The sequence below is a fragment of the Luteimonas galliterrae genome, assembly GCF_023374055.1.
In the GTDB taxonomy this organism is placed as follows: domain Bacteria; phylum Pseudomonadota; class Gammaproteobacteria; order Xanthomonadales; family Xanthomonadaceae; genus Luteimonas_C; species Luteimonas_C galliterrae.
This window is the reverse complement of record NZ_JAMBEP010000004.1, coordinates 1-57,671: the sequence shown is the minus strand read 5'-3', so window position 1 is coordinate 57,671 and position 57,671 is coordinate 1. Positions and strand designations below refer to the sequence as shown.

47 protein-coding genes (1 of these 47 running past the window's edge) are annotated in these 57,671 nt (G+C 66.0%); 17 read left to right on the top strand and 30 right to left on the bottom strand.

Annotation, left to right across the window (positions count from 1 at the left end; all coding sequences use genetic code 11):
- The 3 genes from M2650_RS14535 to M2650_RS14525 form a co-directional block, all read right to left on the bottom strand.
- Window positions 1-6,088, bottom strand: partial view of an autotransporter-associated beta strand repeat-containing protein gene (locus tag M2650_RS14535; RefSeq protein WP_249475773.1) — the 5' portion only. The gene continues 5,483 nt to the left of window position 1, outside the view; only the first 6,088 of its 11,571 coding nucleotides appear in the window; the start codon lies at window positions 6,086-6,088; its stop codon lies beyond the left edge, outside the window.
- Between the two features lie 358 nt (window positions 6,089-6,446).
- A complete protein-coding gene (locus M2650_RS14530; RefSeq protein WP_249475771.1) occupies window positions 6,447-6,809 on the bottom strand; it encodes a hypothetical protein in 363 nt (120 codons plus the stop codon).
- A gap of 504 nt (window positions 6,810-7,313) precedes the next feature.
- The gene (locus tag M2650_RS14525) at window positions 7,314-12,614 is read right to left on the bottom strand and encodes an ATP-binding protein (protein WP_249475769.1); all 5,301 of its coding nucleotides are present in this window, start codon (window positions 12,612-12,614) and stop codon (window positions 7,314-7,316) included.
- A gap of 203 nt (window positions 12,615-12,817) precedes the next feature.
- Between M2650_RS14525 and M2650_RS16455 the strand changes: the two genes are divergently transcribed.
- Window positions 12,818-12,949, top strand: a complete 132-nt coding sequence (locus M2650_RS16455) for a hypothetical protein (RefSeq protein WP_283254809.1) — start codon at window positions 12,818-12,820, stop codon at window positions 12,947-12,949.
- A 518-nt stretch (window positions 12,950-13,467) separates the two neighbouring features.
- Here the strand turns inward: M2650_RS16455 and M2650_RS14520 are convergent.
- Genes M2650_RS14520 through M2650_RS14490 form a run of 7 tightly spaced genes read right to left on the bottom strand, consistent with a single transcriptional unit; the run spans window position 13,468 to window position 22,630 of the window.
- Window positions 13,468-13,665 (bottom strand): tautomerase family protein, encoded by a 198-nt coding sequence (locus M2650_RS14520; protein ID WP_249475767.1) that lies wholly within the window; start codon window positions 13,663-13,665, stop codon window positions 13,468-13,470.
- Window positions 13,666-13,698: 33 nt separating this feature from the next.
- A complete protein-coding gene (locus M2650_RS14515) occupies window positions 13,699-14,811 on the bottom strand; it encodes a sugar kinase (protein ID WP_249475765.1) in 1,113 nt (370 codons plus the stop codon).
- Entirely contained in the window at window positions 14,808-15,983 is a 1,176-nt protein-coding gene (locus tag M2650_RS14510) for a GDSL-type esterase/lipase family protein (RefSeq protein WP_249475763.1), read from the bottom strand. The genes M2650_RS14515 and M2650_RS14510 overlap by 4 nt, the downstream gene beginning before the upstream one ends.
- Before the next feature lie 33 nt (window positions 15,984-16,016).
- The gene (locus tag M2650_RS14505) at window positions 16,017-16,769 is read right to left on the bottom strand and encodes an SDR family NAD(P)-dependent oxidoreductase (protein WP_249475761.1); all 753 of its coding nucleotides are present in this window, start codon (window positions 16,767-16,769) and stop codon (window positions 16,017-16,019) included.
- 40 nt (window positions 16,770-16,809) lie between these two features.
- Complete coding sequence (locus M2650_RS14500; RefSeq protein WP_249475759.1) at window positions 16,810-18,090, bottom strand: MFS transporter; 1,281 nt, start codon at window positions 18,088-18,090, stop codon at window positions 16,810-16,812.
- The gene (locus M2650_RS14495) at window positions 18,087-20,345 is read right to left on the bottom strand and encodes an oligoalginate lyase (protein WP_249475757.1); all 2,259 of its coding nucleotides are present in this window, start codon (window positions 20,343-20,345) and stop codon (window positions 18,087-18,089) included. Before M2650_RS14495 ends, M2650_RS14500 begins: the two co-directional genes overlap by 4 nt.
- Complete coding sequence (locus M2650_RS14490; RefSeq protein WP_249475755.1) at window positions 20,342-22,630, bottom strand: chondroitinase-B domain-containing protein; 2,289 nt, start codon at window positions 22,628-22,630, stop codon at window positions 20,342-20,344. Before M2650_RS14490 ends, M2650_RS14495 begins: the two co-directional genes overlap by 4 nt.
- A 258-nt stretch (window positions 22,631-22,888) precedes the next feature.
- Here M2650_RS14490 and M2650_RS14485 point away from each other — a divergent pair, with 258 nt between their 5' ends.
- From M2650_RS14485 to M2650_RS14470, 4 genes are all read left to right on the top strand, one after another.
- Window positions 22,889-25,822, top strand: a complete 2,934-nt coding sequence (locus M2650_RS14485) for a TonB-dependent receptor (RefSeq protein WP_249475753.1) — start codon at window positions 22,889-22,891, stop codon at window positions 25,820-25,822.
- 33 nt (window positions 25,823-25,855) lie between these two features.
- Window positions 25,856-26,596 (top strand): FadR/GntR family transcriptional regulator, encoded by a 741-nt coding sequence (locus tag M2650_RS14480; protein WP_249475751.1) that lies wholly within the window; start codon window positions 25,856-25,858, stop codon window positions 26,594-26,596.
- Window positions 26,597-26,715: 119 nt separating this feature from the next.
- The gene (locus M2650_RS14475) at window positions 26,716-27,183 is read left to right on the top strand and encodes a MarR family winged helix-turn-helix transcriptional regulator (RefSeq protein ID WP_249475749.1); all 468 of its coding nucleotides are present in this window, start codon (window positions 26,716-26,718) and stop codon (window positions 27,181-27,183) included.
- A gap of 99 nt (window positions 27,184-27,282) precedes the next feature.
- On the top strand, window positions 27,283-27,708 hold the full coding sequence (locus tag M2650_RS14470; RefSeq protein ID WP_249475747.1) for an organic hydroperoxide resistance protein: 426 nt from the start codon (window positions 27,283-27,285) through the stop codon (window positions 27,706-27,708).
- A 27-nt stretch (window positions 27,709-27,735) separates the two neighbouring features.
- Here M2650_RS14470 and M2650_RS14465 read toward each other — a convergent pair whose 3' ends face one another.
- A complete protein-coding gene (locus M2650_RS14465) occupies window positions 27,736-28,353 on the bottom strand; it encodes a glutathione S-transferase family protein (RefSeq protein WP_249475745.1) in 618 nt (205 codons plus the stop codon).
- Between the two features lie 129 nt (window positions 28,354-28,482).
- Here M2650_RS14465 and M2650_RS14460 point away from each other — a divergent pair, with 129 nt between their 5' ends.
- Entirely contained in the window at window positions 28,483-28,959 is a 477-nt protein-coding gene (locus tag M2650_RS14460) for an Lrp/AsnC family transcriptional regulator (RefSeq protein ID WP_249475743.1), read from the top strand.
- Window positions 28,960-29,071: 112 nt separating this feature from the next.
- Window positions 29,072-30,109, top strand: a complete 1,038-nt coding sequence (locus tag M2650_RS14455) for a pyridoxal-phosphate dependent enzyme (protein ID WP_249475741.1) — start codon at window positions 29,072-29,074, stop codon at window positions 30,107-30,109.
- A 26-nt stretch (window positions 30,110-30,135) separates the two neighbouring features.
- Here the strand turns inward: M2650_RS14455 and M2650_RS14450 are convergent, their stop codons facing one another.
- The 6 genes from M2650_RS14450 to glnA all read right to left on the bottom strand — a co-directional run bounded on the left by M2650_RS14450 (window position 30,136) and on the right by glnA (window position 36,335).
- The gene (locus M2650_RS14450) at window positions 30,136-30,879 is read right to left on the bottom strand and encodes an N-acetylmuramoyl-L-alanine amidase (protein ID WP_249475739.1); all 744 of its coding nucleotides are present in this window, start codon (window positions 30,877-30,879) and stop codon (window positions 30,136-30,138) included.
- 59 nt (window positions 30,880-30,938) lie between these two features.
- Complete coding sequence (locus tag M2650_RS14445) at window positions 30,939-31,778, bottom strand: hypothetical protein (protein WP_249475737.1); 840 nt, start codon at window positions 31,776-31,778, stop codon at window positions 30,939-30,941.
- Window positions 31,779-32,140: 362 nt separating this feature from the next.
- A complete protein-coding gene (locus M2650_RS14440) occupies window positions 32,141-33,556 on the bottom strand; it encodes an ammonium transporter (RefSeq protein ID WP_249475735.1) in 1,416 nt (471 codons plus the stop codon).
- 19 nt (window positions 33,557-33,575) lie between these two features.
- Entirely contained in the window at window positions 33,576-33,914 is a 339-nt protein-coding gene (locus M2650_RS14435; protein WP_249475733.1) for a P-II family nitrogen regulator, read from the bottom strand.
- A gap of 36 nt (window positions 33,915-33,950) precedes the next feature.
- Window positions 33,951-34,709 carry a TorF family putative porin gene (locus tag M2650_RS14430; protein WP_249475731.1) on the bottom strand — a complete coding sequence of 253 codons (759 nt, stop codon included), beginning with the start codon at window positions 34,707-34,709 and terminating at the stop codon, window positions 33,951-33,953.
- Between the two features lie 216 nt (window positions 34,710-34,925).
- A complete protein-coding gene (gene glnA, locus M2650_RS14425) occupies window positions 34,926-36,335 on the bottom strand; it encodes a type I glutamate--ammonia ligase (protein ID WP_249475729.1) in 1,410 nt (469 codons plus the stop codon).
- Window positions 36,336-36,706: 371 nt separating this feature from the next.
- Here glnA and M2650_RS14420 point away from each other — a divergent pair, with 371 nt between their 5' ends.
- The 3 genes from M2650_RS14420 to M2650_RS14410 all read left to right on the top strand — a co-directional run bounded on the left by M2650_RS14420 (window position 36,707) and on the right by M2650_RS14410 (window position 39,649).
- Entirely contained in the window at window positions 36,707-37,510 is an 804-nt protein-coding gene (locus tag M2650_RS14420) for an undecaprenyl-diphosphate phosphatase (RefSeq protein ID WP_249475727.1), read from the top strand.
- Window positions 37,507-38,703, top strand: coding sequence for a benzoate/H(+) symporter BenE family transporter (locus tag M2650_RS14415; protein WP_249475725.1), 1,197 nt, complete (start codon window positions 37,507-37,509; stop codon window positions 38,701-38,703). The genes M2650_RS14420 and M2650_RS14415 overlap by 4 nt, the downstream gene beginning before the upstream one ends.
- Before the next feature lie 100 nt (window positions 38,704-38,803).
- Window positions 38,804-39,649 carry an META and DUF4377 domain-containing protein gene (locus M2650_RS14410; RefSeq protein ID WP_249475723.1) on the top strand — a complete coding sequence of 282 codons (846 nt, stop codon included), beginning with the start codon at window positions 38,804-38,806 and terminating at the stop codon, window positions 39,647-39,649.
- A gap of 148 nt (window positions 39,650-39,797) precedes the next feature.
- Here M2650_RS14410 and M2650_RS14405 read toward each other — a convergent pair whose 3' ends face one another.
- The 10 genes from M2650_RS14405 to M2650_RS14360 all read right to left on the bottom strand — a co-directional run bounded on the left by M2650_RS14405 (window position 39,798) and on the right by M2650_RS14360 (window position 48,011).
- Window positions 39,798-40,415, bottom strand: coding sequence for a YbhB/YbcL family Raf kinase inhibitor-like protein (locus tag M2650_RS14405; RefSeq protein WP_249475721.1), 618 nt, complete (start codon window positions 40,413-40,415; stop codon window positions 39,798-39,800).
- Window positions 40,416-40,523: 108 nt separating this feature from the next.
- Complete coding sequence (locus tag M2650_RS14400) at window positions 40,524-41,516, bottom strand: YheT family hydrolase (RefSeq protein WP_249475719.1); 993 nt, start codon at window positions 41,514-41,516, stop codon at window positions 40,524-40,526.
- Between the two features lie 44 nt (window positions 41,517-41,560).
- Complete coding sequence (locus M2650_RS14395; RefSeq protein WP_249475717.1) at window positions 41,561-42,349, bottom strand: lysophospholipid acyltransferase family protein; 789 nt, start codon at window positions 42,347-42,349, stop codon at window positions 41,561-41,563.
- A 185-nt stretch (window positions 42,350-42,534) separates the two neighbouring features.
- Window positions 42,535-42,894, bottom strand: coding sequence for a hotdog fold thioesterase (locus M2650_RS14390; protein ID WP_249475905.1), 360 nt, complete (start codon window positions 42,892-42,894; stop codon window positions 42,535-42,537).
- Between the two features lie 78 nt (window positions 42,895-42,972).
- Window positions 42,973-43,584 carry a YkvA family protein gene (locus M2650_RS14385; protein WP_249475715.1) on the bottom strand — a complete coding sequence of 204 codons (612 nt, stop codon included), beginning with the start codon at window positions 43,582-43,584 and terminating at the stop codon, window positions 42,973-42,975.
- A gap of 105 nt (window positions 43,585-43,689) precedes the next feature.
- The gene (locus M2650_RS14380; protein ID WP_249475713.1) at window positions 43,690-43,896 is read right to left on the bottom strand and encodes a hypothetical protein; all 207 of its coding nucleotides are present in this window, start codon (window positions 43,894-43,896) and stop codon (window positions 43,690-43,692) included.
- Between the two features lie 248 nt (window positions 43,897-44,144).
- On the bottom strand, window positions 44,145-46,115 hold the full coding sequence (locus M2650_RS14375; RefSeq protein WP_249475711.1) for a phospholipase D family protein: 1,971 nt from the start codon (window positions 46,113-46,115) through the stop codon (window positions 44,145-44,147).
- A complete protein-coding gene (locus M2650_RS14370) occupies window positions 46,112-46,705 on the bottom strand; it encodes a YceI family protein (RefSeq protein ID WP_249475709.1) in 594 nt (197 codons plus the stop codon). The genes M2650_RS14375 and M2650_RS14370 overlap by 4 nt, the downstream gene beginning before the upstream one ends.
- Window positions 46,702-47,178: a SixA phosphatase family protein gene (locus M2650_RS14365; protein WP_249475707.1), complete on the bottom strand. Its 477-nt coding sequence runs from the start codon at window positions 47,176-47,178 to the stop codon at window positions 46,702-46,704. The genes M2650_RS14370 and M2650_RS14365 overlap by 4 nt, the downstream gene beginning before the upstream one ends.
- A 197-nt stretch (window positions 47,179-47,375) precedes the next feature.
- Window positions 47,376-48,011, bottom strand: a complete 636-nt coding sequence (locus M2650_RS14360; RefSeq protein ID WP_249475705.1) for a ParA family protein — start codon at window positions 48,009-48,011, stop codon at window positions 47,376-47,378.
- Between the two features lie 308 nt (window positions 48,012-48,319).
- Here M2650_RS14360 and M2650_RS14355 point away from each other — a divergent pair, with 308 nt between their 5' ends.
- Window positions 48,320-48,490 carry a hypothetical protein gene (locus tag M2650_RS14355; protein ID WP_249475703.1) on the top strand — a complete coding sequence of 57 codons (171 nt, stop codon included), beginning with the start codon at window positions 48,320-48,322 and terminating at the stop codon, window positions 48,488-48,490.
- A gap of 55 nt (window positions 48,491-48,545) precedes the next feature.
- On the opposite strand, the gene M2650_RS14350 is transcribed toward M2650_RS14355, so the two are convergent.
- Window positions 48,546-49,244 (bottom strand): 2OG-Fe(II) oxygenase family protein, encoded by a 699-nt coding sequence (locus M2650_RS14350; protein ID WP_249475701.1) that lies wholly within the window; start codon window positions 49,242-49,244, stop codon window positions 48,546-48,548.
- A 150-nt stretch (window positions 49,245-49,394) separates the two neighbouring features.
- Here M2650_RS14350 and M2650_RS14345 point away from each other — a divergent pair, with 150 nt between their 5' ends.
- The 6 genes from M2650_RS14345 to M2650_RS14320 all read left to right on the top strand — a co-directional run bounded on the left by M2650_RS14345 (window position 49,395) and on the right by M2650_RS14320 (window position 54,999).
- Complete coding sequence (locus M2650_RS14345; RefSeq protein ID WP_249475699.1) at window positions 49,395-49,775, top strand: tautomerase family protein; 381 nt, start codon at window positions 49,395-49,397, stop codon at window positions 49,773-49,775.
- A gap of 216 nt (window positions 49,776-49,991) precedes the next feature.
- Window positions 49,992-50,987, top strand: coding sequence for a Tle-like phospholipase domain-containing protein (locus M2650_RS14340; RefSeq protein WP_249475697.1), 996 nt, complete (start codon window positions 49,992-49,994; stop codon window positions 50,985-50,987).
- A gap of 217 nt (window positions 50,988-51,204) precedes the next feature.
- A complete protein-coding gene (locus M2650_RS14335) occupies window positions 51,205-51,942 on the top strand; it encodes an ankyrin repeat domain-containing protein (protein ID WP_249475695.1) in 738 nt (245 codons plus the stop codon).
- 191 nt (window positions 51,943-52,133) lie between these two features.
- Complete coding sequence (locus M2650_RS14330) at window positions 52,134-53,642, top strand: Tle-like phospholipase domain-containing protein (protein WP_249475693.1); 1,509 nt, start codon at window positions 52,134-52,136, stop codon at window positions 53,640-53,642.
- Window positions 53,643-53,929: 287 nt separating this feature from the next.
- On the top strand, window positions 53,930-54,586 hold the full coding sequence (locus M2650_RS14325; RefSeq protein ID WP_249475691.1) for an ankyrin repeat domain-containing protein: 657 nt from the start codon (window positions 53,930-53,932) through the stop codon (window positions 54,584-54,586).
- 128 nt (window positions 54,587-54,714) lie between these two features.
- Window positions 54,715-54,999: a hypothetical protein gene (locus M2650_RS14320; RefSeq protein ID WP_249475689.1), complete on the top strand. Its 285-nt coding sequence runs from the start codon at window positions 54,715-54,717 to the stop codon at window positions 54,997-54,999.
- 187 nt (window positions 55,000-55,186) lie between these two features.
- Here the strand turns inward: M2650_RS14320 and M2650_RS14315 are convergent, their stop codons facing one another.
- Together M2650_RS14315 and M2650_RS14310 are read right to left on the bottom strand one after the other, a co-directional pair.
- Window positions 55,187-55,462: a DUF2277 domain-containing protein gene (locus M2650_RS14315; RefSeq protein ID WP_249475687.1), complete on the bottom strand. Its 276-nt coding sequence runs from the start codon at window positions 55,460-55,462 to the stop codon at window positions 55,187-55,189.
- Window positions 55,463-55,605: 143 nt separating this feature from the next.
- On the bottom strand, window positions 55,606-57,671 hold a 2,066-nt coding region (locus tag M2650_RS14310), incomplete at its 5' end, for a tetratricopeptide repeat-containing protein kinase family protein (RefSeq protein ID WP_283254807.1).

Genomic DNA, 57,671 nt, shown 5'->3' with positions numbered 1-57,671 from the left:
TCCCCGCCAGGATCACGCTATCGCTGCCGTCGCCCAGGTCGCCATTCGCACGCAATGTGCCGGTGATGCCGACCGTGATGGCGTTGGTGCCGGCGCTGCCGGTGATGGTCGCCGGCGTGCTGCCGGCGCCCTCTAGGGTGCCGTCCACGTTCAGCGCAGTGCCGTCGGCCATGACCAAGGCCGGCGTCTCCAAGGTGCCGTCCACGTCCAAGGTGCCGCCGTTGAGGTTCGTGCCCGTGGCGAAGTCGTGGTCGCCCGTCAGGACCAGCTCACCGGAGTTCTGCTTGGTCAGGATGTCGAAGGTGTCGATATCGCTGCCGTCCAGCATGTAGCCCAGCGCGGTGTCGACCACCAGGGTGTCGGTGCCGGTGCCGCCGGAGGTACCCACGCCGTCGCCCAGGATCTGCGCACCGTCGTTGAGCACCAGCGTGTCGTCGCCATCGCCCAATTGCAGGGCTCCGGCGCCGGTATTCAGGGTGCCGGTGAGGTCCACGGTGTCGTTGCCGCCGCCCAGGTCGCCGCTGGCCAGCAGCGTGCCGCCGGCGCCCACGGTGATGGTCTGTTCGCCGGCATCGCCGGTGAGCGCAGTCTGAGTGTTACCCGGCGCTTGCACCGTGCCATTCACGGTCAGCGCAGAGGTGCCGGTCATGCCGACCGTCGATGTCGCCAGACCGCCGTCCACCTGCAGCGTACCGGTGCCGATGGTGGTCGCGCCGACGCTGTTGCCGGCCGAAGCCAGCACGCTGGTGCCGCTTCCGATCTGCGCCAGGGTGCCTGGGCCGCTCAGGGTGCCGCCGAAGGTGAAGGTGTCGCTGCGGTTGAGCGACAGCGTCGAGGTCGCGGAGTCGATGATGACGTTGCCGGCACCGGCGTTGCCGGTGGTGCCGCCGTTGCCGATCATCAAATTGCCGTTGTTGATGACCGTGTTGCCGGTGAAGGTGTTGTTGCCGGTCAGGATCCAAGTGCCGCTGTCGTTCTTGGCCAGGGTCGTCCTACCGGTGCCGTTGTCGCCGATGGCGCCGCCCAGGGTGTTGTCGCCGGTGTTGGTGCCGCCCAGCGCGATGGTGCGCGCGGTGTTGGTGCCGGTGAGGCTGACCGCGCCCGTGTTGGTGAACTGCAGCGCGCCGGTGCCGGAGGACTCGATGAAAGTGACGCCGGTATCCAGGGTGAACTGGCGGTCGGTGGTGTCGCCGGCGCCGGTGTAGCGCAACGTGGATCCATTGCCGATCACCAGGTTCGCGGCCGCATTCGACGAGGCGCCGATGCTGCTGGCCAGGCCGCCGTTCGCCATCTGATCGACGCTGAGCACGCCGCCGTTGATCCGGGTGACACCGGTGTAAGTGCTGTCGTTGTTGGTCAGGCGCCAGGTGCCGGTGCCGGTCTTGGTCAGCGAGGTGGCGCCGGTGCCGTTGTCGTCCAGTTGCGCGGAGAAGACGTTGTCGCCCGTGTTGGTGCCGGTCAGCGTCAAGGTGCGCGCGGTGTTGGCGCCGGCCAGGGTCACCGGACCGTTGTAGGTGAAGTCGATGGTGCCGGTGCCGGAAGATTCGATGGTGCCGCCGCTCGTGCCCAGCGTGAACTGGCGATTGGTGCTGTCGCCGTCGCCGACATAGCGCAGCGCGCCGTTGACCACGAGGTTGGCGGGCGCGGAACCGGAGGCGCCGATGGAGCTGCTGACGCCGCCGTCGGTCAGGCAACTGACGGTGAGGCTGCCGCCGTTGATGACCGTGGGACCGGTATAGCTGCTGTTGCAGCCGGTGAGCGCCTGGTCGCCAATGCCATTTTTGATCAGGCTGCCGGTACCGCTGATGGCCCCCGCGTAGGTGCTGCCGCCGTTGCTGAGCGTCAGCACGGCATCGCCAAGGCTGATGTTGCCGCCGTTGGCGCCGCCGCCGTTGAGGGAGGTCACCACCGTGTCGAACCCATCCAGGTCCAACAGCACGCCCGCGGCGTTGTTCAGGGTCATATGCCCTTGGGGACCGAAGGCATTGGTTATCGCTGCGCGCAGCACGCCTGCCGAGATCTGCGTATTGCCGGTGGACGTGTTTGTCCCGGACAGGACCAGGGTGCCCGCGCCCCCTTTGTTCAAACCGCCGCCGCCGATGACCTGGCCGGTGAACTCCAGCGTGGTGGCCGCATTGGTCACGCCGATCGTGCTGGTGCCGCCGGCGAGCTGAAAGCCGCGATCGATCGTGATGGTGCCCCCGGTGTAGTTCAAACCACCGCTGTTGAGAACCAGGTTGGTGGAAGCACTGCCGGACGCGCCGATGCCGCTGGCGATCCCGCCGTTGGCCAGGCAGTCCACGCTCACCGTAGCGCCCTGCAGGCTGGTAGGGCCGGTGTAGGTATTGTTGCAGCCATTGAAGGTCTGGGTGCCGCCGCCGGCGCGCGTGATGCCGCCGGTGCCGCTGATGACGCCCGAGTAGTTGCCGCCGTCGCCGTTGATCGTCAGGGTGGCGGCGTCCAAGGTCACGTTGCCGCCGTTCGCGCCACCGCCGCTCAGCGGGCCGATGGCGTTGTTGAATCCATCCAGGTCCAGCAGCACGCCCGCCGTGTTGGCCAAGTTCACGGGCCCGCCGGCCGCGCCGAAAGCCTGGGTCGAGCCGGCGCGCAGAATGCCGCGATTGACCGTGTTGCCGCCGCTGTAAGTGTTGGTGCCGGAAAGCACCAAGGTGCCGTCGCCGTTCTTGGTCAGCCGGCCGCCGCCGACTACCGCGCCGCTGACGGTCAGTGTAGTCGCGCCATTGCTGACGTCGACGGTGCCGTTGCCGGTGCCTAAGGTGAACCCACGGTCGGTGCTCACCGTGCCGCCGGTGTACTGCAGGCCACCGCCAGCGAGCACCAGGTTGGCGGATGCGCTACTGGACTGACCGATGCCGCTGACCACGCCGCCATTGGCCAGTGTGTCGACTGACAGCAGACCGCCGCTAACGGTAGTGATGCCCGTGAAGTCGTTGGCATCGTTGGCCAGGGTGAGGGTGCCGGCGCCGCTCTTGGTGAAGTTGGCGCCGTCGGGGCTGGTGACCAAACCGCCGAAGGTCAGGTTGGCGCCAGCGTTGGTGACTTCGATTCCGCTACCCGTGATGGCGCCTGATTTTTTGAAGGTGAAACCGCGATCGCTGGTATCGCCGGTGCCGGTGTAGCGCAAAGTGGCGCCTTCCAACAGCAGGTTGGCCGAATCGGCGGACGAGGCGCCTATGCCGCTGGCCGCACCGCCGTTGCCGATGTCGGCGACGGACAACGTGCCCTGCACCACCTGGGTGGCGCCGGTGTAGCTGTTGTTGGCATTGGCCAGGGTGACCAGCCCGGTGCCGGCCTTGGTGAAGCCGATGCTGCCGCCGTTGTCGACGATCTGCGAAGCGATGGTGAAATTGCCCGTGCTGTTCTGCTGCACGCCCAATGTGCCGCCGATGGCGCCGGTCAGCATGCCGCCGGTGATGACCTGGTTCGTGTTCGCCACCGAAGGCGCGACGATGATGGTGCCGTCCACGCCTAGAGTCTCGCCGGCCTGCACGGTCACGGTGGTGGACGTCGGCGCGGTGTAGCGCAGGCCGCCCAGCTGCACGCTGCCGTTCACCGCGCCGAAGAAGCCGTCGACATCGGTGATGAACTCGTTGGCCAGCCAGTTGGCCGCGTTGTCCTTGTCGGTGTAATCGGCCTCGGTGAAGGCCAGGATGTTGCCGCCGACCACCTTGGCATAGTCGGTGCCGTTCACCGTGGCCCAACCGCCCAACGCCGTATTGGTCGTGGTGATGTTGCCGCTGCCCGGCAGGTTGAAGTTCATCAGCCCGCCGGTGCGGGTGATGGCGCCGAGGTTGACCGTCAGGCTGCCGCCCGTGCCGGACGTGGCGTTGATCGTGTTGTTGCCGGCGCTGATGAACACGCCGTCGAAGGTTTGGGTGTTGTTCTCGCCGGCTGCGCCGGTCACGTTGATCCGGCCGCCGCTCATGTTCAGCGTGGAAGCGCTGGAAATGATGCCGCTCGCCGGCCCGCCGGCGCCGCTGAAGTCGAGGTTCAGGACGCCGCCGCCGATCGTGGTGTCTCCCGTATAGGTGCTGGCGCCGGTCAAGGTCTGGGTACTGGCGCCCAGCTTGGTCAAGCCGCCGCTGCCGGCAATATTGCCCGCGTATGTGGCGGTGACTCCTGTCGCGCCCTGCATCGTCAGGGTGGCGCTGCCCAGGTCGACTGTGCCGCCACTGCCCGACAGGGTGGTGAGCGTCTTGTCGAAGTCGTTCATGTCGAGCGTGCCGCCGTTGACGACGAATGCGGTGGACGCGCCGAAGGCGCCGGCCGACCCCGCACGCAGTACGCCGCTGTCGACGATCGTGCTGCCGGTATAGGTGTTGGCGCCCGTGAGCGCCCAGGTGCCTGCCCCACCGCTGCGCAGGTTGCCGGCGCCCGAGATCACGCCCGAAAACACATTGTCCGCGCCGGTGAAGCTGCCGCCCAGGGTGGCGTTGCCGCTGATGCCCATGCCGCCGCTCAACGTCAGCATGCCCGTCCCGTCATTGCTGAGCGTACCGCTGAGACCCCAGCTGCGGTTGGTGCTGGCGCCTGCCCCGACATAGCTCAGGGTGCCGCTTACGTTTGTCCCGCCGCCTGTGCCCAGCGAGCTGGCGACGCCGACATTCGCCAGGGTCGCCGCTTCCACCTTGCCCGCGCCGCCGATGCTGCCGCTCGCGAAGGTGTTGGCATCGCCAAGCCTCAGGACGCGCCCGGCATTCGCGTTGAAGGCGACGTCGTTACCGCTGATGACGCCAAGCAGCTCGAGGTCCGCGGTTTGCGCCGTGAACGAAGGCGTATTGGCAAGAGCGGTCCTGTTCACCGAAATGGCGCCTGTCAGCGTCAGGGTCCCGGTGCCGCTGTTGGTAAGGCCCGCGCCGCGATAACCGTTGGCGGTCAGGATCCAATTGCGGTTCGACACATCGCCATCGCCGACATACGAAACGGTGCGCGTGCCGGTGGTTCCGCTCGGATTCGATATGCCGATGGTGCCGTCCGTAACGGTGGTGGGCGCCCCCAGTGAACTGGCTTCCCCCAGATTGCCGATCGAAGTGAACGTGGAGCCGCCGGCGCCGTTGAAGGCTGTCGAACCGGTGTAGTTGTTCGTATCGTCGGTCAGGTTCACCCCGGCGCTGACGGTAAGGCCACCGGTGCCGGTGAAATGGGCGCCGCCGATACCCGCCCCGGCGATGCCGACTCTCCCCACTCCGCTGAGCGTGACCGTGCGTCCAGCCAGGCTGCCGCCCGTCGTGCCGATGTTCAGCGAACCGCCCGAGATAGTGATGTTGTTGCCGGCGTCGCCCAGGGCGGCGGCGCCGCTGGCGAACAGCGAGCCATTGACGTTGATATCGCCGACGAAGCTGTTGGTGCCGAGCAAGTTGAGACCGCCGCTGATGACGGTGGGAGCGCTGCCGAAACTATTGTTGCCGGAGAGGCTCAACGTGCCCCCATTGACGGTCACACCGCCGGCGAAGCTGTTGTTGTTCGACAAGGTCAGTGTGCCGCCGCCGGCCTTGGTCAGCCCGCTGGTGCCATTGATCAGCGAGGAAATGGTGGCGGCGCCCGTCGTGACCGATATGGTCGGATCGACGCCGCTGAAGGTCAGGGTGCCGCCGGTGATCGTGTAACCGTTGGTCTGGAAAGTGATGTTGTGGACGGTGATGGGCCCGCCCAGGGTTACGGCGCCGGCAGTGCCGGCGAAGAAGGCATCGTCCAGGGCCGCATTGTTCCACGGGCTGAAGGGACCGCTCACGCCATCGTTGTTGATGCTCCAGAAAGCATTGCTCGTATTCCAGGTGCCGGCGCCGCCCAGGCCGATGGCGGTGCCGTTGGGATCCCACCACCGGTCCGCCGCCTGCGCAGGCGCGCACAGCGCCAGCAGCGCCAGCACGATGCCGACCCGCAGCGGCCACGCTGTGGCCGGCGGGGAGCCTTCGGTCGTATCGCGGTCGAGCATCAGCAACGACGCCGCGACGCGCTCATCCACTTCCGCCCCGCCGCTGCGCTTGCTCCGCTTCGTGGCGAGTTCGGAAACGACGATCAACGCGCTCTGCGCATGCGACCAGATGATGCGAAAGATACGGTTCATGGCAGCCCCCTAGTTCCTACGGTTGTATGGCGAAGGCGCGGCGATTGCGTCTACGCGGTTCCTGCATGCGAAAACAACGATCTGCGTGCGACGCGAAACGGTTCGCGCGAAGACAAATCTGGATGGATGCATCTCAAGCAATAGTCGGGGTTGGCGCTCGACTGATTGAATACTTCGACAGCGCGCGCTTCGGAGACTCATGCGGCCGAGCAAGGTTGGCTGCAGACGTCCATATCCCCTTCTATTCGCGATTCATGCTAGACAGTCGCCCCCCGTACCGATATTGGGAAAAGTCCTAGGCAGGAGGCTATTAATCCTGGCTAAGGGCAACGGGCATTGCTAAACCGCAGGCTCCGCCCTACCCCTCGTGCTCGGCCTTTCGCCAACTGGCGGAGGCGTCGCCATCGGTAAATTCCTGCGCACGCTCCAGCAGTTCAACAATGTCCGGACGGCGCCGGGCGTAGACGTCGGCAAAGAACTCGCCGGGGACATGCCCCAACAGGGTGGCCGCATGAGCGGCGCCGGGTTCGCATATTTGCAGGCAACCGACATGAAGCCTTTGCGCGATTTCATGCACGACGTCCCACCGATCCGCGGCGGCGGCGCGCTCCAGGCGCTGCAGATCCAGCGTCGCGGAGCGGTAGAACTCCCCAATCACGAGTCTGACCTTATCGGGATCGTTTCCAAGCAGCTTGGCCAACTCGGGGAATTGAATGGTCATCGCATGCCGCCTCCGAGATCGCCCGATTGCTCATTGCATACGCAAGCCATACGAGCAACACCATAGAGAGAGAGGCCGTGCTGCGGAATTGGGAAAAGTCCTAGGAGCCGTGCCTATCGGCTTCTGGCGGAGTCGGCATGAATGCCGCCTAGGAAAATCTGAGATCGCGGATGATCGCAACGGATCAGCACTTCATGATGCTGCGAGCAGCCCGTGAACGACCGTATTGTCGAGAAAAACGGATGAGGCGGAGGCTATCTCAGCGCCCCACCTCATCCTGGCTGTCATCGCGACAGTCGCCGATTGCGTCAGTAATCCCGCAAACGGCGCACTCGTATTAGCTCTCGGGGGTGAGGGCGGCGTACAAAATGCGGCTGCGAGGATAGGCAAGGAGGCGCGATGCCGGTATTGGGAAAAATCCTAGGAGACAGTTACGCTCCGCTCGCTTCCACAGGGGGCCTCCTCGTGCCCTTCGATACGACTGCCCATGCGCAACGCTCGCAATCAACGGCCCTCTGCTAGAGATCGTTCTTTGAAAGCAGCGACGCGTGCCAGGGTCAATTCGAGCTCGCGCTGGGCGGATGCTGCCAGCGCTCGCAGATCGGCGGCCGTCCCCGAATGGAACTCTACGGCTTCGAAAGCGGACGCGGCCGACTGCTCCCCCAACTGGATGCATCCTGACTTCAGCTTATGTGCGAGATGCCTCAACGCGCTGCCGTCGGCTGCAGATCGAGCCAGCCTCCACTGCTCGAGGTCTGCGCCTGTGCTGGTCAAGAAAATATCCAGCAAGCGATGCAACTTCGTTTCGTCGTTGCCTACGAGGCGAGCCAAGGCATCGAACTCAGCCTCGACCTCCTGCGATGAGCCCGTCGTTTCCGTTTCGGTCCCCATCGCGCGGGGAAGCATCCGAGCGAGAATCCGCTCCAGATCCGGCATTTGCATGGGCTTGGCTAGAAAAGCATCCATTCCGCATGCGAGACAGCGTTCCCCCTCTCCCAGCAAGGCGTTTGCGGTGATTGCCACGATCGGCAAGCGCGGACGGCCCGAAGCCGATTCTTGTTGACGGATCCGCTCGACCAGTCCGTAGCCATCCAGTTTCGGCATATGGCAATCCGTCAGCAGCAACCGATAACGGCCGCGCTCCGTCTGCAGCCGCTCCCAAGCCTGCTCGCCGTCTTCGACTACGTCGCAGGCGTAGCCTAGGCGTCGCAGCTGGCGGGTGATCACCTCGCGATTGGTCGCGTTGTCGTCGGCGACGAGGATCTCCGCCTCGGCGGCGATCTCGCTTCGGATCGGAATATCTGCGGACGATTCGACGGCCGGGGTGGGAAGCTCGGGGCTGGCCAAGCCCAACGCCAGCTGGAAGCCCCGCGCTAATCCGGGACTGGTCAGCGGACTACCGGCCACCGTCGTGACCCCCTGGACGAAAGGCGACGTCGCTCGCGGACCCTCCTTACGCACGAGGACGATCGGGAGCTGCGCGGCGGTCGCGTGAATGGCGCGGCAGAGTGCCTCATGGTCCTCCGCGAAACCCTTGTCTATGAGAACCAGAGTCCGTTCCGCCGCAGTACCTTGCATGTGATCCAGACGCTGCAACAGCGCGGCTGGCGAAGCCGCAGTCTCGATATCCACGTGGAGATCGCTGCAAAGTTCGCGCAGCAGCGACGCGCGCTCGGTGGACTCGCACAGCGCGAGAACCTTCGCGCCGGCGACCGCATGATCCTTTGCGGCGCCGCGGTGTGCGATAGATTCCAGCGGAATAATCACGCTGAAACGACTGCCCGACGCGACCATGCTGTCGCATTCGATTTCTCCTTCCATCAGCGTCACAAGATGTTTGACGATCGTCAGGCCAAGACCCGTGCCGCCGAAGCGGCGTGTAGTGGTCGCTTCGGCCTGCTCGAATGGCTGGAAGAGGCTATCGAGGGTACGGTGGTCCATACCGATACCCGTGTCGACGATGTCGAAGCGGACACGGCGCAGATTGCCGGCAAACATGCCCTCCACGCTTACGTAAACGCGAACGCCCCCCTTTTCGGTGAACTTGACCGCGTTCCCGATCAGGTTGGCGAGCACCTGATGCAGTCGGACGCGGTCGCCTAACAAACGACGAGGCACGTCGTGGGCGATAAAGACATCCAGGTCGATTCCTCTGCGGACGACCTCTGTGTGCAGCGATTCGGCCACGGACTCCACCAGCCTACGCGGCGACAGCGATGCATGTTCTAGCTTTAATTTCCCCGCCTCTATCTTCGAGAAATCAAGGATATCGTTGATGATTGTCAGCAACACCTGAGCGGAGTCTTTGCAGATCCCAAGCAGCTGCTGCTGCTCCTCGTCCATGGGCGTCTTGAATAGCAGATCGATCACGCCGATGACGCCGTTGATGGGCGTGCGGATTTCGTGGCTCATCATGGCAAGGAAGCGTCCCTTGGCCTCCGTCGCCAGGCGCGCTTCCTCCGCCGCTTGTTGCAGCCCCGCCTTGAGCGCCTCCTCTCCGGTTACATCGCGCACGATGCCCGTCAGAGATGCTCCGGCGGCCGGATGATCGGCATTGCGGATGGACGCAGCGAGCACTGCGATACAACGCACCTCTCCATTAGACTGAACGATCCGATACTGATCCGCATAGTTGCCGCTTTCCGTCAGCGCGCGTAAAAGTCGTTCCAATACCCTCCTTCTGTCGTCCGGATGCACCGCTCGAAGGAAGTCCCCACGCGTGATGTCGCCGTCCACAGGCCAGCCGACTATGCGACGTACGTTGGCATCGCAGTCTATGGTGAATCCGCGTGTCCACATCCCTTCACTGACCGCTGCGCCGTAGGACCGTTCGGAGCGCCAGACGCCGAGGTCGCCGCTCTCGAGCGCCATAGCCAAGTCGAGGCGTGACCGCGTCAATTCCTCAAGCGCGTGTTCGGCGGCCTGCTTGGATTGCTCAAGTTCCAGTCGTTCGCGCTTGCGTTGCGTGGCATCGCGGCTGACGCCGATGACGTAAGCGGTTTTTCCTGGTCGCGGATAGGGAGTGGCATGACCTTCGATCCAACGCCACCCCAAACCGGAATCGGCATCGGCATCGGCATCGGCATCGGCATCGGCATCGGCATCGGCATCGGCATCGGCATCGGGAAGACGGAACTCGAAGTCGACTGCAACATTGTCCTGCAAAGCATGGTCGACCTGCTCACGGACGCGTTCGGCGTCGTTGGGGTGCATCCGCCCGAAGACATCTGCCATCGGCCGCACGTCGGTCGGGACGGCGAGCAGTTTCCTTGCATATGAATCGAGCTCGGTTTCGTTCGTATCCACATCCCATCCCCACATACCGAACCGTGCGGCATGCAAAGCGACCGATAACCGGGCATGGCTCTCCTTCAATTGCTCGCTCAAGGCCCTATGCCTCCACGCCATGAACGCACGCGCAGATACGATCAGCAGCGCGATCACGACCAGCGAGTAGAGGAGATAGGCCCAGACGGTACGCCACCAGGGCGGCATGATCTCGATCGGCAGCGACAGTTGGGGGTCGCCCCAGCGGCCATCGGGCTGCAGCTGGCGCACTTGGAGGCGATAAGTTCCCGAAGGCAGCCAGTGATAGGTGATCGTGAAATCGCTGGGCATATTCCGCCAGCTGTCCTCCAACCCCTCCATGCGATAGGACAGGCGGCGTGCGTCGCCCAACACCGCGATGCGAAACATCATGCGGCCATCGGCGTACTTCGCTTGGATGCCTGACAACGCGTCGCCCTGTAGATTGACCATGGTCCGGTCGCCGGCTTCATAACTGCTGAGGACGACCGGTACCGGGTCGGCGATTTTCAGCGCTTGCGGATCGATCCGCCACATGCCAGTCAACGTGCCGAAGTACAAGCCGCCATCGGCGCCGAGCAGCGCCGACTTCATGTTGATGTCTGTGTTGGGGATGCCGTCGGAGGGAAGGTAACTCTGAAAGCGATCCCGCTTCGGATCCCAGCGCGCAATGCCATTGCCGGTGCCAACCCACAACGCGCCCTGCGCGTCATTGACGATCGCCTCGATGGTGATATCGGGGAGCCCATCGCCGAGTCCGTAGCGGCGGAATACCGGCCGACCCTTGCCGTCGAACGTGAGGCGGTTGAGTCCCGCCCGGGTGGCCGCCCACAATCGGCCCTGCCGATCGGTATGCGTTTGCAGCACATAATTGTCGGACAATGCGGAACTGTCGCCCGGCACGTATGCATAGCGACGGACCTGTCGGGTTTCGGGGTTGAAGTTCACCAAGCCCGTCATGGTTCCGACCCAGAGCGATCCATCCCGTCCTTGTGAAATGTCGTGGATGAGATCGAAGTCGAACAACTGCTTCCCGTCGTACGCGTCGACTTCGCGAAGTTCCGATGCGCCCGGTTCCAGGACTGCGAGGCCACCCAAATGGCCGACCCACAAGCGCTGCCTGTCGTCCAGGAGCGCATCGGTCATCGTGGGGGTCGGAAGATTGTTCCCCTTTTCCTGCAGGGAGAACCTGCGCACCGATCCGTCCGGCCGCCAATGAAACAGACCCTCGCGAACGCTGGCAATCCACAGTCCGCCGTTCTTATCGCTTGCGAGCGCACGCGACGAACGCGGCAAGAACGATGCGGCCGGCATAGGCTCCAATTGCCCCGTCTGTCGGTTCAATACCATCAGGCCGCCACCACAGAGCGTTGTTACCAGACTGCGGTCTTCCAACTCCGCCATTGCGCAAACATTTTTCCCAGCCTTTGGACGATAGCGTGTCAAGGCCGTTTGCCCGAGATTCAAGCGGCTGATACCCGCGCTCCCGAGACCGACCCACAGGTTGTTCGCGCGATCCACCGCCAAGGCTGTAACGGATCCGGGACGCAGGCTCTGCGGATCGTCCGGGTCGTTGCGGTAGACGGACAGCGTGCCCTGCGCCGGGTCGAACCGTTGAAGTCCTTCGTCGAAGACGCTGCCAAGCCAGAGTGCGCCGTCCGGAGCCAGCACCATGGAGGTGGCCCGGACGAGCGGCACGGGCATGTCGATGCGGCGCAACGCACTTGTCTTCCACTCAAAGCGCCAAAGCTCTCGATCTATCGCCAACCACAATCCTGTTTCGTCGGACACCATCGACTCGATGGCTCCTCGGGTACGCTCGGGCAACGTCAACAGCGTGGATCTTCGCTTGGGATCTCGGATGTCGATCATCTCCACGCGACGATTCGGAAGGGCGACAAGCAGGTGCTTGCCATCCGGGTGGAGCATCATGGCGTCGAAGCTACGGGGCATGACCCAGGTAACGTCGCCGCGCCGCCCCAGTCGCACCAGTCCCAAATCGCTCATCTGCCAAACTTGTCCCAGCGCATCGCACTCTATCCGGAGGACGCCTTTCGGACTTGCATTACCCACCTGTACAGGAAAGCGCGTCAGCTTCCCCGTGCGCGCATCAAGTCGCTGCAGCGCTCCGTTGGGGCTACCGATCCACATGGCATCGCTGGCTTCGGCGAGCAGATAGACGAATCGGCTTTCCAACGTATCGGACTGGCCAGGATCGCGGTCGATATTGAAGAAATTGTGTCCATCGAAGCGATGGACACCACGGTCGCCCGCAATCCAGACGAACCCATGCCGATCGCTCTTGATCTCCAAGATCGACGTGCTTGGCAGGCCTTGCGTCCTATCAATGGCTTCAAAGGCGGGCTGGATCCCGGCCGGTGCGAGCACGACAGGGCGATTCTCCGCGACCTCTTTGGCTTCGGCATGACCCACACCGATGCAGATCGCGCAAAGCGCAATAATCGAATTGATTAGGAGCCGCCGTATGAAAGATTCCAAGGCCGAAGCACTCCGACTCGATCAACCGCCGATTCGAGGGCCCGCCTAGCCTCCCCCACGCGATTCAGACTGCGCGGCGTGTTGGGCTGGTGTCAAGCTGGCGGCCGTCGCGGGGCTTCACGGAAGTAAACGCCTAAGGCGATCAACCGTAGAGCCGCGAACAGCCGGCGACGGCGACGTTTAAGCTTCACCAGGACCGATCTGTGAACAAGGTCGCCTCGAAGCTCATCATCCGGTCGGGTCGATGGGATGATCAACTTGAAGTCGTTAAAGATGGCGATACCGTAAAAGCATTGCGTTATCTCCAGACCATCTCCAGCGGCCAGAACGGGTGAGCCGAATCTCGAACCGATCTGAGCTGCTTCGCTCCGGGTGATCGGCGACAAGCTCGTAAGAACGCCGTTTCAGACTAATCGCGGGTGCGCGCTCCAGATTCCGAGTAGCGATCGCTGTTAGATCAAAGCCTTGCAGCCGTGAAAATTTGCATCCAACTGCAAATTTGAGCAAAAGCCGGTGGCCGTTCGTCGATCGACAGAGCAACCCATCTCTTATTGACGGAATATCGTGAGCAAGCACCGTCGAGATACAGATTTCGCCAAAGAAACCTCATAGCGCTTGCGCTACAACTATTTGAAATTATTGGAAGTTGGCTTTCCTGGGTCTTTTCCATACCGAAGTTTGTGAGGTTTGATCCGGCAATCTCACAAGCTTTCGTCCTCCCTGATTACCGGCTTATAGCTTCTGTCCACAACCATGCATCGATACTTCTAGTCGCGTGCCAACGCCGCGCCGCGCTGTCACTGCAGGTACACATCAAAGTCGCATCGCAGCGAAAGGCGGCTGCCCGACATCTTCACTTCGGACCCGGCATGTCCGCGTACGCCGTGCCGCCCTTCGACTTCGACTCCCGATCGGCTTCGACGATCTGCACCACGATGCCCGCCGCGGGAACCGCGAAATGTTCGGCCACGACGTCGGTGATCGCTTTCATCAGCCGCCGCTTCTGCTCGCGCGTGCGTCCGGAGAGGGCATAGACGATCACTTCAGGCATGGGTTGCTCCGGCACATGGAGGACTGGCCGCCTTCAACGGCGGGCGGCCGCGCCGTCGCCGCGGACGACGGCTTCGACTTCGTCCAGCGAGGTCATCGCGTTGTCGCCCGGCGTGGTCATGGCCAACGCGCCGTGCGCGACGCCCAGGTCGAGCGCGCGCTGCAGGTCGGCGCCGTCGAGCAGGCCGTGGATCAGGCCGGCCACGAAGGCATCGCCGCCGCCGACGCGATCGAGAATGTCCAACTCGTGCCGCAACAGCGACTGGCAGCGTCGGCCGCCGCGCGCATGCAGCACGCCGCCCCAGGCGTTGCGCGAGGCCGAGTGCGCCTCGCGCAGCGGGAAGGCGATCAGCTTAAGGTTCGGTAACGCTTCGAACACCCTCAAGCAAGCCGCATCGGCCGGCGCGGAATCCATCGGCGTGGCGCGAGCGGCGCCGCCGTGCTCCAAACCCAGGCAGGAAGCGAAGGAAAACTCGTCGCCGATCAGCAGGTCGCATTCGGCGGCGATGGCGCGGTTGACCCGCCGCGCCGCATCCGGGTCCGGATGGCTGTTCCACAGGCTGGCGCGGTAGTTCAGATCGTAGGAAACGGCTACGCCATGGCGACGCGCATGGCGCACGGCGGCCAGCGCCGTCTGCGCGGTGCTTTCCGACAATGCGGCGAAGATGCCGCCGGTATGCAGCCAGCGGGTACCGCCGGCGCCGAACAGAACGTCCCAATCGAATTCGTCCGGCGCGATCTGCGACGCGGCGGAATAGGCGCGATCGGAGACGCCAAGCGCGGCGCGCACACCGAAGCCGCGTTCGGTGAAATTCAAGCCTACGCGCGTGTTGCGGCCGACGCCGTCGTGTTCGCGCCAGACGATCCGGCCCGTATCCACGCCGCCTTGCAGGATGAGATCCTCGACCAGCAGGCCGATCTCGTTGCGCGGCAGCGCGGTCAGCACTGCGGTCGGCCGGCCGAAGGTCTTGCGCAGCCCGCGCGCGACGTTGTACTCGCCGCCGCCTTCCCAGACTCGGAATTCGCGGGCGGAACGGATGCGCGCTTCGCCCGGGTCGAAGCGCAGCATCACTTCGCCCAAGGCGACGCAGTCCCAGCGGCGTTGGTCCGAAGGCGGACGCGGGAAAACGGTGTCGATCGCGGTCACGGCGGCTGGCATCCGAACAGGGATAGGTCGATCGCCCGCGCCATCTTCGCGTATCCGTCCCGGTTCGGGTGCAGGTGGTCGCGGGTGAGCGGGTCGGGCAGGAATTCGGGCCGGGCGGGATCGCGCAGCGCCGCATCGAAATCGACGACGCCGGCGAAGACGCCGCCGTCGCGGATGAAAGCATTCAACTGTCCCCGCGCGGCCGCCGAAACCGGTTCGTAGCGCTCGGAGCCGCCGAAGGGCGTGAGCGTGGCGCCGAACGTGCGGATGCCGTGCATCTGCAGGCGCGCCACGATCTGCCGGTAGCCGAGGATCACGTCGTCCGCGCTGCGGCCGGGGCGGAATTCGGGCGCGCCGCTGTGGCGGATGTCGTTGATGCCTTCCAGCAAAACCGCGTAGTCCACGCCGGGCAACGACAACACATCGCGATCCAGCCGCGCCAGCGCGCTGTGGCTGCGTCCGGCGTCGAGCACCTTGTTGCCGCTGATGCCGGCGTTGAGCACCACGTAGCGGCCGGGACAGGCTTGTTCGAGGCGCCGCGCGAGCAGGGCCGGCCAATCGCCTTCCGAACCCAGGCCGGCGGTGGCGCCTTCGGTGATCGAATCGCCCAGTGCGACGATCGTTGCCGGAGCTTCGTCGCGTTCGGCCAGCACCGCGGAGATCGCGTTTTGCCGATACGCCAACGGCGCATCGTCGGCCACATCGGCCTTGCCCGCGACCGCGCGCAGCGCGGTACGCCGCACCGCAGGGCGCGTCGGGTCCGGGAAATGCAGGCTCAGCGCCACTTGGGCGAAGGCGGGCGCTGCGATGGCCACCGGATCGCTCAGCAACGCTGCGCCGACCGGTACCACGATCGCATCGCGGCCCGCGAAACGCACCGGCATTCGTCGCGCCGATGTTCCGATGCGCCATGCGACCAGGCTGTCCAGTTTCAGCGGCGCATCGCCCAGCTCGTTGCTGATCCGGAAACGCAGCGCCTTGGCAGAAACGCCCAGGCGCATGTCCTGGCGCACGGTCTGGTCGGCGAATTGCAGCGGCGCTCGCGGAGCGCCGTCGCGGCGGTCGGGCGCCGGCGATGCGATCCACGCCGGCACCCATCGCTGAGCGCAGGCATCGCCTGCCGCAACGACCAGTGCGAGCGCGAGGACGATCGCTTTCCGCCGCTTAGGCATGGCGCGATGCCTCGGATCCGGCCGCGAACATGCTCACGAGAAGAACACGCCGCCGTTGACGTCGATATTGGCGCCGGTGATGAAGCTGGCTTGGTCCGATGCGAGATACACCGCGGTATCGGCGGCTTCTTCGGGTCGGCCTTCGCGCCGCAGCGGCGTCGCGTTGGCGACGGCGGTGCGCACTTCCGGCTTGGTGAAGTCGTCGTGGAAACGGGTGGCGATCATGCCGCAGCACAGCGAATTGACGCGGATGCCGCGCGGACCCAATTCCTTGGCCGTGGCCCGGGTGAAGGTCATCACCGCCGCCTTGGAGGTGGCGTAGATCGCCGCGCCCGGGCCGCCGCCGTCGCGGCCGGCCAACGAGGCGAAATTGACGATCGCCGCGCCTTCGCGCATGTGCGGTACCACCGCCTGCGTCATCAGGAACACCGATTTCAGGTTCAGGTCCATGACCTTGTGGAAATACGCTTCGTCGATGTCGGCCAGCGGCTTGCGCGCGACCATGCCGCCGGCCACGTTGACCAGGACATCGATGCGTTCGCCGAAAGCCGCCTGGGTCGCCGCGATCAGCGCCGCGACATTCTGGCTGCGGGAGACGTCGGCGCGATGGACGATGGCCACGCCGCCTGCGGCCTGTATCTGCTTCCTCGTTTCCTGCGCGCTGGCCTCGTCGTTGGCGTAGTTGATGCAGACCTTGGCGCCGGCCGCGGCCAGCTTCAGCGAAACCGCGCGGCCGATGTCGCGGCCGCCGCCGGTGACGATCGCCACTTTGTCTTTGAAATCCATGTTCGGGGGTCCTTATGTTTTATTGCGTTTTGGAATGAAATCAATCGCGCCCGGGCGCGCGGTCCAGCCGTTCGATGCGTCCGGCAATCCACCAGACCGACGCGAGCGACAGCGGCACCAGCGCTGCGACCAGGATGAAGATCGGCGCGAACGACTGCTGTGTCATCGCCGGCACCAGCCAGGTCGTGATCAGCGTGCCTGCCACCGCGAACAGGCCGCCGATGCCGGCCAACGAACCGACCGAACTGCCGCGGAACACATCGCCGGGCAGCGTCTGGATGTTGCCGATGGCGACCTGGAAACCGAACAGCACCGCCGCGATGGTCAGCACCGCGACCGTGGGCTCGGCGGCCAGCACCGCGCCGAGCAGCGCGGGCGTCATGACCGCGCCGCCCAAAGTGATGGTCCATTTGCGCGCGCGGTGCACGCTCCAGCCGCGCGCGATCAGCCGGCCCGAAAGCCAGCCGCCGAACAGGCTGCCCAGCATCGCGCCCACATACGGCACCCAGGCGAACAGACCGATCTGCTTGATGTCGAAGCCGAACGTCTCGGCGAGGTAGATCGGCAGCCACGATACGAACAGCCACCAGATCGGATCCAGGAAGAATCGCGCCAGCACGATGCCCCAGCTCTGGCGATGCGACATCAATCCGCGCATGCCCGGCGCGTACACCGGCAGTTCCGGGCCCGCGTCGACGGGCGCATCCAGGATCAGCACGCGCTCGGCCTCGCTGACCCACGGGTGCTTGTCGGGCCCGGCGCGGTACACGATCAGCCACGGCAGCAGCCATGCGAATCCCAGCGCGCCGATCAACAGGAAGGTGCCCTTCCAGCCGAAGGCGACGAACAGCAGCGCGATCAACGGCGCGGACACGATCGCGCCGATCGACGCGCCGGCATTGAATATCCCTTGCGCGAAGGCCCGCTCGCGCGCCGGGAACCATTCGGCATTGGCCTTCACCGCGCCCGGCCAGGCGCCGGCCTCGCTCACGCCCAGCAGCGCGCGGAACACGCTGAAGGACAGGATCGAGTGGGCCACCGCGTGCAACGCGATCGAGATCGACCACACCGCGATCGACAATGCGAAGCCCAGGCGCACGCCGATGATGTCGAACAGGCGTCCGAAGCCCACCTGCCCGGCGGCGTAGAACAGCATGAACACCGTCACCAGCAGCGCGTAATCCTCCTTGGTGGCGCCGATATCGCCGGAGATTTCCGGCCACATCACCGCCAGGGCGTTGCGGTCGATGTAGTTGATCACCGTCGCCGCGGCGATCAGGCCGACGATGATCCAGCGTACGGCGGACCGCTTCTTGGTCATGGGCTTTCCTTCGTGTCGGGCGGGCCGGGACGCGCGGACTGCGCGGCCGGGCTGTCGAAGCGCGCCCAGGCGCCCTTCCATTCGTAGGTCCGGCCGTTCGCGACGATCCGATGCGCGCGGTCGGAAGCGGGATCGTCGGCCACCGCCAGCGCGAGCGCGCTGCCGGAAGTCAAGCGGAGCACGACGATCGATGCGTCGCCGCCGCGGACATGCGCGATGCCCGCGATACGGCTGTCCGCGCCGCGCACGTATTCGGCGGTGCCGTTGTATTCGCCGTGCGGCTCGAGCACGCCGAAAAAGGTCGCGTCGGCGGCGCCGTCCACGCGCTGGATCAGCGCCGGTTCGCGGCGCAGATTGAAATCCGGATCGTTGGCGCCGCTTTCCACCAGCCATGCGCGGCTCGGCGCGCTGGCGCCGAAACGATAGGTGTAGAAGCGGCCGCCCAGCAGCCACGCCAGCGAGCGGACTTCGGTGGAAGCGGCGCTTTCGGCATCCACCCACAGGTGCTGGTAGCCGGCGCGCGCGCCCAGCACCGGGCGGACGGCGTCGTGGCGCTGCGCCTGGAAACCGACGCTCATGATGTGGCCATTAAAATGCAATGGCAGGTCGTAGCGCGCCGGTGCGGCGCCTTCCACCCGCAACAGATCGACGGCCGCGGGAAACAGCAGGTCCGGATGCCGGACCAGCGCCAGCGTGCGGGTGAACGTCACGCCGTCGTAGGCGTCGCGCATGCGTGCGGAAGCGATTTGCGTATCCGCCTTCGCATCGAATAGCAGCGGTTCGGGCGCATATGCTTCGCCGCGCTTCCAATCGCCGTCGAAATGGCTGCGTTCGTCCACGACCAGCGTATTGTGCGCGACGGTCTGCTTCGCCCAGCTGTTGTTTTCCGGCAGGTAGGTCCCGCCGGACTTGGCTTCGACGTTGAGGAAGCGCGCTGCGCCGTAGTCGGTGACCACCGCCCGGCCGTTGTCGTAGAACAGCCAGTTCAGCTTGTCGAAATGGCCGTGGCCCATGCCTTGCGAGGTGTTTTTCATCACCAGCGCCTGGCCATGCTCGTCGTCGGGATGCCCGTCGTCCATGCGCAGGATCGCGAGGCCGCCGCGGTCGCCGTCCGCGCCGTCGCGCAGCATGAGCGGGCGGAACGCGAAAGGCTTGGCGAGTTTTTCGGCGACGCCCTCGGCCACCCGCAGGCCTTCGGGCGTGAGCACTGTGCGGCCCTGCCGCTGCGCGACCGACAGCAGGCGCGCATCCTGCGTCTGCGCATAGGCGATGGCGATGCCCGCGACCAGCTCCTCGGTGTCCAGGCCCTTGTCGGGCATGGCGTCGTTGATCGGGAAGAAATAGCCGGCGTAGCTGGTCTGCACCAAGGTATCGACCGCTTTGAGCAGCACGCCGTCCTTGCGCTTGAAGATGCCGCGTTGCGGATCGTTGCGCTGGATCGCGCCGGCGAAGATCACGAACGGCGCCAGCGCATAGCGCTGGTAATACGGACCTTCCGCGTAATAGCCGTCGGGCGAGAACAACCGGTCGACTTGCGCCAGGAAGCCGGCGCGCCCGTCTTTCGCCAAGCCGAGCAGCGCCCTGTCGACCAGGTCGCGGTCGCGCAATACGTAGCCGGTCATGCCGACGCCGGCCGTCGCCCACGTCGCGTGGTTGTGGATGGCGTCGAAGCGCTCGGGGCTCTCTTCGGAAAGGAACCGCGCCATCCGCCGGAACACGTCTTCGTCGACGCGATCGCGGTCGGCGGCCGTCAGCGTGTCGCGGATCGCGTCGTAGCCCTGGATCGCGTGCGCCAGCCACACCGAATCGTTGAGCTGCTGCCAGAACAGGCGCCCGGACGTTTGCTCGCCGCGGCGCGCCGGATGCGGGCCCAGCGTCGGATACAGGCGCGCGTACTCCAGCAGCATGTCGCGCGCGAAATCGGCATAGGCGCGATCGCCGGTCAGCCGATAGAGCGCGCCGGCGCCCTGCAGCGCCAGGTAGTTGCGCTTGTGCTGTTCGTGCGTATAGCCGCCGCCGGGATCCTTGGGCACCGGTACGACTACGCCTTGCGCCATCGCCGCGCGCACCATGCGCTCCACCCGCGCCTGCTCGGCGGCGAACATCGGCGCATGCGCGCCTTCGGCGCGCATGCGCTGCCAGTCGCGCCCGTCGACCAGCACCGGCTGTGTTCCGTCCTGCGCCGCGGGTGGCTGCGCATTGGCGGCGAACGCCAGCGCCAGCGCCAGCGCCAACCAGACGACGATCCGCTTCATTGCGCCGCTCCCACCGGCACGTCCGATGCTATGCCGGGCGTGTCCGTGAAGCGATTGCCGCCTGCGAGCAGCATCGGCTCGCCGACCGTCCGCACGAAACGCACCGCGCCGCTGCGCTTGAATTCGTTGCCGACGAGTTCGGCGCGCTGCACGCCGTGCAGGCGCAGACTCGGCGCATCGGCGCCGCCGACGCGATCGAATTGCGAGCGGGCGATGCGCAGTTCGGGCCCGAAAGTGCTTTCGTCGGTGCCGCCGCGGTACAGATCCACTGCCGGGCCGCCGATCCGCGAGAAACGCGAATCCTCGATCGTCACCCGTTCGGCGTTGTACGTGCCGCGGTCGTCGGTCTCGGACGCGGCGGCCAGCACCGAACCGGTGATGCCGTCCACTTCGACCCCGCGCAGCGTCACCGCATCGGCCAGCGTGTCCTTGCCCAGCGCGATGACGTCGAATGCGCGGTTCACCGTCAAGCCGTCGATCTTCACGTCCTCCAGCAGCAATGCGTAATTCGCTGCGCCCGAACCAGGCCGCGTGCGGATCACCGCATTGCCCGCCTGGTCCGGCGCGTCCTCGCCGGTGACGGTCAGCCTATCCAGCTTCAAGCTGCCGCCGCGCGCGATTTCGAACAGCACCGAACGGGAAAAGGCGATGGTCGCCACGCCGCGCGCCGGCCCGGCCACGGTGAGCGCATGCGCGACCGGCAGCACTTCGTTGACCCGATAGCGCCCGGGCGCCAGCACGATGCGGTCGCCGGCGGACGCCGACGCGACGGCTTGCGACAGGGTGTCCTCGCCCGGCGCGGCTTGGCGCACCGCACCCGTGTCGAAGCCAGCGGTTGCCGCTTCTTTCGGATACCAGGGCACGCCGACGTCCTCGCGCGGAATCGGCTTCGAGTCGCGAGCACCGACATCGGCTGCAGCAGGCTTTTCCCCTCGAGAGAAGGTGGCGCGCAGCGCCGGATGAGGGTGCGGCGAAGCGCTGGCCGCTTCCGATTGCATTGCAAAACGGGAAGCCTCGATCGGCACGCAATCGGTTACATCGTCCCTTCGCCGTATCCTCACCCCAACCCCTCTCCCGGTGGGAGAGGGGTTGTGCGTACTCCGTGCGCAATGCCTATTGCCGCCGACGGCGACACCGGACATATCGCCCAGCACCCGCAACGGATCTTCCTTGCCGACGATCAGATTCTTTTCGAAGCGGCTGTTCGCCGGCGCCAGCGAGCGTTCCTCGTCTTTGCCGGCGCCGAGCAGGATGCTGTCCACGTCGACGAAGGTATTGCCTTCGATGACCGCGCCGTCGACCTGCGTGTAACGGTTGATCGGCGAATTCGGCACGCCGTACATCACGCTGAGCGCGGAGGCGAAACCGTCGCCGCGCAGGCCTTCGAAATGGTTGTTGCGCACGGTCTGGCGGCGGTTGATGACGCGCACGCCGCCGGTATGCGGCTTGCCGCCGCCCAGGAACACGTTGTCCTCGACCCGGTTGCCGTCGCCGTGGCGCAGCACCAGCGCGCCCTGCGAACGGTAGAAGACGTTGCGGCGGTAGACGTTGCCGCCCGATTTGTTGGAGACGATCTCGACCTCGCCGTCGCAGCCTTCGAACCAGTTGTCCTCGACCACGGTCCGCGAATCGCTCAGCGAGTCGTGGCTGGTGCCGATGCGTATCGTCTCGCCGCCGTTCGAACCCAGGTTCGGCCGCGGCCCGAACCAGTTGTGGTCGATGCGATGGCGGTTCTCGAGCCCCTGCTGCGGGTCCCGCACCACTACCAAAGTGGTGCCGGCGTTGTCCTTGCCGATCAGGTGGCCGTGGTCGAAGCGGTTGCCGTAGCCGTACAGCGACACCCAATGATCGGACTGGCGGCGGTCGGGATTGTTGAAGCGATCGATCACGATGCCGGTGGCGCGGCTGTGGTTGGCGCGCTGCTCCGGAGAGCGGCGGAACGCGAACACCTCGCCGGTCGGCGACCAGCCGTCGCGGAACACCAGGTTGGACACCACCAGGTATTCGCCCGCCATGCGCAGGTTGGAGCGGCCGGTCAGTACGACTTTGCCCGGCGTCTGCGCGGTCAGCGTGATCGGCTTGCCCGCTGCGCCGTTGCCGGTGAACAGGACCTGGAAGTCGCGCCATTCGCCATCGGCGAGCACGATGCTGTCGCCCGGTTTCAGTTCGCGCAGCGCTTCGGCGTAGGCGGCCTGATCGCGAACGAGCCGTTCGCCGGCATGCGCCTGCGCAGCGATGGCCAGCAGCCATGCGGCAGCGCAGAAGATCGCTTTCAAGGCAGGCACTTTGCTTTCCTGCCGCATCGAGTCGCCGTTCGCATCGCGTCGTCGCCTGGCTAATTGGTCAGTCCAATATAACGTAACTGGTACGCAAAGCGGTTGGCAAATTTGCTGCAACTGCACATGAAAATACGGTAAAAATGGCCTTTCCAATATCGTAGATCACCTTATCGGACCAATTGTTTGACATTGGCCTGCAACAGGTGGAACTCTCCGCGCCAAGCCCGGACACATGGGCCACTACATCCGGGAGGAGAGAAGAGCATGCGCCAGCGACAAGCGTCGAACCATCCACGTCGATTCCAACGATCCGGTCTGGCCAGCGCGCTGTTCGTCGCGCTTTGGGCCGGCGCGCATGCCGGGGTGTCGTTCGCCCAGGAAGCGGCGGCCCCGCCGGCCGAGCCGGCCGCCGACCAGAATGCGCCGGCCCAGCCGCCCGCCTCCGCGCAGACCGCGACCGACCCGACGCAACTGGATTCGGTCGTCGTCACCGGCATCCGCGCCTCGATCCAGTCCTCGATCCAGACCAAGCGCGACGCGACGGTGATCTCCGACGCGCTGTCGGCCAAGGACATCGGCGACCTGCCGGCGCTGTCCATCGGCGAGGCGATCGAAACCATCACCGGCGCGTCCACCCATCGAGAGAAAGGCGGCGCGACCGAGATTTCGATACGCGGCCTGGGCCCGTTCCTCGGCTCGGCGACTTTCAACGGCCGCGAAGCGACCAACGGCAGCGGCGACCGTTCGGTGAACTTCAACCAGTTCCCCTCCGAACTGATCAACACGGTGCAGATCTACAAGACCCAGCAGGCCGACTTCATCGAAGGCGGCGTGGCGGGCACGATCAACATGGAGACGGTCAAGCCCCTGTCCTTCGGCGAGCGCCGGATCCAGCTGGAGGGCCGCGCGACCTATGCCGACTACGACAGCAAGCTCGACGACGGCGCCGGCGTCGGCTGGCGCGGTACCGCCAGCTATCTCGACCAGTTCGAATTCGCCAACGGCGGCAAACTTGGCCTCTCGCTGGGCGTGCAGAGCCTGGAAGGCAGCAATCCGGAGGAAGTCGCCGCCACCAGTTCCACCTGGACCGCATGCGACGCGACCCAGGTGCCGTCCAGCGGCAACTGCCCCGACGTCGTTCCGGGCGACGAGAACGCCGGCAGCACGCCGTTCTACCTGATGCCCAACGGCCGCACCTATCGCCAGCTGGTCGAACACGACAAGCGCGACGCGGTATTCGCCGCCCTGCAATGGCAGCCCAACGACACGATGGAAGTGAACTTCGACTACCAATGGTCGGACCGCACTTTCAGCGAGGACCGCAACGAACTGGTCCTGCCCGACGGGCGCCGCAACATCGACAACGTCGTCGCGGGCGCGGACGGGACGGTGCATTCGTTCACCGGACAGAGCGGCATCGAGACCAACTCCAATTACAAGGTGCGGGCCGAGGAGTACGAGGGCGCCGGGCTCAATTTCCAATGGCGTCCGAGCGCTTCCTGGCTGTTCTCGACCGACTTCGCGTATTCGCACACGCTGCGCACCGAGAACGACTGGATCACGCGGCTGCGCGCCGACGACGAGGACATCAACGGCGAAGACGTCGCCGGCATCAACGGCGCGCGCTACGTCGATTACAGCTACGGCCACCGCGGCGACGTGCCTTCGATGATCATCGACCCGGCCTTCGACATCACCCGCTGGGAGAACTTCAGCGATGTGCCGCGCCTGCGCCGCGACGAGGCGCTGCGCGAACACACGCTGCGCGCGTTCCGCTTCGACGGCAGCTACTTCCCGGAAGGCGGCTTCTTCACCGCAGTCAAGGCCGGCGTGCGCTATGCGCAGTCCGATTACCGCGACTACGACGACCGCGTCGAGATCAACGCCGACCGCGACCTGGTTCGCGACGCGAACCTGGCCTGCCGCACCGCCTTCCCGCAGGACGATTTTCTCGACGAGGCCAGCGGCAACACGATCCAACGCTGGGCCACTTTCGACTCGCGCTGCCTGTTCGGCGCCCTCTCCGGCGTCGACGATACCGGGCGCAACGCCGACTTGCGCAATCCCGCCAACAACGACATCGGAGAGAAAACGCAGGCGATCTATCTGATGGGCGAATTCGCATCGGAATGGTTCGGTCTACCGGTGACGGGCAACTTCGGCGCCCGCTGGGTCAAGACCGATGTGCGCTCGCTGGGATTGCGCAGCGGCCTGGACGTGGTGCGCAACGGCGACGGTACGATCACGGTCGAGCCCACCGGCGAGTTCGACACCCAGGTGGTCAAGGCCTCCAACGACGTGCTATTGCCCAGCTTCAACGCGGCGCTCGAATTGACCGACGACAAGGTACTGCGCGTGGGCGTGTACCGCGCGATGGCCCGGCCTGACCTGAGCGCGTTGGGCGCCGGCCGTACGATCGAAGTGGAGGACGGCGAGTTCGGCAGCATCGAGGACGCGATCGACAGCATCGCGGCCACCGGCAACCCGCGCACCAAGCCGCTCCTGTCCTGGAACGGGGACGTTTCGTTCGAGTGGTATCCCAATCCGGATTCGCTGCTCAGCGCCGCCATCTACTACAAGCAGTTCACCGGCGGCGACATCCCGACCGTGATCGACGAGACCTTCGTGATCGACGGCGAAACCGTGGTGGTGCCGGTCGAGCAATACGCTACGACCGACAAGAAGAGCGATCTGTTCGGCGTCGAGTTCACCGGCTCGCATCGCTTCTCGTACCTGCCCGCCCCGTTCGACGGGCTGGGCGTCAAGGTCAGCTACAACTACGCCGACTCCAACTTCGAAAACCACGACCTTCGGCTCGGCGACCAGCTCGACCCCGAAACGGGCGCCGTCACGCCCGGATTGGTCGAGCCGGCAAACATCTTCGGCCTGTCCGAGCACGTCGCATCGGGATCCGTGTATTGGACGTTGGGGTCCGTGGACCTGCAGGCGATCTACAAATACCGCTCGGAGTACTACCAGCGCTTCGTCGGCGCGCCGTCGCAGAACCGCTACATCCACGGCGGCAGCACGGTGGATTTCCGCGCCGGTTGGCGCGCCAACGAGCACCTGTCGTTCTCGCTGGAGGCGTCCAACCTGACCGACGAGCCGCGGATTTCGGACATGCCGGTGTACGGCAACTTCCACGAGTACCATGGCTACGGCCGGCGCTACTATTTCGGCGTCCGGTACCGCTTCTGATCGCCGGCGCTCCAGTCCCGCTATGATTCGGATATGACAGACAACCGCCTCTACCAGTCCCTTGCGGCCGAACTGATGAAGCTGATCGATTCGGGCGAATTCCCGCCCGGATCGCGGCTGCCGGGCGAGCGCGACCTGGCCGAACGCTTCGGCGTGAGCCGGGTGACGGTGCGCGAGGCGGAAATCGCGCTCGAGGCGCGCGGCGTGCTGTCGATCCGGATCGGCTCGGGCGTCTACGTCCGGCAACGCACCGACGTGCTGGGCTCCCTGCCGGACGTGTCCGCCTTCGACGTGACCGCAGCGCGCTCGGTGATCGAAGCCGAAGCCGCGGCGCTCGCCGCCAGCCGCATCACCGACGAGGAGATCCGCGAGCTGGAAGTGCTGCTCGAGGCCATGTCGCAACCCGATGCGAGCGACCAGGCCGCAGGCGAAGCCGACCGCGCGTTCCACATGCGCATCGCCCAGATCACCGGCAACCCGGTCATCGAGTACATCGTGCGTTCGATCTGGCGCATGCGCGACGAACTGCCGCAGGTCACGACGGTGTACGCGCGCGTTTGCCACCACGACGCAGACGACCGCATGCGCGAGCACGGCGCGATCCTGGACGCGCTGCGCGCGCGCGATCCCTCGGCTGCGAGGCGGACAATGCACCACCACTTCCAGCGCTTGTTCGAAGCGATGCTCGAAGCCACCGAGAGCGATGCGCTGGCCGAAGTGCGCCGCCGCACCGAGCAGCACCGCGAACGCTTCCTGGCGGCCATCCGGGCCTGAGCGCAGACTGTCGCATGACCCCGCCGCTTCCGGCCGGAAGCGGGCATCGCCGCGCGGACCCCGCAAGCGCAATTTTCCTTAGCTTGCAATTCAATCGCGCACGATTTATCATGCCTGCCATGAGCAAGCGACCCGCGCCCGCCCGGACCAAGCCCCAGCCCTCCCTGAAGCTGGAAGACCAGCTGTGCTTCGCGGTGTATTCGGCCGGGCGCGCGATGAACAAGGCCTACCGGCCCCTGCTCGAACCGCTCGGCCTGACCTATCCGCAGTACCTGGTGATGATGGTGCTGTGGGCCGGCGACGGCCTCACGGTGTCGGAAATCGGCGAGCGCCTGCTGCTGGATTCGGCGACGCTGACGCCGCTGCTCAAGCGTCTGCAGGCCGCGGGCCTGGTGACGCGGACGCGCGCGCGAGACGACGAGCGCCAGGTGCTGATCGCGTTGACCGCGTCGGGACGCGCGCTGAAAGCGAAAGCCGCGGGCGTGCCTGCCGGGATCTTCCGCGCCAGCGGCTGCTCGGCCGCCGAGCTGTCGCGTACCAAAGCGTCGCTGGATGCGCTGCGCGCCAACCTGCAGGCCCACGTCTGAAGGACGCTTTTTTACGCCACTTAAATCGTACACGATTCAATCGCCTACACAATAAATCGATCCGCCCGACCCACCCCCAACGACACCCGGAGAATCACGATGTCCATCGAAAAAGTCCTGTACCGCGCCACCGTCACCGCCACCGGCGGCCGCGACGGGCGCGCGCGCTCGTCCGACGGCACCCTCGACCTGCAGCTGGCCACGCCGCGCGAACTCGGCGGCGCCGGCGGCGAAGGCACCAACCCCGAGCAGTTGTTCGCGGCCGGCTATTCGGCCTGTTTCATCGGCGCGCTGAAATTCGTGGCCGCGCGCGAGAAGGTCGCGCTGCCGGCGGATGCGTCGATCGAAGGCAGCGTAGGCATCGGCCAGATCGCCGGCGGCTTCGGCATCGAGGCCGAACTCAAGATCTCGCTGCCGGGCCTGCCGCGCGAGCAGGCCGAAGCGCTGGTGCAGCAGGCGCATCTGGTTTGCCCCTACTCCAACGCCACGCGCGGGAATATCGATGTGACGCTGACGGTCGTTTGACGGCCGTACCTCGGGAAAGCAGCGCCGCTAGTCGTGGGTTTCGCCCGACAGCGGCGTCGCCCGCATCGACGGCCTGGCCGCGAAAGCATCGAACCATGCCGCGAGTCGGGGGCGACGTTCGCGGAAACCCGGCAGCTCGCGGAATTCGAGCCAGTCCAGCGCAGTCGCCAGCGCGATGTGACCGACATGGATCGACGCGGCGGCATCCAGTTCCCGCTCCAGCCAGTCGTAGCTGGAGCGCAACTTGTCGGCGTATCCGTCGCGCAGCGGCGGATAACGCAACGCCTGCGGCCGGCGCACCGTTTCCCAGCGGATCGCGATGCCGGCGTCGGCCAGGCCCTGCGCCACGGCCTGCAGGCGCAAGGCCTGCCAACGCGCTTCGCCATCCGCCGGAATCAACGGGCGCCCGTCGTGGAGCGTGTCGAAGTAGGCGCAGATCACGTCGGAATCGAAGATCGGCGGCAGCCCCGGCCGCAACAGCACCGGCACCTTGCCGAGCGGGTTTTCGGCGAAGACCCGTTCGTTGCGGCGCGTCGGGCTGGTTTCTTGATGGACGACGCCGATGCGGCCGGCGATGCCGGCTTCGTGGGCGAACACGAGCGCTTTGCGCGCGTAAGGCGAATGCGTCTGGTAGAGCAGTTTCATGGCGGTAACGCGCGGCTTGTTTGTTTCGGAGCGAAGCATCGTAAGCCCGCCCATGCGATGCTTTGCGGCAAACTCATGCCGGGCTGCGCGTTTTTTCGTCGCCCGCGCCGGCTTCGGAGCCGCAAAAAAATGGAACTCGACCGTTTCGATCGCCAGCTGCTCAACCTGATCCAGGACGACGCCGCGCAAACCGCCGAGCGCCTGGCCGAACAGGTCGCGCTATCGCCTTCGGCGATCCAGCGCAGGCTGCGGCGACTGCGCGAACAGGGCGTGATCGTGCGCGATGCCGCGGTCGTCGATCCGCGCAAAGTCGGGCGCCCCACTTTCTTCATCGTCTCGCTGCAAGTCGAACGCGAACGGCCGGAACTGCTCGCCCAGTTGCGTACCTGGCTCGCTGCGCAGGCGCCGATCCAGCAGGTGTTCTACGTGACCGGCGAAGCCGATTTCGTACTGGTCATCACCGCGCCCGACACCGAGACCTACGACGGGCTGATGGCGCGCATGGTCGCCGACAATCCGAACGTGAGGCGGTTCACCACGAATGTCGCGCTGAGCGTGGTCAAGCAGGGAATGACGATCCCGGTTCCGTTGGAAGCTCCCGGATAGAGCGACGCGGTTTCGCAGTTGCCGGCGTCGGCTTTCGCCACCACGCCTGTTTTCCGCAAAAGCGCGCCTGATTTCGCCGCCCGGCGTCGGCCGGCGCCGGCAAACTGGGCCTATGACCCGCCCCCGCTCCGATCTCGACGCCGCATCCTTATCGAAGGAATTCCGGCGGACGCCGTTGCTCGAATTGCCCGAACTGGCGCGGCGCGCCGGCGTCGGCCGCGTCTTCGTCAAGTCGGAAGGCGAACGTCCGCTCGGCAATTTCAAATCGTTGGGCGGCATGTTCGCCGGCTTGCGCGCGCTGGCCCGGCATGCGGGCGTGGCCACGCTCGCCGAGCTTTATGCGCAGCGCGCCGCTTTGCCGCGCCTGATCTGCGCCAGCGACGGCAACCACGGACTGGCGGTCGCCGCCGCTGCCGCGCGCGCCGGCGCGAAAGCGTCGATCTATTTGCCGACGGAAGTTGCGCGGTCGCGGGCCGTGCGCATCCAGGCGTATGGCGGCGACGTCGTGCGGGTCGCCGGCACTTACGACGACGCGGTCGACGCGGCAGCCGCAGCCGCGGCGAACGGCGAGGGGCTGCTTATAGCCGACACCGGCGACGATCCCGACGATGCGGTGGTCAAGGACGTGATGTCCGGCTACGGCTTGATCGCACGCGAGCTGGTGGTCCAGTTCCGCGATCAAGTCCGCGACCGCCCGAGCCACGTATTCGTGCAGGCCGGCGTCGGAGGCCTGGCGGCCGCAATGGCCGAAGGCTTGCGGGACTTGCTGCAGGCGCCGCGGAAATTGCTGGTCGTGGAGCCGGCATCGGCTGCGTGCGTGGCTCATGCCTTGGCGAGCGGGCATGCAGCGCCCATCTCCGGCGACCTGCGTACATCAGCGGGGATGTTGTCCTGCGGACGGGCTTCTGCGGTTGCACTGCCGATCCTGCAGCGGCACGGAGCTCACTGCATCAAGCTAGCGGAGCACTCATTGCGAGCGGCACCGGCTGCGCTACGCGAAGCCGGCGGACCGGAAACGACCCCCTCTGGTGCGGCCGGGGTCGCGGGCCTGTTGCACGTCGCCGCGCAACCGGCGTTGCGTGCTGCGCACCGACTCGACGTGGACAGCCGCGTGCTGTTGCTCGCCACCGAGGCCGCGATCGCCGATTGATGCGTGGCGTGACGCGGCGAGCGGCGCTATTGCGCCGAGTCCCGCGGCATTCGCGTCAGTGCATGCAGGATGCGCAGATCCTCGTCGTCCAACACGTCGGTTTCGATGCCGCGGAAGTGGCGATGGAAGGCGCGCACCGTCGCCGCGCGGTCGTCCAGCGGATAGCCGACCAGCTGCAGCGCGAGCCACGGGTCGAAACCGGCCGGCGGATCGCCCGCATCGGCATCGGGCCAGCGGCCGAAACCCGCATCGGCCAATTGCTTCCACGGGAACAGCCGGCCGGGATCGCGCTTGCGCGTAGGCGCGAAGTCGGCGTGCGCCACGATTTGGGTGCGCGGGATGCCGTGGCGTTCGCACAGGTCGTCGAGCAATCTCAGCAGGCCGGCGATCTGCTCGGGCGGAAAAGGCGATTCGCCGTCGTTGTCCAGCTCGATGCCGATCGACACCGAATTCACGTCGGTGATGGTGCCCCAGCGCCCCGGGCCCGCATGCCAGGCGCGCAGATCGTCGGATACCAGCTGGTACAAGCCGCCGTCCCTGCCGAGCAGGTAGTGCGCGCTGACCGGCCCGCCGCTGTTGCCCGTGCGCAGCGTGTCCAGGCTTTCCTGCACGCCGTCCTGCTCGGTCGCGTGCAGCACGATCAGGATCGGCCGCCGCGGCTCGTGGTTGGGCGACGGCACCCACTGCGCCATCGGGTTGCGCGGCGGGGCGTGGAAGCAGGCCGCCAGTAGGGCAGTCAGCAACAGGATGGCTAGCGATCGTGCGCGCATGATGGCATTGCAACCGTTGATCGCCGCTATTGCAAGCCTCGGTCAACGCAACGTCATGCCTACCGCGATCCTGCACAGAGCCATGCCGGATCTTTCGAATCCGTCGCCGGGCACTTGTACCGAACCAGCACGCCGGTCGATTTCTCGTTTTCCCTACCGGGCAGCCACGATTCCTCGGTGAACGTGTCGCCATCCGCGGATATCGTCACCGTGCCGTACTGGCCCGGCTTGCCGTTGGTCTTCATGACGTAGGCGATCTTGCGGCTGGACAGCCGGGTGATCGCGAACACGGTGTTCGGCGGCGCCGTCGGTCCGGAGAGCGGCAAGTCGCTGCCGTCGAAACGGCCGGTCAGCGTCTGCTTGTCGGTGGGAATCGCCCAGGTGAGCGTCCCGTCCGCATTCTCCGAGATGACGTAGCCGTCGGGCATGTTGCCCGTGTCGACTTCGGTGTTGCGCCAAGTGCCGGCCAGGCCTTCGCCGGCGCCGACCCGCGCGTAGTGCTTCTTGTGCTTGTACGGCGTGCCATCCGGCAGCACGCCGTCGGCGAGCACGGTCATTTGCTTGCCGTCGGCGGAAATCGTGCGGTTCGACGTTTCCGTGGCCTTGCCGTCGATCTTGATCGTCGTCTGCCAACTGCCGTCCGGCAGTGGTTTCCAAGCGATGCTGCGGTTGCCGGCGGTCTTGTAGTCCTTGCCGTCGAGGCCGAAGTCGTAACTCAGCGTCGCGCCGTTGGAGAAGTGCATGCGGCCATCGCCGAGATCGCGATACTCGACGGTTTCGGCCACGAGCTTGCTGCGCGCGGCGTCGAATTTCCATGAGCCGACGAAAGGATTCTCGGCCGCGGCCGCCGCGCCGGGAGCGCATAGCGCCGCCATGAGCAGCCATGTCGATACCGTCATCCCTCGCCTCCTGCCGTGGACCGCGATCAGCTTATCGCCGTCGATGTGAATGCCGCTGCGCCCGTTTCGCCGCGCAGACGATCCCGTGCGCTCAACCGAACACTTGCGGATAGACGAGACCGCCGTACAGGACGTGCCAGATCAGATGGCCATTCCCGCCCGCAAGCCAAGCCCGACTATCACCGATACGGGCAAGGCCGGTCCCGTTGCAGTACCGAGCTCCGCTTCCGTAGAGTCGAGCCTGCTCGACTGCTTTTTTCGTCCGGAGAGCGAATAGGTACGCCACATTTTTCGAGCAAGAGCAGTCGAGCAGGCCCGACTCTGCGGGGGCGGGTTGGGCGGCGGAAGCCGCCCACCTTGATTCAAGCCTCGTAAGCCGCTTCCCCGTGCGAGGTGATGTCCAGGCCTTCGCGTTCGGCGTCTTCGCCGACGCGCAAACCGAACGCGGCCTTGGCGATCAGGAACGCCACGACCGATACCACGCCGATCCAAACGATGGTGATGCCCGCGCCCAAAGCCTGGATCGCGACCTGCTTGGCGATGCTGAAGTCCGCAGCACCGGTGCCGCCCAACGCAGGCGCGGTGAACACGCCGGTCAGGATCGCGCCGACGATGCCGCCGATGCCGTGCACGCCGAACACGTCCAGGCTGTCGTCGGCTTTCAACAAGCGCTTCAACCCGTTCACGCCCCAGACGCAGATCACGCCGGCCGCGGCGCCGATCGCGATCGCGCCGAGCGGACCCACCGTGCCGGCGGCGGGCGTGATCCCGACCAGTCCGGCGACCGCGCCCGATGCGATGCCCAGCACCGAGGATTTGCGCTTGGCGATCTTCTCCACCAGCGCCCACGCCAACAGCGCCGCCGCCGTGGCCAACAGCGTGTTGAGAAAGGCCAGCGCCGCCGTGCCGTTGGCTTCCAGCGCCGAACCGGCGTTGAAGCCGAACCAGCCCACCCACAGCAGCGCCGCGCCGATGAAGGTGAAGGTGACGTTGTGCGGCTTCAGTGCTTCGCGGCCGAAACCCAGGCGCTTGCCGACGAAATACGAGCCGACCAGGCCTGCGACGCCCGCATTGATGTGCACCACCGTGCCGCCGGCGAAATCCAGCGCGCCCTTGCCGAACAGGAAGCCCGGCGCCGCCCACACCATATGCGCGATGGGCAGGTAGCCGAAGGTGAACCACAGCACCGCGAACAGCAGCACCGCGGCGAACCGCGCGCGCTCGGCGAACGCGCCGACGATCAACGCGCCGGTAATGCCGGCGAAGGTGGCCTGGAACGCGACGAAGGCGTATTCCGGCAACTTGAATCCGGCCGAGAACGTATCGGCCAAGCTATCGACGCCGACGCCTTTGAGGAAAACCTTGTCCAAGGTACCGATCCAGGCGCCGCCGCCGGCGAAGGCCAGGCTGTAGCCGTACGCGACCCACAGCAGCACCAGCAGCGAAAATACGCTGATCACCTGCGCCAGCACCGACAGCACGTTCTTGGAGCGGACCATGCCGCCGTAGAACAAGGCCAGGCCAGGCACCGTCATCAGCAGCACCAACAGCGTGGAAGTCAGCATCCAGGCCGTGTCGCCCTTGTCGACCACCGGCGTCGGCGCGGCTTCTTCGGTCGCTGCGGGCGCGGCCGTTGTTGCCGTCGCGGGTTCGGCGCCGGTTAGCGCGGCGGCGTCCTGCGCCGACGCGTCGAAAGCGAACAGCGCGCCGGCGCACAAGGCCGCCAGCAACAACGCCTGCAAACGGGTCTTCCACCCGGAGAACGTTCGAGTCTTCATGGTTGCCTCCGTCAGTGGGTTAGAGCGCATCGGCGCCGAGTTCGCCGGTGCGGATGCGGATCGCCTGGTCCAGCGCGACGACGAAAATCTTGCCGTCGCCGACCTTGCCGGTGCCGGCCGCGGTTTGGATCGCTTCCAGCGCGGCGTCGAGCGTGTCGTCGGCGACGGCGCATTCGATCTTCAGCTTGGGCAGGAAATCGACCACGTACTCGGCGCCGCGGTACAGCTCGGTGTGTCCTTTCTGCCGGCCGAAGCCTTTGACCTCGGTGACGGTGATGCCGGACACGCCGGCTTCGGTCAGCGCGCCGCGCACGTCGTCCAGCTTGAACGGGCGGATGATGGCGGTGATCAGTTTCATGCGGTGTCTCCCTGCTGGGTAAGCATCGGCGTCTCCTCAAAAGGCCTTGGCGAAGGTGAGCGAGAACCTGCCGTCGGCGATCTCGTTGCCGAAGGCGTTGGTGTAGAGGGCTTGTTCCGCGTCGGTGTCGGTATAGGCGGCGGCGATCGAGAAGCCGTTGTCGAAGGCCTTGGTCACGCCGAGCTTCCAGTCGGCGTATTCGTAGGCCTCGTTGTTCTCGACCCATTGCTTGCCGCCGTGGACGTTCAAGGTCCAGCCGGGCGTGAATTGCCAGTTCATGGAAATATCGAGATAGCCGCTGCCGTCGGAGTCGGCATAACCGAACAGGTCGGTGACCGCGTACGAATACTTGGCGGCGAGGGCGACGGCGTCGGAAGGGCTGGCGCTAATGCCGACATAGATTTCGCCGGTGTCCGCGCTGTTGAAACCGGCCGGATAATCGCCGGGATACCAGTAGTAGAGCGCGCCGACGTCGTAGCCGAACTTGCTGTCGCCGAATTTGCCGCGATAGCCGAGATAGCCGTCCAGCTCCACGTCGCTGGAGATCGGCGCGGCGTCGCTGGACAGATCGGACAGCCAGCTGACGCTGCTGCCCCAGGCGCCGACGTAGAAACCGCCGTCGGCCGCGTATTCGACACCGCCCTGGACGGCGGGCTCTTCGTTGGTTTGGGAGACGCCGCGGAACAGATAGTCGCTGGTCAAGGCGACGGAGCCGCTAGTGCCGGCGTGCGCCTGCCCTGCGGCCAGCAGCACGAGCGATACAGACGATGCGATTGCGGTCTTGCGAGACGACATGACAGGCCCCTTTTCACGGTGAGCCCTCCCCAGTCATTGCTGCGTGCGCATTTTTTTGCGGCATGCCGGGCTTCGTCTTGGCCCGGTCGTGCTTGGTGCGGTTGTTTCCTCCTTCGTCCGGTGTCGATCTTGTGGGAGCGGCTTCAGCCGCGAGCTCTTGATTCCGCTTCGTTATCGAAGAGCTCGCGGCTGAAGCCGCTCCCACAGAAATCCAAATCAGATCGCGTAGTACATCTGGTACTCGAGCGGATGCGTGGCGGCGCGGAACGCGGTCACTTCCTTCATCTTCAGCGCGATGTAGCCGTCGATGAAGTCGTCGGTGAACACGCCGCCGGCCTTGAGGAACTCGCGATCCTTGTCCAGCGCTTCCAGCGCCTGGTCGAGCGAATGGCACACGGTCGGGATGCCCTTCTCCTCTTCCGGCGGCAGGTCGTACAGGTCCTTGTCGCTCGGGCCGCCCGGATCGATCTGGTTCTTGATGCCGTCCAGGCCGGCCATCATCAGCGCGGCGAAGATCAGGTAGCCGGAATTCATCGGATCGGGGAAGCGGATCTCGATGCGGCGCGCCTTCGGATTGGCGACGTACGGAATGCGGCACGAGGCCGAACGGTTGCGCGCCGAATAGGCCAGCATCACCGGCGCTTCGAAGCCCGGCACCAGGCGCTTGTACGAGTTGGTGGTCGAGTTGGCGAACGCATTGATCGCGCGCGCGTGCTTGAAGATGCCGCCGATGTACCACAGCGCCATCTGGCTCAGGCCGCCGTAGCCGTCGCCGCTGAACAGGTTCACCCCTCCCTTGGCCAGGGACTGGTGCACGTGCATGCCGCTGCCGTTGTCGCCGACGATGGGCTTGGGCATGAAGGTCGCGGTCTTGCCGTTGCGGAAGGCGACGTTCTTGATGATGTACTTCATGGTCAGCAGCTCGTCGGCCTTCTTGACCAGCGAGTTGAATTTGGTGCCGATCTCGCACTGGCCGGCGTTGGCCACTTCATGGTGGTGCACTTCCACTTCGATGCCCACCTGCTCCAGGGTCTTGCACATCTCGGCGCGCATGTCGTGCAGCGAGTCGAGCGGCGCGACCGGGAAATAGCCGCCCTTGATGCCGGGGCGATAACCGCTGTTGCCGCCATCGTATTCCTTGGCCGAGTTCCAATGCGCTTCTTCCGAATCGATGTGGAAGAAGGTGTGGCCCATCTCGTTGGCGTAGCGCACCGAATCGAAGATGAAGAATTCCGGCTCAGGGCCGAAGAAGGCCTGGTCGGCGATGCCGCTGGCTTTCAGATAGGCCTCGGCGCGCTTGGCGACGCCGCGCGGATCGCGGCCGTAGGCTTGCATCGTGGCCGGGTCGAGCACGTCGCAAACCAGCACGAGCGTGGGATCGGCGGTGAACGGGTCGAGGAAGGCGGTCGACGGATCGGGCAGCAGCACCATGTCCGACTCGTTGATGCCCTTCCAGCCGCTGATCGAGGAGCCGTCGAACATCTTCCCGTCCTCGAACAGGCCGGGCTCGATGATCGACTTGGGGAAGGTGACGTGGTGCTGCACGCCGCGCATGTCTGCGAAGCGCAGGTCGACGAATTCGACCTTGTGGTCCTTCATGAGTTTTTCGACGTTGTCGTAAGACATGGCACGGCCTTGGGTTGGGATACCCACTGCTATCGCAAGCCCCGTGCCAAAGAATAAAATATTGATTTTTATGAATTATTTTGAATGAAAATGCAGTAATCGCACCAAATTAGTGCGCCATTGTCAGTGTTGGCATCGTCATGGTGCAAACAGCCAATCGGCTATGCTGCGCCAGCGACGCGCTGTAGAGCGGAGCTTGCTCCGCTGCTTTAGTTCTTCGTAGGAGCGGCTTTAGCCGCGAGCTTTCCACCAAGACCTTCGGACCGGAAAAGCTCGCGGCTAAAGCCGCTCCTACAAAAGCGCAGGCGCAGAGCTGCGGGGCAAGCCCCGCTCTACAAAAACAAAACCGTTTCGGAGCCGTCTTTCGCCCCATGACCGACCTGCTGGCCGCCCTGCTACTGGGCATCATCGAAGGCATCACCGAATTCCTGCCCATCTCCAGCACCGGCCATCTGCTGATCGCCGAGCATTGGCTGGGACGGCGCTCGGACTTGTTCAACATCTCGATCCAGGCGGGCGCGATCCTGGCGGTGGTGCTGATCTACCGGCAACGTTTGTGGCAATTGCTGGTCGGTTTTCGCGACAAGCAGAACCGCGATTACGCGCTGAAGCTGGCGGTCGCCTTCGGCTTCACCGCAGCTGGCGGCCTGCTGGTGAAAGCGGCCGGCTGGGTACTGCCCGAAACCGTCGCACCGGTGGCCTGGGCGCTGATCCTGGGCGGCATCTGGATGATCGCGGCCGAGCAACTGGCGGCCAAGCGTGCGGAGAAACTCGGCGAGCGCAGCGAAATTTCCTGGACCGCGGCGGTACTGGTCGGCATCGCCCAGGTCGTTGCGGGCGTATTTCCTGGCACATCGCGGTCGGGCGCGACGATCTTCGTCGCGCTGCTCGCCGGCACCACGAACCGCGCGGCCGCCACCGAGTTCGCCTTCCTGGTCGGCATCCCGACCATGTTCGCCGCGACCGGCTACGAGCTCGTCGACGTCATGCGCAACGGCGGCGCGGCGCACGAGAACTGGGGCGAGCTGGGGATCGCATTCGTCGCATCGGCCGTCACCGCCTTCATCGCGGTGAAATGGTTGCTGCAATACATCCAGAGCCATCGCTTCACGGCGTTCGCGGTGTACCGCTTCGTGCTCGGCATCGCCTTGCTGTTGCTGGTGCCGGCTCAGTGAACGAACACGCGCCAGGCGGCGCCTCGCGTTACCTGCGCGATCTGTCGCTGTCGGCGATCGTCGCCGGCTTCGTCACCGTGCTGGTCGGCTTCGCCAGTTCGGCGGTGATCGTGTTCCAGGCGGCGCAGTCGCTGGGCGCCTCGCCTGACGAGATCAGCTCGTGGATCTGGGCGCTCGGCCTGGGCATGGGCATCACCTGCATCGGCCTGTCGCTGCGCTACCGCGTGCCGGTGGTGACGGCATGGTCGACGCCGGGCGCGGCGATGCTGATCACCACCACGTCGGGCTTGCCGCTGTCGCAAGCGATCGGCGCGTTCGTGCTGTGCGCGCTGCTGATCCTGGTCGCCGGCTTCAGCGGCTGGTTCGAGCGCGGCATGCGCAAGATTCCGCTCTCGCTGGCCTCGGGCATGCTGGCCGGCGTGCTGTTGCGTTTCGGGCTCGACGCTTTCGTGGCCATGCAGTCGCAGCTGGCGATGGCCTTGGCCATGCTCGTCGCTTACTTGTGCGGACGGCGCTGGTTTCCGCGATATGCGGTGATCGCCACGCTGCTGGTCGGCATCGCCATCGCTGCGGGCATGGGCACGCTGCGCCTGGACCAGGTGCATCTGCAGCTGGCGCGGCCGATCTTCACGATGCCGTCGCTGTCGCTAGCCGCGGTGTTCGGCATCGCGCTGCCCTTGTTCGCCGTCACGATGGCGTCGCAGAACGTGCCGGGCGTGGCGGTGATCCGCGCGTCGGGCTTCGACGTGCCGATTTCGCCGGTGATCGGCTGGCTGGGCGCGGTGAATGCGGTGCTGGCGCCGTTCGGCGCCTATGCGCTGAATCTCGCGGCGATCACGGCGGCGATCTGCATGGGCCGCGAGGCGCACGAAGATCCGTCCCGACGATACGTGGCGGCGGTATTCGCAGGCATCTTCTATCTGATCGTCGGTTTGTTCGGCGCCACCATCGCCGCGCTGTTCGCCGCATTTCCGAAAGAATTGGTGATGGCGATCGCCGGCATCGCGCTGTTCGGCACCATCGGCAACAGCCTGGCCGCGGCGCTGCGCGAAGAAGATGACCGCGAACCGGCGCTGATTACCTTCCTGGTGACCGCTTCGGGCCTGACGCTGGGCGGCATCGGTTCGGCGTTCTGGGGTTTGCTGGCCGGCGTGGCCGTGCTGCTGATTCTGCGGCGCCGACAGACGGCCTGAATCTCCACCGCGCGACGACGGGTGCGCTGTTAGGATCGGGCCGTTCGACCCCATCGGCGCCGCCGCCGCGTTTAGTGCCGTATCCCTCGGGAGATCCGCCATGAAACTCCGCCTCCTGCTGTTGTTGTCGCCGCTGGTCTTGGGCGCGTGCACGCCCGCCGACAAGAGTCCGTCCACCGAACCGCAAGCGGCGCCCGCACCGGCGGCAACGCCGGCCCCTGCCGAAACCAAGCTGCCGCCGGCCGACAGCGCGATGCTGGCCGGCTACCGTTGGACACTGGAATCGGCGACGGACGCGCAGGGCAAGCGCATCAACGCGCTGTTCCCCGGCGGCGACCGCGCGCTGTCCTTGAGTTTCGAAGGCGGCAACGTCGCCATCGGCGGCGGCTGCAACCGCCAGGGCGGCCAATACGAAGTCGATGCCCAAAACCAGCTCAAAGTATCGAGCCTGCGCTCGACGATGATGGCCTGCGAAGAACCGCTGATGCAGGCCGACAAGGCGATCGGCGCGCTGCTGGCCCAGCCGCAGCAGGCGCGCGTGGAAGAGAGCGAGCCGCCGCGCCTGCAGCTGGCGTCCGCGTCCGGCGAGAAGACCAGCTGGGTCGGCGAGGCCACGGCCGAAAAACGCTACGGCGGCGCGGGCGAAACCGTGTTCCTGGAAGTCGCGCCGCGGCGCATCGCCTGCAACCATCCCTTGATTCCCAACTACCAGTGCTTGCAAGTGCGCGAGATCCGTTACGGCGACAACGGCGTCAAGCAGTCGCCGCCGGGCGAATGGCAGCCGCTGTACGAGGACATCGAAGGCTTCGATTTCGTCGAAGGCGAGCGCAAGGTGTTGCGCCTGAAGAAGTTCAAGCGCGACCCGGTGCCGGCGGATGCTTCGTCTGTCGCTTATGTGCTCGACATGGTGGTCGAGTCGGAAATCGCGCCGGCCAAAAAGCCGTAACCGGTTCTTGCTCCTTGTGCGTAGCTTGCTGTGCTGCTCCGTTCTTGTAGGTGCGAATTTATTCGCACGCTCTTCATGGGATCAAAAGCGTGCGAATAAATTCGCACCTACGAACAGCGCGCCAAGCTCTACACATTCTGGGTGCCGGTCAGGCGGCCATGACCTTGGGGTTCAACGAATAGGTGCCGTGGGTCGATGCCTCGGCCAGCACATGGCCGTCCATCGCCTTGAGAACGTCCGCCGCGGTGAATTTCGCCGGCAATTCCAGCTTGGCGACATCGAGCGCGAACAAGCGGAAGAAATAGCGGTGCAGGCGCAAGTCGTTGCCCGGCGGATACGGTCCGTCGTATCCGAAGTAGTCGCCGCCCATGCCGGCATCGCCGGCGAACCAGCCGGTGTAGCCGTTCAAGCCTTGGCGCGAGCCTTTCGGCCCCTGCGGATCGCGCTTGCCGCGCTCGACGATGCCGTCGCTGCAGCTGCCGGCGGCGATCTCGCGCACGTCGGAGGCGATGTCGGCCATCGCCCAGTGCACGAAGTCGCCGCGGACGTGGCCGACGGGAATTTCCACGCCTTCCTTGCCGACGAGCGAAGGATCGGTGGGCGCATCGGGATCGATGCACAGCAGCGCGAACGAGCGCGTGCCGGCCGGCGCGTCTTCCCAGGCCAGGTGCGGGTTGCGGTTGCCGCCGAAACCGTCCATGGCGCCCATCGCGAATTCCGGCGGGATATGGTGGCCGTCGTGGAAGCTGTCGCTGCGGATGCGCATCGTGCTGCTCCTGGATGACTGTCGGTGATTATCGTCGCCGGACGATCGTCAAGGAAGCGGCAAGGCCCCCAACCTAGCTGTCATCCCGAGCGCAGCGAGGGATGACAGTTATGCGGGAACCGCTGCGCTCAGGCGTTCGGCCACCCAACGCTCGCCATAGCCGTCGAGTTTGGAATCGAGCAGGAACCCGCAGTGCCCGCCATATCGTGCGATCGCCAAATGCGCATCCGCCGGCAGATGCCATTCGCGGAAGTCGGAAACCGGGATCACCGGATCGTCCTCGCTGGTCAGGATACTGGCCGGCACCTGCAGCGACGCCAGGCGCTCGCCGGCGATGTTGTAGCCGTCGAAGTACGCATCGATGGTGCCGAAATCGGTGTGCCGCTCCACCAGCCACTGGGTCAGCGCGCGCATGCCTTGCTTCAGCGTGCGGTCGTCGTAGTTGTGCAGTTCCGGAAACAGTTCGCGCTTGCGCTGCAGCGAGCTGCGCCACTTGCGTTCGAAATAACCGTGGTACACGCCCACGCCGGCTTCCATCACCGCCATGGTGCGCGCCGGGTCCAGCACCGGGCACACCGCGGCGACGTGGGCGAGCGGCAAGCCCGCCGCCGGCGCGCGCAAGGCCAGGCGCAACGCGAAATTGCCGCCCAGCGAATAACCGGCCGCCACCATCGGCCGCGCGGCGAAGCGGCGCGCGATGTCGCAGGCCGCATGCACCACTTCGTCGATGCGGTTGGAATGGAACAGCGCTTCGTTGAGGTGATGGGTATCGCCGTGGTCGCGGAAATTCAGCCGGAAGACTTCGAAGCCGCGGGCCAGCAGTTGCGCCGCGGTCAGCCGCATATAGCTCGATTCGGCGCTGCCTTCCCAGCCGTGCAGCAGCAGCGCCAGCCCGCGCGCGGGCGCGCCCTCGATGCGGCTGTGCAGGCCGTGCAGGCGCACGCCGTCTCCGCCGTCGACGATGTGCTCGGTGGTCAGCGGGCGCAGTGCGGCGATCGCGCGCTCGCCGCGCCGGCGCCGCATCGGGCTGGAGCCCAGGATCGATTGCAGATGCGGGCTGCGCAGCCAGCGCGGCGGGTGATAGTCGGGGACCGTGAACATCTCGGAAGGCGATGGCAGCGACGCGGCCGCAGAGGGGATACCCACTATGGACCCATACCGCCGTTCATCGCCGCAACGATGCGTTCGCGGGCCAGCTCGGCGATGCGGCGGCGGCCGTCGGCCGCGCCGGGCGGGATCGGCTCCAGGAAATGCACCTCGGCCACGCGCGAAGGCTCGCCGAGCAGGCGGATGAAGTTGGCCATGAAGCTTTCGTTGGGCGCGAAGGCCACCACGCTTTGCGCGCTGCCGCCCGCGCCGTAGCGCAGCGCGACCGGCTGCACCGGCGCGCCGGCCTCGACCGCGGCCAGGAAGATGCGCGCGTGGAAGGGACCCACTTCTTTTCCGTCCCGGGTCCGGCCTTCGGGAAACACGCCGACCGAACGGCCTTCGCGCAGCCGCGACAGCATCACGTGCAGCACGCCGCCGAGCGATTCGGTGCTGCCGCGCTGGTGGTAGATGGTTTCGCCGTGGCGCGCGATCCAGCCGATCAACGGCCAGGATTCGATTTCGCGTTTGGCGACGAAGCCCATCATGCGCTGGCTATGCAGCAAGACGATATCGATCCAGCTCACATGATTGGCGACGAACAACGCCGCGCCCGGCAGCGGCGTGCCGACGCGACGCAGGCTGAAGCCGAAGACATGCATCATCCCCGCCGACCACGCGCGGATCATGCGATAGCGCACGGTTTCGCCGCCGATGCGCCACCCGCGGGTCAGCGGCGTCATGAACAGCAGCGTCACCGGCAGGTCGATCAGCAGGTGCCACAGCAGCAGCGGGACGCGGATCGCGTACCGGAGCGGGCGCAGGATCGGGGAAGAAGGGGAATTCACGCAGTAACCTTATCGAAGCGCATTAGAGTCGGGCTATAGGCCCCTCTCCCGCTTGCGGGAGAGGCTTGGGGTGAGGGCAAGCCCGAAGCGACGAGATTCAAGCGTTCGCAGCGATTTTTCAAGGTCGCGCGCCCTCATCCGGCGCTTCGCGCCACCTTATCCCGCAAGCGGGAGAAGGATTCCGGCTACGGTCGATCTATTACGGCCAGCGTCAGCCGCGAAACGCAGGCCAGGCGTCCGCGATCGTCCTCGATGCGGATCTCCCACACCTGCGTGCTGCGGCCCACGTGCACGGGCCGCGCGGTGCCGGTGACCGTCCCGCTGCTCACGCCGCGCAGATGGTTGGCGTTGATTTCAATGCCGACCACGCCCTGGTCCGTACCGACGCACAAGCCGCCCGCGCTGCTGCCCAGGGTTTCGGCCAGCGCCACCGAGGCGCCGCCGTGCAGCAGGCCGTAAGGCTGGTGCGTGCGTGCATCCACCGGCATCGTGCCGCACAGGTAGTCTTCGCCGATCTCGGTGAAGACGATGCCCAGCGGCTCCATCAGCGTGCCTTGCGACAGCGCGTTGAGCTCTTCGAGCGTAACGTCCTTGCGGAACACGTTTTTTCGACCGGCCCGGACTCAGCCGAACTTGAACATGCCCGGGCGCCAGGTGCGGGTGTAGGTGCGCTTGGCCGCATAGCCGCTGCTGCTGCCGTAACCGCTGCCGTAGTCGCGCTCGCGGCGCTGGTGCATGCGCTCGAACAGCTCCTGGCGGCGGCTGTCCAGCCAATCGGGGTGGCCGACCTTGGACGGCTCCACGCCGCGCTTCTCCGCTTCGCGCTGGCGGAAGTCGCAGAAGTCGTCGTAGGCGTCGAGCTCGTGCTTGAGCTCCTTGACGCACAGCTCGATCATGATCGCGTCGTCGAGGAAGCCGAGCACTTCGACGCTGTCGGGGATCACGTCCTTGGGATCGGCGAAATAGACCAGCGCCGACATCACCCGCTGCTTGTCCTCGTCCGGCAGTTCCCAGCCGGTGTCGCGCACCATCGCGATCATATCGTCCAGGCGCAGCAGCCGGTCCAGGATGAAATCCGGCACGTGCACTTTCTGCGCGTCGGCCAGCAGCGCGCTGGCGGCGTCGATCACCTGCTCCGGCGTCTTGCCTTCGGCCGCCTTGCGAGCGGCTTCCATCGCTTTATTGAAGTGCTCGAGGTCGCGGTCGTTCAGTTCGATGGTCAGCGAGATCGACATGGCGTTTCCGGGTCTGGGGGGCTGGAAAAGGAAGCCGCCAGACTAGGCCGACGCCAACGGCGCGTCAATCGCAGCAGCGCCGCGAGACGCGCCGTGACGGGGCCATTACGCCATGCGGAAGCGCTCTTGGCCCCAATTTTCCGCGTACTGGCGATCGCTGGCGTAGCCGCTGCTGGTGCCGTAACCGACGCCGAAATCGCGCGGTCGCAACTGTTGCCATGCCGGGCCGGCGACGCGGAAGCGGCGCGATGCGGCAGATGCGGTCGGGGACGGGGCCGGCGCGGATGGATTGTTCTTGTTCTGGCGGTTCATGGCGATTCCTGCGCGAAAGGGGTGAGGCCGCGGCGCCGGGGACTGCGCTGCTGGCCTTCACAGACTTGGATGACGTCGCGCGCCGAAGGGTTGCAATCGGTGGCCATGACCGATGGCACGGGTCGTGCAAGGACAACCCGCTTTGCCTTTGTAGGAGCGGCTTCAGCCGCGAGCTCTTGCGGGCAATCGCAGATCTTGAGGAAAAGCTCGCGGCTGAAGCCGCTCCTACAAAAGCGGATCGCCGAGGATTAGAGAATCGGCGCCAATCCGGCCCCGAACGCGGTGAAGATGCGCGTGCTCAGCCATTTGAAGCCCAGGTCGACTTCCGGATAGTCGCCGACCGGCTCGTAGCAACCGCGAAAGCGCGGATCGTTGGGCGACAGCGGCAGCGGGCATTGCGGCCCGGGCTTGAACTCGTAGCTGGTGGCGTAGCGCACCGGCCACAAATCGAAGATCGGCAGGTGCTCGGACACCTTGGCCAGCGAGTATTCGAGGCCGGAGAACACCGGCGGCTTGTCGCGGCGCGCGATGACCCACGAATTTTCCGGCGCGATGTCGCCGCGGATGCTGGCGGCCAGCGCCTGCGCGAACGCCGGATCGTCGATCACCACCGCGCTCTCGGTGTTGTAGCGGTCGCCGCGCGGATCGAAGTTGTGCGTGCCGATCACGCCGATGCGGTTGTCCACGACCATCGATTTCGCATGCAGGCCGATGCGCACGCCGACGCGCTTGAGCGGCACCGGCTGGTTGGCGTTGTTGCCCAGATAGCGTCCGGCGAAGAATTCGCGCTGCAAGGGCGTTTCGCGCGGCGACACGTTCCGCCGCCCGCCGCTGCGGCCGCCGCCGCTGCCGGCCACGGCGACGGCCGCCTCTTCCGGCGGCGATTGCGCCTGGCCGCGCAAGCTCAACGGCGCGATGTCCGCCGGCAGCGGCGCGCCGGTCGCGGTGAGGTCGATCGGCGCGCTGGCCGGGAAGGGCTTGAACTCGTAGATCTCGAAGCCGAAGTCGCGCAGGTAGCGGCGCTTGTACTTGTGCGACAGCGCATAGGTGATGAAGGAATCGGTCGCCGCCAGGCTGTTGGTGGAGATCACGATCCGCGGCGGCGACGGCCGCTCGTGCATGTCGCGGAACAGTTGCTGCGCCGGCTTGGACAGCACCAGATAGGGCGTCTGCAACAGCACTTCTTGCTGCGCCGAAGCGATCAGATGGTTGAGCCCGGGCGTGGTGTGCATGGCCGCCTCGGCGCGTTTCCTGTCGCGCCGGTGCTTCTGCGGCAGATCGGCGATGAATTCCACCTTGCCCACCGGCAACGCCTGCGACGCCAACGCCTGTTCGACTAGCGCGGGATCGCTGGCGTCCTCGGACATCGCTTCGGCCCGCGCCGGTTGCTCGTACTGCGTCGGTTTCAACGGCGGCACGCCATCGCGCAGCAGGCGCTTGCCGACATCGCCCAGCTGCTCGACGGGCTTGGTGCGGAAGGCGTTCCAGAACGCCTCGAAATTGGCCGCCATCTCGTGCGCCACCGGCCCGGCGATCAGCACGTCGCGGTCGCGGAAGTTGTAGGCCGGGCTCCAGTCGTAATAATCGTCCTGGTAGTTGCGCCCGCCGGTGATGCCGATCTCGTCGTCGATCAGCAGCAGCTTGCTGTGCATGCGCTGATTGAGGCGGCGGAAGCAGCACAAGCCGGCCACCAGGTATTGCGGGTAGCTGATCCGCGCGCGGTTGAGCACCGGGTTGTAGATGCGGATCGAGAAGTTGACGTGCGCGCCGGCCAGCGCGGCCAGCGTATCGACGCTCTTCAACGCCGACAGCTGGTCGACCAGCACCCGCACCTTCACTCCGCGCCGCGCCGCGGCCAGCAGCTCGTCCAGCACCAGCCGGCCGGCGTCGTCCTCGTCGAAGATGTAGGTCTGCAGGTCGATCTTGCTGCGCGCGCTGCGCAGCAGGTTGATCCGCGCCAGCAGCGCCTGCGGGCCGCGGTCCAGGATCAGCGCGTAGTGGCGCGGCGCGTCGGGGCCGGAGGCGAGCAACGCCCGGCCGCCCAGATCGTGCAACGGCGAAGGCTGCGCGCAACGGTCGGCGGCGGCGCAGTCGATCTGCGTGGAACGCGCTGCGGCGGCGATCTGCGTGGCGCGGTCGCGCTGGCCCTGCGACATCGTCGCGCAAGCGCCGCAGGACAAGGCCAGCATCGCCGCCAGCCACGCGCGCCGCCAGCTCATGAGGCGGGTTCGTCCCGCACGCGCACGTTGAGGAAGAAGTGGACGCGGTTGTGGATCGCCAGCCCGAAGCCGTTGATGCCGTAGTTCTCGCGGCGCACGCTGCCGCGCGCGACCACGTCGCAATCGTAGCCCGGGCGCTCGCAGGCGGACGGCGCGATGGTGAACACTTCGCGGCGGGTGACGCCGCGGATGGTCAGGCGCCCGCCGAGTTCGCCGCCGTGGCGCAGCAGCGCCTGGTCGTACGGTTCGGAGACGAATTCGATCTTCGGATGATCTTCGGCATCGAAAAACCGCGGACCGCGGGCGTAGCGGCTGTAACGCGGACTGTCGGCGATCTCGACCGATCCCGAATCCAGCCGCAGCTGCACGCGGTGGCGGCCGCCTTCCATGGTCACGATCTCGCCTTCGTATTGCGGGAAGCGTCCCTCCAGCGTCTGCCCCCAGCGGGTCTGCAGGCTGAAGCCCAGCCGCGACTGCAACGGGTCGACCTCGACCTGCGTAGCGCGTGCCGCCGTCCAAGCCAGGCACAAGGCCAACGGGAACAGCCAGATCTTCGCGACCGCGCGCATGGCGCCGACGTTGGGCCTCACGGCCACCAGAACGCGGAGAGGCGGGCGATGCCCGGTTCGATGGCGGCGTCCGCCGGCAGCGACAGCACCGCGATCCCGCCCGGCGGCATGCCGCGGTAATCGCCGGATTGGCCGCTGTGCATCAGCGCAGCCAACTGTTCCAGGCCCGGGTTGTGGCCGACCAGCAGCAGCCGTTCGGCTTCGCGATGGCCGTCGGCCAGCGCGGCCAGCACGCCGGGCGTGGCTTCGTAGATGCCCGCATCCAGGCGTTGGTCGACATAGCCGATCTTGCCCAGCACCGCCTCCAGGGTTTCGCGCGTGCGCCGCGAGGGCGAACACAGCGCCCGATCGGGCACCAGGCCCTGCTCGGCCAGCCAGCGCCCGGCGGCCTCGGCCTCGGCCAACCCCTCGGGCGACAGCGGCCGGTCCATATCGGCTTGGCCGGCGGTCGCCGGCTCGGCGTGGGCGTGTCGCAGCAGGATCAGTTCTCTCATGGGCCCGGTTCGTGCTCGTCAGGCCTCAGCTTAGCCCAAGGCGACGAAGACGGCGCGGCGGGTTTCGACTCGCTTCGGGCGCATTCAGCCGCTCTTCGTAGGAGCGGCTTTAGCCGCGAGCTCTTTTGACTAATGGGCCTCGCGATCTTGGGGAAAGAGCTCGCGGCTAAAGCCGCTCCTACGAAAAGCAGGACGGCTCAGCGCGCCTTGCCCAGCCACTTCAGCAAGGGCTGCCAGTCGTTCTGGTGCTCGCGGATCTGGGCGGAGTTGTAGTCGAACAGGCTCTTGCCCAGCCCGGTCAGCATCACGTAGGCCTGGCTGTCGCGCAGTTGCCCCACCACCGGGATCGACCATTCGTTGAGCACGGCCACGGCCTGCTGCGAAGCGTTCGTCCAAGGTTTGAGCTTGTTGGCGATCAGCGCCACCGGCAGCTGGCCTTTGCGCACGCGCGGGTGCTTGGCCAGGGAATTCAGGAACGGCACGGTGGCTTCGATATCCAGCGCCGAAGGCAGTACCGGCACCACCACGGCACTGGCCTGGTCGAGGAAGGATTCCAGGTCCGCGGCCATCGCGCCGGCGGCGCCGTCGACGATCACCCGCTGGGTGTCGTCCGGCACGGCTTTCTGCCAGTTGCGCTTGGTGCCGTCGACCGGCAGCACGGCGCCGTTGGCCATCCCGGCCCGGCGCTGGGCCCAGCGCGTGGACGAACCTTGCGGATCGGCATCGACGATCACGGTGCGTTGCCCGGCCTGCGCCGCCTGCGCGGCCAGATGGGTCGCGATAGTGGTCTTGCCGACGCCGCCCTTGGAGCTGGCCACGATGATCGTCTTCATCCACGGTCTCCATGCAAGGAAACCGGAGCTTAGCAGCCCCCGCATTGTAGAGCGGGGCTTGCTCCGCTGCTTTTCCGCCTTCTTCTGGCTTCAGGCCTTTCCAGCCCCCACGGCAGCCATTTCTACGGTGAATTCCGTCTTTTAGCCACTGCCGATTCGCGGCAGCCATCAATGGAGTTCGCTGCCATGTCCACCCCAACCCTGCCCCGGCACCAGACTCGCCGGCCCACCCTCCTGGCTCTGGCCCTGTTCGCCGCCGTGGCTACGCTGCCCGCCCACGCCGGGCAAGTTTGTTGAAGGATGCGGTCATGCGAGTCCTGCAGACTTCGCGGCAGCTTGCGATCCGGGCATTGCTCTGCCATGCCATCGACGAGCAAGCCAAGGATTTCTATCTGCGGCACGGCTTCGTCGAATCGCCGATCGATCCGCCCACGCTGATGCTAGGCCTGTCGCACCTGCAAGATGCGATGAACGCGTAGGGGTAGGCCTTGGCCCACCATCGAAGCGTTCCATTTACGGCGTTATGCGGATCGCTCATCCGGCGAGCCAATAACCGCCGATTCCATACTGCGGACGATGCGCCCAAGGCGCGACCAGGGTCACTTGGCGCCGTTGCGGCAGCCGGAACACGGTCAGCGCGTTCCAGCGCGGCAGGAAGGTTTCGCCGATATCGCCCTGGTCGTCGATGGACTGCAGCAGGCCGCCCCATTCCGCGCGCCATACCGGACTCAGGTGCAGCATGTAGGCGTAACGTCGACCGTCGTCCGCGGCGGTCGACGTTTCTGGCAACAGGAATTGGCCGGGACGCAGGCGGATAGCCTGGACACCGACCCGGGACAGCGCTATATCGCCGGTCAGCATGCGGATGCGCGACAGGAATTCGGCCGAATTGAAGCTGTCGGGCACGGCATCTATCGCGAGGCCGCCGGATTCGTCTTCGTTGCGCGCGTCGTCCGGCGCATAACAGTCGTGCAGGTATTGGTGGCCGCGCTGCGCCCGGTCGTGCGCGCGCATCGCGATCTGCTGATACGCGTCGCCTTCCGGATAGGCGCCGCGCGCCGATACCCATGCGCGATCGCCGCCGCCGGCGGCCAAGTGCCAGGACAGTTGCTCGGCGAGGCAACGGTAGAGCGCGAAGGCTTCCTGGGGATGCAGGAATTCCGGGATCTGCGCGCGTCCGTGCTGCGCCAGCGCGCGGCGCCATCGTGCGGGGTTGAGGTCGTTGCCGATCATCGCGCTCCGCATCCGCCGTTGCGTCCCGCGTCCGATTTTGCAATCGCCGGGCGGATGAACTATGAACCCCAGGCCTACGTCGCGACGGAACGGCGGGTTCACGAAGCGCCCAGCCGACCCGTTCCCTCCACTCCATATAAGGACACCGCCATGCCCTTGGTCCGCATCGCTCTACGCGCCGGCAAACCGCCCGAGCATATTCGCGCCATTTCCGACGGCATCTATGCCGCGATGCGCGAAACCTTCGCCGTGCCCGAGGACGACCGCTTCATGCTGGTCAGCCAGCATCGTGACGAGGAATTCGTCTATGACGGCGGTTATCTCGGGATCGAGCGCAGCGACGATCTTGTGATCGTGCAGATCACCTGCAACAACACCCGCACGTTGGAGCAGAAGAAGGCTTTCTATGCGGACGTGGCGCGCCGCCTGGCCGCCTCCCCGGGATTGAGGCCAGAGGACGTGTTCATCAGCTTGGTCGAGGTGCCGAAAGAGAACTGGTCGTTCGGCAACGGCATCGCGCAGTACGCCTGACTCTTGCCGCGAGCGGTTTTCGTGGGAGCGGCTTTAGCCGCGATCTCTTGATTTTAGCGGTGGCCGAAAAGCTCGCGGCTAAAGCCGCTCCCACGAAAAGCCGCTTCCGCATAAAAAAGCAGGGTCGCGCCGCCGGGGTACCTCGGGCACGCCCTAGCTGGCAACCGTTCTAACCCACGCCTAACTTCGTGCGATGACCCATGGGAGGGGCGTGCGATGGCAGGCGTGCAACCGCTAGGCATCAATCCGCAGGCTTGGCAGGACCGGCAAGCCGGTTTCCATGCCGATCCGCAGGCCTTGGCGCAGGCGCCGGCGCTGCCGACCGGCAGCTATCGCCCCGAACCCAGCTATCACCCGCAATTGTTCGGGCTGACGCCGCAACAGGGCGGGCCGTCGGCCAATGCCGCCTCGTTCGGCGACCAAGTGCGCGGCCGCGATGCGCAGGCGATCGATCTGCAGCTGATGCAGATCGCCAACGCCGTCTACGACCCGACGGTGCAGAACGTCGGCAATTGGACCCGCGTCAGCGACGCCGATCTGACCGCGGCCGGCATCGATCCGGCCACGCTGGAAACGCCCGACACCGGCTTCCGCGCCGGCATCTTCACCGACGGCAACGGCAACTACGTGCTGGCCTTCTCCGGCTCCAACGAGCGCATCGACTGGACCGGCGCGAACTTCCCGCAAGGCCTGGGCATGAAGACCGAGCAGTACGACCAGGCCGTCGCATTGGCGCAGAAGGTCGCCGCGAGCGAGTTCGGCCGCGACGGCGACGTGGTCATCACCGGCCATTCCTTGGGCGGCGGCTTGTCCGGCATCGCCTCGCTGGCGACCGGCATTCCGGCGGTGACCTTCGATGCGTCCGGCGTGCACGACGACACGATGGAGCAGTTCGGCCTGGATCCCGGCCGGGCCAAGCAGGATGCGGAGAACGGGCTGATCCGCCGCTACAACGTCGACGGCGATCCGCTCACCGCCGCGCAGGAAGATACGCCGGGCCTGAACCACATCATGCCCGACGCGCCAGGCCACGAAATCACGCTGGACAGTCCGCTGCCGCCGATCGAGGCGCCGGAGTGGACGTGGAATCCGATCGAGATGGCCCAGCGCACCGCCGACTATTTGCAGGCGAAGGCCGAACGGGTCGGCGATCTGCATCGTCAGCAGACGATGATCGATGCGCTGGAGCAGCAGCGGCCTTGGGAGCGTTGAGCGCGCTTGTTTGCGCGATCCGCACTTTTCCGGCATCTGCCGCTTCGCCGTACCCTCACCCCAACCCCTCTCCCAATGGGAGAGGGGCTTTGCTTTTTCCTTCTCCCGTCGGGAGAAGGTGCCCGAAGGGCGGATGAGGGTTCAGTAAGCCCGCGCCTTATCCGATCGCGACATCCCTCGTCGCGAACCGTTGACGCCGCTGTGTGAGAATCACGCCATGCGCGCCGCGACGATCCAGGTTTTCGTGCTATTGCTGGCCTTGTGCGCCGCCGCCTGCCGCGGAGACACCATGGACGCCAAGCAAGTCTTCACCGATGCCAAGACCGCCGCATTGGCGCAAGCCGCCGCCGATGGCGACGCCGCACGCGTGCGCGAACTGGTGCGCGACGGCGCCGATCCGAACGCGCAGGGCGACAAGGGCATGAACGTGCTGCAATACGCGCTGGCCGGGCAAAGCCCCGATGGCCTGAAAGCCTTGCTGGATGCCGGCGCCGACGCGTCGCGGCCCGGCATGGGCGGCAGCACCGTGATCCACAATGCGGCGATCACCGACGACGCCGTGTATCTGGAAATCCTGCTCGCCCACCGCGCCGATCCCGACGCGCGCCACGGCCAGACCGGCGCCACCGCGCTCGCAGCGGCCGCAGGCCCGCGCACCGACAAGCAGTTCCGCCTGCTGCTCTCGGCCGGTGCGGACCCCAAGCTCGCCGACCGCAGCGGCGACACGCCCTTGCATGCCGCGGCGATGATCAATGCCGGCGCGCATGTCTTGTTGCTGCTGGAGTCGGGTGCCGATCCGACTGCGAAGAATGCGCAGGGCGAGACCTTCCAGCGCTACTACTTCAAGCTGCCGGCCGCGCGCTTGAACGACACCGCCCGCCACGAGCGCGAAGCCGTCGTGGCCTGGCTCGAGGCGCACGATGTGGCCCTGGAAGCCGGCGCCGACTCGCCCTAACGGCTTTTCGTAGGAGCGGCTTTAGCCGCGAGCTCTTTCCACCACGACCGCGCGAACTTGGGGCGCAAGCTCGCGGCTAAAGCCGCTCCTACGAAGAGCTGAGCCGGGCCGCCTAGGGTTTGCACTAGCTATTCAGCTTGCCGTCCGCCTGCCTAACCTACGCCTCAGTACGGTTAACCCCGGTGGCCCGCATGTCCCTGCTCGACGGCGTCAACAGCTCCAACGCCAACAACGATGCGCTGATGCGTTATCTGATGCAGCCGGCGCAACCGCAGCCGGCGCCGCAGAGTTATCCGCGCGCCACGGCCAACGCCAACGGCGAAAGCTTCAGCGACCAGGTCGCCGGCCAGCAGCCGCAGCAGCAGACCGATCTGCAGCTGGCGCAAATGGCCAACGACGTCTACACCGTCACCGGACCCGACGGCACCGGCACGCAATCGGCCGCCGAACTCGAGGCCGCGGGCTGGAACCGCCTGCAGCCGGATCCGAGCGGCGGCAAGTTCCTGGTCGATAGCCAAGGCCGCCAGATCCCGATCGATCCGGCCATGCTCGAAGATTCGAGCACCGGTTTCCGCGCCGGCATCTACCAGAACGACCAGGGCCAGTACGTGGTCGCCTATGCCGGCACCGACCCGTCGGAAATGCCCGATATCGGCGCCGACGCCACCCAGGCCTTCGGTCTGGACACCGCGCAGTACAACCAGGCCGTGGCGCTGGCCAAGGAAGCCGAAGTCGCGTTCGGCGACGGCAATGTCGTCTTCACCGGCCATTCGCTTGGCGGCGGACTGGCTTCGGCCGCAGCGCTGGCCACCGGCGGCGCCGGCGTCACCTTCAACGCCGCGGGGTTGAGCGACGACACCTTGAGCGACCTGGGCTTCAGCCCGAACGCCGCGCGCGAGAACGTGGCCGACAGCGGCCAGGTGCGCCGCTACATCGTCGAAACCGATCCGCTGAACACCGTGCAGCAGGACGTGCCCTTCCTCAACGGCACGCCCGACGCAGTCGGCACCGAACTGCGCGTCGCCCTGCCGGCAGGCATGACCCCGTTCATCGACGGCCACGGCGGCAGCGGCGACGGCACCTCGTTCGTCGAAGCGCTGCGCACCGGCACGCCGTACGGGCCCGAGTCCGAATTCCTGAACATTCCCGGCGCGCTCGGCGACATCCGCGAGAACGCGGCCGAATACGCGATCAACGGCGTCGGCAACATCGTCGATGGCGTGGTCACCACCGGTCAGGATGTGATCGACACGGTCGGCGGCAAGGTCGACGACGTCCGCAACGAGATCGACACCAACTTCGCCCAGGGCGATTATGTCGAAGGCGTCTTCAACATCGGCGGCGACGTGGTCGAAGGCACGTTCAACGTGGCCGGCGATCTGGTCTCCGGCGGCGCCGACTTCGTCAGCGATCAGGTGAGCAACCTCGCCAACTACGGCGGCGGCACCATCCGCGACCTGGGCGACTTCGTCGGCCTGGAAACCCCGGCCAATTTCGTGGCCGGCGTGGTTGAAGGCGGCGGCGAAGTGATCGGCGACGTGGTCGAGTTCGGCGGCGATGCGGTCGAATGGACCGCGGACGCGCTGGGCACCGCCTCCGAAGCGGTCGTCGACTTCACCGGCGACGTGGCCCAAGGCGTGACCGATTTCGCCGGCGACGTGGCCGAGGGCGTCAACAGCGTGATGCCCTGGAACTGGTAAGCGCGCGTAATTCCTCTCCCGCTTGGCTTTAGCCCTCTCCCGCTTGCGGGAGAGGGTTGGGTGAGGGCACGCGAACTATCACGTTAGCTTCGTTGGCTGCATTCCTGGCATCCAAAGCGAAACACGCCCTTTACGCTCACTCCGTAAACTGCCCCCTTGGACCGAAGGGACGCATCATGATCTCCACGAACGACCCCTTGGCAGCGCGCCGGATCTTCCGCGCGCTGTCGTTTTTCTCGCTTATGCTTCTGGCGTGCACGGCCTGTGCGCGGCAAGGAAACCCATCGATGACCAGCGGCAAGACCTTCACCGATCCCGCCACCGCCCTGCTGGCCGACGCCGTCAAAGCCGGCGACGCCGCGCGCATGAAGGAACTGATCGCCGGCGGCGCGAACCCCAATGCGCAAGGCGAGAAAGGCATCACCCTGCTGCAGTGGGCCATGCTCAACCAGAGCCGGGACGGTTTCGATGCGCTGCTCGCGGCTGGCGCCGACCCCGCGCGCGGCAACGACGACGGCGTGACCGCCGTGCATCTGGCCGCGATGGCCGACACCAACCGATATCTGCGCACGCTGCTCGACAACGGCGCCAGCGCCGACACGCCCAACACCGTCACCGGCGCCACGCCGTTGATGTCGGCGCTGATGGCCGAGCGCGCCGACAATGCCGATCTGCTGCTCGAGGCCGGCGCGAAAGTCGCCGCCGCCGACCGCCAGGGCAATACCGCGCTGCACCTGGCCGCGAAGATCAACGAAACCGGACGCGTGCTGCAGCTGCTGGAAGCCGGCGCCGATCCGAACGCCAAAAACGCGCAGGGAGCGACGTTCCAACGCTATCTGTTCATGACCCCGGAAGCCTCGCTCAACAGCACCAGCAAGCGCGAGCGCGACCAAGTGCGCGAATGGCTGAAACAGCACAGCATCGCCATCGAAGACCCGGCCTGATCCGTAGCTGGGTTGGCCTCCAACCCAGCGCTTTCGTCTGCATGTTTCGCGTGCCGGGTTGATGAAAACAATCAGCCAACCGCCGTTTCGCAGGATGGCGCCTGCCTCGCATGCTAGCCTCGCCGTCCATGGATCAAGAGATCGCGCGCCTCTGGCGCCACGCCGAAACCCAGCTGGCGCAACGCAACGCCGAAGCGGCGCGCGCCGCTTTCGAGGCGATCGTCGCGCGCGAGCTGCTCGACTTCTGCGGCCTGTCCTGGGAGCCGAGCTGCGTGGCGATCGAACGAAACACATCCGCCGTCGCCACCGCCAGCACGGTGCAAGTGCGCGAACCCATCCACCAACGCAGCGTGGGGCAGTGGAAGCGTTACGAGCGGGAATTGGAACCGTTGCGACGCGCTCTGCGGGAATGAAACGCCGGCTTTTCTTTGTAGAGCGGGACTTGCCGCTGCCTTCGCCTTAGTGGGGGCGGCTTCAACCGCAGCTGTTGCGTATTCGCGAGCATCGCAATCCAGGGCTCGCGGCCCAGCGGCTCTGCGAAGCGCGAAAGCAAGAAACAAAGCGTAGCGGGGCAAGCCCCGGCCTACAAAGAGTAATGCCTCAACGGACTTGGGCGAACCGCTCCGCCGACCGCGCCTTGGCCTTGGCCGCTTCGACATCGCGATCGCGCGGCCCAGTCACCGTCACCAGGGAATCGATCAGCATGCGCGCCGATGCCGCGATCTCGTCCACCGCACGGTCGAAAGCGGCCTGATTGGCCTTCGATGGGCTGTTGAACCCGCTCAGTTTCCTGACGAACTGCAAGGATGCGTCGCGTACTTCCTGATCGCTAGCCGGCGGTTCGAAGTTGAACAGCGTTTTGATGTTCCTGCACATGCGGACTCCGGAATCGATTCGGTCTGTGAACGGTTTTAACCCAGCGCGTGGCTGAAGTCGTAAAACTCCGGTTACGACACCCGTTCATCGAGCCGAATACCGCTCAAGCGGCGGCCCGCGACGGGCTGGAAGGAGCCCCACGCCTAACCCTTCCTTCGCAGGTCGGCTTTCAGACGGTCCAGTTGGCGCAGCACATCGGCGTCGGGCACCATCGACTTGCGCAACGGGGGTTCTGCGCGGCGCAGCTGTTCCATCGCCGGCCCGGATTGCCCCGCTGCGAACAGGGCCTGCGCGTACGACGCCCGCCATTGGGCGGTAGGCGCGCTGTCGGGGCCGACATGCGCCGAAGCGCGTTCGATAACGTCGCGCCAGATGGACAAGGCCCGCGTCCTATCGCCACGCCGTTCCGCCAACGCGGCCGCCAGCGCCTGACGCTTGATGGCAGCGGCAGGGGCATCGTCCGTTGCCGTCGGCAAGGCGGCTTCCGCCTCATCCAATCGCCCTTCGTGCAGCAACCATTCGGCCTGCACCAATCGCGCAGCAACGTACTCCGGCGCCGTATCGCCCGGCTCGAAGAAATCCAGCCATGCCGGCAACGCAGCGCTCAAAGGCGCACGCGCCTCTTCTGTCCGGCCCATCCGCAACAGGGCCCGGCCCCAATAAGCTTCGTTGCTCAGACGTTCGCTGTCGCCCGGCGGCAGTTTCTCGCGCCTGATCTGCAACGCTTCGCGATACAAGGCCTCGGCCGCCGCATAATCGCCGCGCGCTTCTTCCAGCGCAGCCTGCTGGGTCGCGACCACCGCGTAATCCAGGCTGGTCCTGCCGAGGACGCGCTCGGTGATGTCGAGCGCGTCGCGGTAATGCTCGCCCGCGCCGGCGTAATCGCCGGCCTGCTGCAGCACCATAGCCAGTTTCATTTCGCTGTCGGCGGAGCGTTCGCTGTCGCGTCCGTACAAGGCCTCCGCCAGGCGCACGCTCTGCCTTTGCAAGTCCGCCGCTTCGGCGAAGCGCCCCTGCGCGCTCAGAGCCCGGGCTAGCCCTTGCTGGCTGTTGTGCACGGTCACGGTGTTCTTCCCGTGGCGGAGCTTGATATTCATCGCTTGCCGATAATAGGTTTCGGCGCCTTTGTAATCGCCCGAGACACGCAGCAGCCCTGCGATGTTGTGTAGAACGTAGGCCGTTTCCAATGATTGTGGGCCATGGGCTTCGCGGCTAAGCGTCAAGGCTTCCGCATACGCCGCGCGCGCACCGGCGAAATCCGATTTGTGATGCTTCGCCAAGCCGAGCGCCTCGTAGGCATCGGCCAATGCGCCCGGTGCCGGATTGTGCTGTAGGGTCAATTGGAGCGAACGCTGCGCGGCGCTTAGGGCATCGTCCGTCCGCAGCTGGTTGCTCAACAATGTGGAAAGCTCGTTGTAGGCTTCCGCAGCAAGATCGGGGCGCGAGATTTGCGGTGAAAGAAAAGCCTCCGCGGCCTCGCGCAGCATCTTTTCGGAGCGTTCCCGCTCCCCCAGGTTCGCATAGGCCCGGCCGAGCACTGCGTGCATCCGGGCGAGCATCGCCGGCGATTCGGAAAGCCCGGCGTCGACCTTGGCGACAGCGAGATCGAGCACATGTCGTGCGGTCGGCTCTTCGGTCCCCTTCGGTCCGCGCATGCGCGGGTCGGCCGCGTCGAAAGTGTCGACCAGAAAATCGCTGACCTTTTTCGCCGTTTCCGCTTCCTGCTGCGCACGTTCGCGTTCCACGCCCAACCGCCACACGAATGCAGTGGCCGCTATCACGGCGATTGCGGCCATAGCGGTCCCCAACCGGTGCCGGCGCAGGAACACGCGAACGCGATAGCCGGTATCGCTGCGCAAGCTGATCGCCCGGCCGGCCACCACCGCGCGCAGGTCCTCGCCCAACCGGGCCGCCGAGCGGTAGCGGCGCGCCGGGTCAGGGTCCAGCGCCGTGCGCACGATCCGATCCAGGTCCCCGCGCAAGGCTTTGCGCAGCGCCTGCGGCGTGGCGGCGCGGGCGGCCGCGCGTTGACCGGTGTCGGCGGCCGCTTCGGTCGCCGCTTTGGACGCCTGCGGCGGCTCGCGCGGTGCCAGCGGATCGCTGAACGGCTTGCGCCCGGTCAGCAGTTCGAACAGCACCGCCCCCAGCGCGTACACATCGGTCGCCGTGCTGATCTGGCCGCCGCGGATCTGCTCGGGCGCGGCGTAGT

What these genes read in the sequence shown, in the direction of transcription:
- M2650_RS14530 (WP_249475771.1), bottom strand. Translation starts at nt 6,809, where the DNA reads ATGACCATTCAATTCCCCGAGTTGGCCAAGCTGCTTGGAAACGATCCC.
- M2650_RS14520 (WP_249475767.1), bottom strand. Translation starts at nt 13,665, where the DNA reads ATGCCTGAAGTGATCGTCTATGCCCTCTCCGGACGCACGCGCGAGCAG.
- M2650_RS14510 (WP_249475763.1), bottom strand. Translation starts at nt 15,983, where the DNA reads ATGCCTAAGCGGCGGAAAGCGATCGTCCTCGCGCTCGCACTGGTCGTT.
- M2650_RS14505 (WP_249475761.1), bottom strand. Translation starts at nt 16,769, where the DNA reads ATGGATTTCAAAGACAAAGTGGCGATCGTCACCGGCGGCGGCCGCGAC.
- M2650_RS14500 (WP_249475759.1), bottom strand. Translation starts at nt 18,090, where the DNA reads ATGACCAAGAAGCGGTCCGCCGTACGCTGGATCATCGTCGGCCTGATC.
- M2650_RS14495 (WP_249475757.1), bottom strand. Translation starts at nt 20,345, where the DNA reads ATGAAGCGGATCGTCGTCTGGTTGGCGCTGGCGCTGGCGCTGGCGTTC.
- M2650_RS14485 (WP_249475753.1), top strand. Translation starts at nt 22,889, where the DNA reads ATGCGCCAGCGACAAGCGTCGAACCATCCACGTCGATTCCAACGATCC.
- M2650_RS14480 (WP_249475751.1), top strand. Translation starts at nt 25,856, where the DNA reads ATGACAGACAACCGCCTCTACCAGTCCCTTGCGGCCGAACTGATGAAG.
- M2650_RS14475 (WP_249475749.1), top strand. Translation starts at nt 26,716, where the DNA reads ATGAGCAAGCGACCCGCGCCCGCCCGGACCAAGCCCCAGCCCTCCCTG.
- M2650_RS14470 (WP_249475747.1), top strand. Translation starts at nt 27,283, where the DNA reads ATGTCCATCGAAAAAGTCCTGTACCGCGCCACCGTCACCGCCACCGGC.
- M2650_RS14465 (WP_249475745.1), bottom strand. Translation starts at nt 28,353, where the DNA reads ATGAAACTGCTCTACCAGACGCATTCGCCTTACGCGCGCAAAGCGCTC.
- M2650_RS14460 (WP_249475743.1), top strand. Translation starts at nt 28,483, where the DNA reads ATGGAACTCGACCGTTTCGATCGCCAGCTGCTCAACCTGATCCAGGAC.
- M2650_RS14455 (WP_249475741.1), top strand. Translation starts at nt 29,072, where the DNA reads ATGACCCGCCCCCGCTCCGATCTCGACGCCGCATCCTTATCGAAGGAA.
- M2650_RS14450 (WP_249475739.1), bottom strand. Translation starts at nt 30,879, where the DNA reads ATGCGCGCACGATCGCTAGCCATCCTGTTGCTGACTGCCCTACTGGCG.
- M2650_RS14445 (WP_249475737.1), bottom strand. Translation starts at nt 31,778, where the DNA reads ATGACGGTATCGACATGGCTGCTCATGGCGGCGCTATGCGCTCCCGGC.
- M2650_RS14440 (WP_249475735.1), bottom strand. Translation starts at nt 33,556, where the DNA reads ATGAAGACTCGAACGTTCTCCGGGTGGAAGACCCGTTTGCAGGCGTTG.
- M2650_RS14435 (WP_249475733.1), bottom strand. Translation starts at nt 33,914, where the DNA reads ATGAAACTGATCACCGCCATCATCCGCCCGTTCAAGCTGGACGACGTG.
- M2650_RS14430 (WP_249475731.1), bottom strand. Translation starts at nt 34,709, where the DNA reads ATGTCGTCTCGCAAGACCGCAATCGCATCGTCTGTATCGCTCGTGCTG.
- glnA (WP_249475729.1), bottom strand. Translation starts at nt 36,335, where the DNA reads ATGTCTTACGACAACGTCGAAAAACTCATGAAGGACCACAAGGTCGAA.
- M2650_RS14420 (WP_249475727.1), top strand. Translation starts at nt 36,707, where the DNA reads ATGACCGACCTGCTGGCCGCCCTGCTACTGGGCATCATCGAAGGCATC.
- M2650_RS14410 (WP_249475723.1), top strand. Translation starts at nt 38,804, where the DNA reads ATGAAACTCCGCCTCCTGCTGTTGTTGTCGCCGCTGGTCTTGGGCGCG.
- M2650_RS14405 (WP_249475721.1), bottom strand. Translation starts at nt 40,415, where the DNA reads ATGCGCATCCGCAGCGACAGCTTCCACGACGGCCACCATATCCCGCCG.
- M2650_RS14400 (WP_249475719.1), bottom strand. Translation starts at nt 41,516, where the DNA reads ATGTTCACGGTCCCCGACTATCACCCGCCGCGCTGGCTGCGCAGCCCG.
- M2650_RS14390 (WP_249475905.1), bottom strand. Translation starts at nt 42,894, where the DNA reads ATGGAGCCGCTGGGCATCGTCTTCACCGAGATCGGCGAAGACTACCTG.
- M2650_RS14385 (WP_249475715.1), bottom strand. Translation starts at nt 43,584, where the DNA reads ATGTCGATCTCGCTGACCATCGAACTGAACGACCGCGACCTCGAGCAC.
- M2650_RS14380 (WP_249475713.1), bottom strand. Translation starts at nt 43,896, where the DNA reads ATGAACCGCCAGAACAAGAACAATCCATCCGCGCCGGCCCCGTCCCCG.
- M2650_RS14375 (WP_249475711.1), bottom strand. Translation starts at nt 46,115, where the DNA reads ATGAGCTGGCGGCGCGCGTGGCTGGCGGCGATGCTGGCCTTGTCCTGC.
- M2650_RS14365 (WP_249475707.1), bottom strand. Translation starts at nt 47,178, where the DNA reads ATGAGAGAACTGATCCTGCTGCGACACGCCCACGCCGAGCCGGCGACC.
- M2650_RS14360 (WP_249475705.1), bottom strand. Translation starts at nt 48,011, where the DNA reads ATGAAGACGATCATCGTGGCCAGCTCCAAGGGCGGCGTCGGCAAGACC.
- M2650_RS14355 (WP_249475703.1), top strand. Translation starts at nt 48,320, where the DNA reads ATGCGAGTCCTGCAGACTTCGCGGCAGCTTGCGATCCGGGCATTGCTC.
- M2650_RS14350 (WP_249475701.1), bottom strand. Translation starts at nt 49,244, where the DNA reads ATGATCGGCAACGACCTCAACCCCGCACGATGGCGCCGCGCGCTGGCG.
- M2650_RS14345 (WP_249475699.1), top strand. Translation starts at nt 49,395, where the DNA reads ATGCCCTTGGTCCGCATCGCTCTACGCGCCGGCAAACCGCCCGAGCAT.
- M2650_RS14340 (WP_249475697.1), top strand. Translation starts at nt 49,992, where the DNA reads ATGGCAGGCGTGCAACCGCTAGGCATCAATCCGCAGGCTTGGCAGGAC.
- M2650_RS14335 (WP_249475695.1), top strand. Translation starts at nt 51,205, where the DNA reads ATGCGCGCCGCGACGATCCAGGTTTTCGTGCTATTGCTGGCCTTGTGC.
- M2650_RS14330 (WP_249475693.1), top strand. Translation starts at nt 52,134, where the DNA reads ATGTCCCTGCTCGACGGCGTCAACAGCTCCAACGCCAACAACGATGCG.
- M2650_RS14325 (WP_249475691.1), top strand. Translation starts at nt 53,930, where the DNA reads ATGACCAGCGGCAAGACCTTCACCGATCCCGCCACCGCCCTGCTGGCC.
- M2650_RS14320 (WP_249475689.1), top strand. Translation starts at nt 54,715, where the DNA reads ATGGATCAAGAGATCGCGCGCCTCTGGCGCCACGCCGAAACCCAGCTG.
- M2650_RS14315 (WP_249475687.1), bottom strand. Translation starts at nt 55,462, where the DNA reads ATGTGCAGGAACATCAAAACGCTGTTCAACTTCGAACCGCCGGCTAGC.